General features: G+C 56.0%; 54 protein-coding genes, 1 tRNA gene and 1 pseudogene (1 of these 56 running past the window's edge). 19 read left to right on the top strand and 37 right to left on the bottom strand.

Annotated elements, in window-relative coordinates:
• On the top strand, positions 1-211 hold the 3' end of the coding sequence (locus tag AC5EFR_RS13420) for a YhaZ family DNA alkylation repair protein (RefSeq protein ID WP_493576303.1). 935 nt of this gene lie to the left of the window's left edge; only the last 211 of its 1,146 coding nucleotides appear in the window; its start codon lies off the left edge, out of view; the stop codon is at positions 209-211.
• Between the two features lie 113 nt (positions 212-324).
• On the opposite strand, the gene AC5EFR_RS13415 is transcribed toward AC5EFR_RS13420, so the two are convergent.
• Positions 325-1,020 carry a M48 family metallopeptidase gene (locus AC5EFR_RS13415; RefSeq protein WP_493576302.1) on the bottom strand — a complete coding sequence of 232 codons (696 nt, stop codon included), beginning with the start codon at positions 1,018-1,020 and terminating at the stop codon, positions 325-327.
• Positions 1,021-1,029: 9 nt separating this feature from the next.
• Here AC5EFR_RS13415 and AC5EFR_RS13410 point away from each other — a divergent pair, with 9 nt between their 5' ends.
• Positions 1,030-1,290 carry a hypothetical protein gene (locus tag AC5EFR_RS13410; protein WP_493576301.1) on the top strand — a complete coding sequence of 87 codons (261 nt, stop codon included), beginning with the start codon at positions 1,030-1,032 and terminating at the stop codon, positions 1,288-1,290.
• On the opposite strand, the gene purL is transcribed toward AC5EFR_RS13410, so the two are convergent.
• From purL to AC5EFR_RS13390, 4 genes are all read right to left on the bottom strand, one after another.
• A complete protein-coding gene (purL, locus tag AC5EFR_RS13405; protein ID WP_493576300.1) occupies positions 1,287-3,446 on the bottom strand; it encodes a phosphoribosylformylglycinamidine synthase subunit PurL in 2,160 nt (719 codons plus the stop codon). The genes AC5EFR_RS13410 and purL overlap by 4 nt on opposite strands.
• A gap of 482 nt (positions 3,447-3,928) precedes the next feature.
• Positions 3,929-4,507, bottom strand: coding sequence for a DUF6151 family protein (locus AC5EFR_RS13400; protein WP_493576299.1), 579 nt, complete (start codon positions 4,505-4,507; stop codon positions 3,929-3,931).
• 15 nt (positions 4,508-4,522) lie between these two features.
• Entirely contained in the window at positions 4,523-4,954 is a 432-nt protein-coding gene (locus AC5EFR_RS13395) for a YbaN family protein (protein ID WP_493576298.1), read from the bottom strand.
• Positions 4,955-5,190: 236 nt separating this feature from the next.
• Positions 5,191-6,096 carry a LysR family transcriptional regulator gene (locus AC5EFR_RS13390; protein WP_493576297.1) on the bottom strand — a complete coding sequence of 302 codons (906 nt, stop codon included), beginning with the start codon at positions 6,094-6,096 and terminating at the stop codon, positions 5,191-5,193.
• Between the two features lie 167 nt (positions 6,097-6,263).
• Here AC5EFR_RS13390 and AC5EFR_RS13385 point away from each other — a divergent pair, with 167 nt between their 5' ends.
• Positions 6,264-9,683, top strand: coding sequence for an indolepyruvate ferredoxin oxidoreductase family protein (locus AC5EFR_RS13385; RefSeq protein ID WP_493576296.1), 3,420 nt, complete (start codon positions 6,264-6,266; stop codon positions 9,681-9,683).
• 83 nt (positions 9,684-9,766) lie between these two features.
• Here AC5EFR_RS13385 and AC5EFR_RS13380 read toward each other — a convergent pair whose 3' ends face one another.
• The gene (locus AC5EFR_RS13380) at positions 9,767-10,006 is read right to left on the bottom strand and encodes a hypothetical protein (RefSeq protein ID WP_299921387.1); all 240 of its coding nucleotides are present in this window, start codon (positions 10,004-10,006) and stop codon (positions 9,767-9,769) included.
• Positions 10,007-10,222: 216 nt separating this feature from the next.
• On the opposite strand from AC5EFR_RS13380, the gene AC5EFR_RS13375 reads away from it, so the two are divergent.
• Together AC5EFR_RS13375 and murI are read left to right on the top strand one after the other, a co-directional pair.
• A complete protein-coding gene (locus AC5EFR_RS13375; protein ID WP_493576295.1) occupies positions 10,223-11,131 on the top strand; it encodes a lysophospholipid acyltransferase family protein in 909 nt (302 codons plus the stop codon).
• Positions 11,132-11,135: 4 nt separating this feature from the next.
• Positions 11,136-11,948 (top strand): glutamate racemase, encoded by an 813-nt coding sequence (gene murI, locus AC5EFR_RS13370; RefSeq protein WP_493576294.1) that lies wholly within the window; start codon positions 11,136-11,138, stop codon positions 11,946-11,948.
• A gap of 6 nt (positions 11,949-11,954) precedes the next feature.
• Here the strand turns inward: murI and AC5EFR_RS13365 are convergent, their stop codons facing one another.
• The 5 genes from AC5EFR_RS13365 to AC5EFR_RS13345 form a co-directional block, all read right to left on the bottom strand.
• Positions 11,955-12,374 (bottom strand): BLUF domain-containing protein, encoded by a 420-nt coding sequence (locus tag AC5EFR_RS13365; RefSeq protein WP_493576293.1) that lies wholly within the window; start codon positions 12,372-12,374, stop codon positions 11,955-11,957.
• 183 nt (positions 12,375-12,557) lie between these two features.
• Complete coding sequence (locus AC5EFR_RS13360; protein ID WP_493576292.1) at positions 12,558-13,286, bottom strand: DUF3592 domain-containing protein; 729 nt, start codon at positions 13,284-13,286, stop codon at positions 12,558-12,560.
• A gap of 144 nt (positions 13,287-13,430) precedes the next feature.
• A complete protein-coding gene (locus AC5EFR_RS13355) occupies positions 13,431-13,709 on the bottom strand; it encodes a YiaA/YiaB family inner membrane protein (RefSeq protein WP_299921396.1) in 279 nt (92 codons plus the stop codon).
• Positions 13,710-13,769: 60 nt separating this feature from the next.
• On the bottom strand, positions 13,770-14,447 hold the full coding sequence (locus AC5EFR_RS13350; RefSeq protein ID WP_493576291.1) for a PspA/IM30 family protein: 678 nt from the start codon (positions 14,445-14,447) through the stop codon (positions 13,770-13,772).
• A 109-nt stretch (positions 14,448-14,556) separates the two neighbouring features.
• On the bottom strand, positions 14,557-15,147 hold the full coding sequence (locus tag AC5EFR_RS13345) for a TetR/AcrR family transcriptional regulator (protein WP_493576290.1): 591 nt from the start codon (positions 15,145-15,147) through the stop codon (positions 14,557-14,559).
• Between the two features lie 252 nt (positions 15,148-15,399).
• On the opposite strand from AC5EFR_RS13345, the gene argC reads away from it, so the two are divergent.
• The gene (argC, locus tag AC5EFR_RS13340; RefSeq protein WP_493576289.1) at positions 15,400-16,428 is read left to right on the top strand and encodes an N-acetyl-gamma-glutamyl-phosphate reductase; all 1,029 of its coding nucleotides are present in this window, start codon (positions 15,400-15,402) and stop codon (positions 16,426-16,428) included.
• A 187-nt stretch (positions 16,429-16,615) separates the two neighbouring features.
• Positions 16,616-17,074, top strand: coding sequence for a cytochrome c maturation protein CcmE (gene ccmE / locus AC5EFR_RS13335; protein WP_493576288.1), 459 nt, complete (start codon positions 16,616-16,618; stop codon positions 17,072-17,074).
• Positions 17,075-17,099: 25 nt separating this feature from the next.
• Here the strand turns inward: ccmE and AC5EFR_RS13330 are convergent, their stop codons facing one another.
• The 7 genes from AC5EFR_RS13330 to AC5EFR_RS13300 all read right to left on the bottom strand — a co-directional run bounded on the left by AC5EFR_RS13330 (position 17,100) and on the right by AC5EFR_RS13300 (position 26,223).
• Positions 17,100-18,401, bottom strand: a complete 1,302-nt coding sequence (locus AC5EFR_RS13330) for a sensor histidine kinase (RefSeq protein ID WP_493576287.1) — start codon at positions 18,399-18,401, stop codon at positions 17,100-17,102.
• Between the two features lie 400 nt (positions 18,402-18,801).
• The gene (eno, locus tag AC5EFR_RS13325; protein ID WP_493576286.1) at positions 18,802-20,076 is read right to left on the bottom strand and encodes a phosphopyruvate hydratase; all 1,275 of its coding nucleotides are present in this window, start codon (positions 20,074-20,076) and stop codon (positions 18,802-18,804) included.
• Positions 20,077-20,270: 194 nt separating this feature from the next.
• Complete coding sequence (locus tag AC5EFR_RS13320) at positions 20,271-21,140, bottom strand: DMT family transporter (RefSeq protein WP_493576285.1); 870 nt, start codon at positions 21,138-21,140, stop codon at positions 20,271-20,273.
• Positions 21,140-22,765 carry an alpha-D-glucose phosphate-specific phosphoglucomutase gene (locus AC5EFR_RS13315; RefSeq protein ID WP_493576284.1) on the bottom strand — a complete coding sequence of 542 codons (1,626 nt, stop codon included), beginning with the start codon at positions 22,763-22,765 and terminating at the stop codon, positions 21,140-21,142. The genes AC5EFR_RS13320 and AC5EFR_RS13315 overlap by 1 nt, the downstream gene beginning before the upstream one ends.
• Before the next feature lie 94 nt (positions 22,766-22,859).
• Positions 22,860-23,831, bottom strand: a complete 972-nt coding sequence (locus AC5EFR_RS13310) for a glucokinase (protein WP_493576283.1) — start codon at positions 23,829-23,831, stop codon at positions 22,860-22,862.
• On the bottom strand, positions 23,828-25,156 hold the full coding sequence (locus AC5EFR_RS13305) for a GH1 family beta-glucosidase (protein ID WP_493576282.1): 1,329 nt from the start codon (positions 25,154-25,156) through the stop codon (positions 23,828-23,830). The genes AC5EFR_RS13310 and AC5EFR_RS13305 overlap by 4 nt, the downstream gene beginning before the upstream one ends.
• 35 nt (positions 25,157-25,191) lie before the next feature.
• Complete coding sequence (locus AC5EFR_RS13300; protein WP_493576281.1) at positions 25,192-26,223, bottom strand: LacI family DNA-binding transcriptional regulator; 1,032 nt, start codon at positions 26,221-26,223, stop codon at positions 25,192-25,194.
• Positions 26,224-26,487: 264 nt separating this feature from the next.
• On the opposite strand from AC5EFR_RS13300, the gene AC5EFR_RS13295 reads away from it, so the two are divergent.
• The 5 genes from AC5EFR_RS13295 to AC5EFR_RS13275 all read left to right on the top strand — a co-directional run bounded on the left by AC5EFR_RS13295 (position 26,488) and on the right by AC5EFR_RS13275 (position 32,811).
• Positions 26,488-27,753: an ABC transporter substrate-binding protein gene (locus tag AC5EFR_RS13295; protein WP_493576324.1), complete on the top strand. Its 1,266-nt coding sequence runs from the start codon at positions 26,488-26,490 to the stop codon at positions 27,751-27,753.
• 147 nt (positions 27,754-27,900) lie between these two features.
• On the top strand, positions 27,901-28,902 hold the full coding sequence (locus AC5EFR_RS13290) for a carbohydrate ABC transporter permease (RefSeq protein WP_493576280.1): 1,002 nt from the start codon (positions 27,901-27,903) through the stop codon (positions 28,900-28,902).
• Complete coding sequence (locus AC5EFR_RS13285; RefSeq protein WP_493576279.1) at positions 28,902-30,047, top strand: carbohydrate ABC transporter permease; 1,146 nt, start codon at positions 28,902-28,904, stop codon at positions 30,045-30,047. The genes AC5EFR_RS13290 and AC5EFR_RS13285 overlap by 1 nt, the downstream gene beginning before the upstream one ends.
• A gap of 7 nt (positions 30,048-30,054) precedes the next feature.
• Positions 30,055-31,710 carry a beta-galactosidase BglA gene (gene bglA, locus AC5EFR_RS13280; protein ID WP_493576278.1) on the top strand — a complete coding sequence of 552 codons (1,656 nt, stop codon included), beginning with the start codon at positions 30,055-30,057 and terminating at the stop codon, positions 31,708-31,710.
• Positions 31,711-31,722: 12 nt separating this feature from the next.
• Positions 31,723-32,811: an ABC transporter ATP-binding protein gene (locus AC5EFR_RS13275; RefSeq protein ID WP_493576277.1), complete on the top strand. Its 1,089-nt coding sequence runs from the start codon at positions 31,723-31,725 to the stop codon at positions 32,809-32,811.
• A gap of 53 nt (positions 32,812-32,864) precedes the next feature.
• On the opposite strand, the gene AC5EFR_RS13270 is transcribed toward AC5EFR_RS13275, so the two are convergent.
• Complete coding sequence (locus tag AC5EFR_RS13270) at positions 32,865-35,342, bottom strand: VWA domain-containing protein (RefSeq protein ID WP_493576276.1); 2,478 nt, start codon at positions 35,340-35,342, stop codon at positions 32,865-32,867.
• A gap of 226 nt (positions 35,343-35,568) precedes the next feature.
• Between AC5EFR_RS13270 and uvrA the strand changes: the two genes are divergently transcribed.
• Positions 35,569-38,439, top strand: a complete 2,871-nt coding sequence (gene uvrA / locus AC5EFR_RS13265; protein ID WP_493576275.1) for an excinuclease ABC subunit UvrA — start codon at positions 35,569-35,571, stop codon at positions 38,437-38,439.
• A 48-nt stretch (positions 38,440-38,487) separates the two neighbouring features.
• Here uvrA and AC5EFR_RS13260 read toward each other — a convergent pair whose 3' ends face one another.
• The 10 genes and pseudogenes from AC5EFR_RS13260 to AC5EFR_RS13215 form a co-directional block, all read right to left on the bottom strand.
• Positions 38,488-38,679, bottom strand: a complete 192-nt coding sequence (locus AC5EFR_RS13260; RefSeq protein WP_493576274.1) for a YgaP family membrane protein — start codon at positions 38,677-38,679, stop codon at positions 38,488-38,490.
• A gap of 128 nt (positions 38,680-38,807) precedes the next feature.
• Positions 38,808-39,680 (bottom strand): 3-hydroxyisobutyrate dehydrogenase, encoded by an 873-nt coding sequence (mmsB, locus tag AC5EFR_RS13255; protein ID WP_493576323.1) that lies wholly within the window; start codon positions 39,678-39,680, stop codon positions 38,808-38,810.
• 78 nt (positions 39,681-39,758) lie between these two features.
• A pseudogene (locus tag AC5EFR_RS13250) lies at positions 39,759-40,721 on the bottom strand (enoyl-CoA hydratase/isomerase family protein); the annotation flags it as partial.
• Between the two features lie 93 nt (positions 40,722-40,814).
• A complete protein-coding gene (locus AC5EFR_RS13245) occupies positions 40,815-41,954 on the bottom strand; it encodes an acyl-CoA dehydrogenase family protein (RefSeq protein WP_493576273.1) in 1,140 nt (379 codons plus the stop codon).
• Positions 41,955-42,175: 221 nt separating this feature from the next.
• Complete coding sequence (locus tag AC5EFR_RS13240; protein WP_493576272.1) at positions 42,176-43,315, bottom strand: glycosyltransferase; 1,140 nt, start codon at positions 43,313-43,315, stop codon at positions 42,176-42,178.
• 65 nt (positions 43,316-43,380) lie between these two features.
• On the bottom strand, positions 43,381-44,508 hold the full coding sequence (locus AC5EFR_RS13235; protein WP_493576271.1) for a carboxylate-amine ligase: 1,128 nt from the start codon (positions 44,506-44,508) through the stop codon (positions 43,381-43,383).
• Positions 44,509-44,525: 17 nt separating this feature from the next.
• Entirely contained in the window at positions 44,526-45,056 is a 531-nt protein-coding gene (locus AC5EFR_RS13230) for a hypothetical protein (protein ID WP_493576270.1), read from the bottom strand.
• A gap of 152 nt (positions 45,057-45,208) precedes the next feature.
• Positions 45,209-45,613, bottom strand: a complete 405-nt coding sequence (locus tag AC5EFR_RS13225) for a hypothetical protein (protein ID WP_493576269.1) — start codon at positions 45,611-45,613, stop codon at positions 45,209-45,211.
• Between the two features lie 373 nt (positions 45,614-45,986).
• Positions 45,987-46,442 carry a hypothetical protein gene (locus AC5EFR_RS13220; protein WP_493576268.1) on the bottom strand — a complete coding sequence of 152 codons (456 nt, stop codon included), beginning with the start codon at positions 46,440-46,442 and terminating at the stop codon, positions 45,987-45,989.
• A gap of 277 nt (positions 46,443-46,719) precedes the next feature.
• The gene (locus tag AC5EFR_RS13215) at positions 46,720-48,219 is read right to left on the bottom strand and encodes a CoA-acylating methylmalonate-semialdehyde dehydrogenase (protein ID WP_493576267.1); all 1,500 of its coding nucleotides are present in this window, start codon (positions 48,217-48,219) and stop codon (positions 46,720-46,722) included.
• Between the two features lie 119 nt (positions 48,220-48,338).
• Here AC5EFR_RS13215 and AC5EFR_RS13210 point away from each other — a divergent pair, with 119 nt between their 5' ends.
• The 5 genes from AC5EFR_RS13210 (at position 48,339) to AC5EFR_RS13190 (ending at position 51,521) form a co-directional block, all read left to right on the top strand.
• Positions 48,339-49,214, top strand: a complete 876-nt coding sequence (locus AC5EFR_RS13210; protein WP_493576322.1) for a LysR family transcriptional regulator — start codon at positions 48,339-48,341, stop codon at positions 49,212-49,214.
• 59 nt (positions 49,215-49,273) lie between these two features.
• Positions 49,274-49,708, top strand: a complete 435-nt coding sequence (locus AC5EFR_RS13205) for a CBS domain-containing protein (protein ID WP_493576266.1) — start codon at positions 49,274-49,276, stop codon at positions 49,706-49,708.
• A gap of 121 nt (positions 49,709-49,829) precedes the next feature.
• Positions 49,830-50,321 carry a pantetheine-phosphate adenylyltransferase gene (gene coaD / locus AC5EFR_RS13200; protein WP_493576265.1) on the top strand — a complete coding sequence of 164 codons (492 nt, stop codon included), beginning with the start codon at positions 49,830-49,832 and terminating at the stop codon, positions 50,319-50,321.
• A 15-nt stretch (positions 50,322-50,336) separates the two neighbouring features.
• Positions 50,337-51,110 (top strand): alpha/beta hydrolase, encoded by a 774-nt coding sequence (locus AC5EFR_RS13195; RefSeq protein WP_493576264.1) that lies wholly within the window; start codon positions 50,337-50,339, stop codon positions 51,108-51,110.
• A 162-nt stretch (positions 51,111-51,272) separates the two neighbouring features.
• On the top strand, positions 51,273-51,521 hold the full coding sequence (locus AC5EFR_RS13190) for a hypothetical protein (protein ID WP_493576263.1): 249 nt from the start codon (positions 51,273-51,275) through the stop codon (positions 51,519-51,521).
• Between the two features lie 65 nt (positions 51,522-51,586).
• Here AC5EFR_RS13190 and gap read toward each other — a convergent pair whose 3' ends face one another.
• The 4 genes from gap to AC5EFR_RS13170 all read right to left on the bottom strand — a co-directional run bounded on the left by gap (position 51,587) and on the right by AC5EFR_RS13170 (position 53,994).
• A complete protein-coding gene (gene gap, locus AC5EFR_RS13185; RefSeq protein ID WP_493576262.1) occupies positions 51,587-52,588 on the bottom strand; it encodes a type I glyceraldehyde-3-phosphate dehydrogenase in 1,002 nt (333 codons plus the stop codon).
• Between the two features lie 139 nt (positions 52,589-52,727).
• On the bottom strand, positions 52,728-52,871 hold the full coding sequence (locus AC5EFR_RS13180) for a hypothetical protein (RefSeq protein WP_493576261.1): 144 nt from the start codon (positions 52,869-52,871) through the stop codon (positions 52,728-52,730).
• Between the two features lie 89 nt (positions 52,872-52,960).
• A complete protein-coding gene (locus tag AC5EFR_RS13175; protein ID WP_493576260.1) occupies positions 52,961-53,419 on the bottom strand; it encodes a disulfide bond formation protein B in 459 nt (152 codons plus the stop codon).
• Positions 53,416-53,994: a YqaA family protein gene (locus AC5EFR_RS13170; protein WP_493576259.1), complete on the bottom strand. Its 579-nt coding sequence runs from the start codon at positions 53,992-53,994 to the stop codon at positions 53,416-53,418. Before AC5EFR_RS13170 ends, AC5EFR_RS13175 begins: the two co-directional genes overlap by 4 nt.
• Before the next feature lie 346 nt (positions 53,995-54,340).
• Between AC5EFR_RS13170 and AC5EFR_RS13165 the strand changes: the two genes are divergently transcribed.
• A tRNA-Leu gene (locus AC5EFR_RS13165) sits at positions 54,341-54,426 on the top strand.
• A 143-nt stretch (positions 54,427-54,569) separates the two neighbouring features.
• Here AC5EFR_RS13165 and AC5EFR_RS13160 read toward each other — a convergent pair.
• The 4 genes from AC5EFR_RS13160 to AC5EFR_RS13145 all read right to left on the bottom strand — a co-directional run bounded on the left by AC5EFR_RS13160 (position 54,570) and on the right by AC5EFR_RS13145 (position 56,281).
• Positions 54,570-55,301: a tyrosine-type recombinase/integrase gene (locus AC5EFR_RS13160; protein ID WP_493576258.1), complete on the bottom strand. Its 732-nt coding sequence runs from the start codon at positions 55,299-55,301 to the stop codon at positions 54,570-54,572.
• 313 nt (positions 55,302-55,614) lie between these two features.
• Positions 55,615-55,833, bottom strand: a complete 219-nt coding sequence (locus AC5EFR_RS13155) for a helix-turn-helix transcriptional regulator (protein WP_493576257.1) — start codon at positions 55,831-55,833, stop codon at positions 55,615-55,617.
• Between the two features lie 2 nt (positions 55,834-55,835).
• Positions 55,836-56,147 carry a DUF4031 domain-containing protein gene (locus tag AC5EFR_RS13150; protein ID WP_493576256.1) on the bottom strand — a complete coding sequence of 104 codons (312 nt, stop codon included), beginning with the start codon at positions 56,145-56,147 and terminating at the stop codon, positions 55,836-55,838.
• Complete coding sequence (locus tag AC5EFR_RS13145; protein WP_493576255.1) at positions 56,135-56,281, bottom strand: hypothetical protein; 147 nt, start codon at positions 56,279-56,281, stop codon at positions 56,135-56,137. The genes AC5EFR_RS13150 and AC5EFR_RS13145 overlap by 13 nt, the downstream gene beginning before the upstream one ends.
• Positions 56,282-56,543 lie beyond the last annotated feature (262 nt).

Genomic DNA, 56,543 nt, shown 5'->3' with positions numbered 1-56,543 from the left:
CTTTGCCCGCCCTTCGGGAGAGGCGGAGAAAGTCTTTAAGCTCAAGACGGCAAAGCTGGCCAAAGGCTCGCCGCTCACTCTGACAAAAACCCATAAACTCAAGGGCAATGCCAGCACCTTTACCCTGCATCCCGGCGCACATGGGATCACGGTTCAGGTCAACGGCCAAGACGTTGCCAGCGGTGGTTTTGAGCTATTGGCGCAAGATTAGCGCCACTTATGTGCGCGTGTCGACCTTAGAGCGCCCAACCTTAAACTTGAAACACGAATACCCTGCCATGCCTTCGGCACTCTCGGGACATTCGTGTCTCATGATGATTCAGGTTAACGGTCGGACGCTTTAGTCCAACGCTTTTCCAATTTTTGAATGGCTTTGATCCGATCGCCGGGTTTGGGGTGGGACATGAACCACGCCGGAACCGGTTGCGACGTCTCGGCGCTCCAATGTTCGAGCTTTTCAAAAAGCGAGGTCAGAGGCGCGGTTCCAATCCCGGCTTTGGTGAGCAAGGCCGCCGCGTATTCATCGGCCTCGAACTCGTCGGCACGGGACAATCCGGCGCGGTGCAAGCTCATGATCCGATCCGCGACCCAGTCACCAAAACCAAAGGTATAGCGGTTCAAGACCATCGCCAAAACGCTGCGCATGGCGTTTTGACCAAAGAAGTCATTCATCCGGGTTTTCGCATGACCAAGGGCCACATGGCCAAGTTCATGGGCGATCACCGATGTCAATTCCTCGGCGCTGACCTCGCCCTTGATATGGCGATCTAGAAACCCACGGGTGATAAAAATGCGCCCGTCATGAGTGGCCAAGCAGTTGATTTGCGGCACTTCGTAAACGTGCACCTTGATCCGCGCCACCTCGAGCGCGGCGGCGAGTTGGTCGAGCAAGGGCGCAAGGCTAGGCGCGGCCAGAATCGTTGATTTGGCGTCTAATTCCCGCGCACTGCGCCAAGCGGAAAACCGGAACATGATGTATCCGTAGACCATCGCCAAAAGGAGGGGGGTAAGCTTTAGCATAGGGGGAATATGGGGCCATGGACCGGCAAGGGCAATGCGTGGCGTTTGGCCAATTTGCGCACGGGTGTCAAAACCGGCGGCCGAGCCGCTGTTTTGAAGGAAAGACTGCGGCGACCGCAGTCGCCGAAATTCAACCGGACAACCCGCGTCACCGAACACAATATCTTCGAAAACAACAAAGGCCCCAACCAAACGGTTGAGGCCAATATATTGTTTCTATTGGGTGTTTTTTCTACGGAACACGCCACCTTTGATGGTTTTGTCGCTTAAGCGAAATACCCGGAAAATGCGTCGCGGCTGATCTGAGATAGCTCGTCTAGCGGGGCTTCGGAGCTTCCGAATTTGACCGTATCGCCGGTGAATTTGCCAACCGATGTGATTGGAACCCCGGCTTGGCCAGCGGCCAGCATCAACGCTTCGGCCTGATCAAAGTTGCAGGCGACCAAATAGCGGCCCTGATCTTCGCCAAACAGCTGCGCTGTGTCGTCGGTGTCGAGCTGAACGCCAACGCCCGAGGCTTCGGCCATTTCAAAGGCCGCCAGCGCCAGACCGCCATCCGAGAGGTCAGAGCAGCATTTGATCAGCGCGCGTTGGTCGCGGATGAAATCGCCGTTGCGCCGTTCCGCCGCCAGATCAACGGCGGGTGCGTCGCCGTCTTCGCGGTTGAAGACCTCGGCGAGAAGGGCGGATTGGCCCAGATGCCCTTCGGTTTCGCCAATCAACAGGGCGACATGGCCGTCGCGGGCATAGTCAAGGATCGGCTCTTCGTCGGCGGCAATCAGGCCAACGGCACCGATGGTTGGTGTTGGCAAAATGCCCTGACCGTCGGTTTCATTATAGAGCGAGACGTTGCCCGACACGATCGGCATATCCAGCGCGATACAGGCCTGACCGATGCCGTCTAAAGCGCCAACAAACTGGCCCATGATCTCAGGCTTTTCGGGATTGCCGAAGTTCAGGTTGTCGGTGGTCGCCAAGGGTTTTGCCCCGGTCGCGCAGAGATTGCGGAAGGCTTCTGCAACGGCTTGCTTGCCGCCCTCAACCGGATTTGCCTTGACATAACGGGGGGTTACGTCGCTGGTAAAGGCCAGTTGTTTGTCGGTGCCATGCACGCGGATCACGCCCGCGCCATAACCCGGAACGCGGACCGTGTCGGCCATCACTTGGCTGTCGTACTGCTGGTAAACCCATTCGCGGCTGGAATAGTTGGTCGAGCCGATCAGCGCCTTGAGCGCGTCGATGCCATCAATCTGGGGCACGTCTTCGAGCGGGTCCGCCGCCGGAGTGGCCACCCACGGGCGGTCATATTCGGGCGCGGTTGAGGAGAGTTTTGACAGCTCCATGTCGGCTTTGACTTCACCGTTGTGCACGATGAGGAAGCGGTCTTCGGCCAGTGTTTCACCGACGACGGCAAAATCGAGATCCCATTTGACAAAGACGGCGCGGGCTTCGGCCTCTTTCGCCGGATCCAGAACCATCAGCATCCGTTCTTGGGATTCCGACAGCATCATTTCATAGGCGGTCATGTTCTCTTCGCGCTGGGGCACGTTTTCGAGATCAAGACGCACACCTAGTTTGCCCTTGTCGCCCATTTCAACGGCGGAGCAAGTGAGGCCCGCGGCCCCCATATCCTGGATCGAAATCACCGCGCCGGTCTGCATCAGCTCAAGCGTGGCTTCCATCAGGCGTTTTTCGGTGAACGGGTCGCCGACCTGAACGGTGGGGCGTTTTTCTTCAATGGAATCATCGAATTCCGCCGATGCCATCGTGGCGCCACCAACACCGTCACGGCCGGTTTTCGCACCGAGGTAGACAACCGGGCGGCCAACACCAGAGGCGGCGGAGTAGAAGATTTTGTCGGCATCCGCGAGGCCCGCCGCGAAGGCGTTGACAAGGCAGTTGCCATTATAGGCGGGGTGAAAGCGCACTTCGCCGCCAACGGTCGGAACACCAAAGGCGTTGCCGTAGCCGCCAACACCTTCGACCACACCATGTACAAGCTGGCGGGTTTTGGGGTGATCTTTTTCACCAAAAGAGAGCGCGTTCATCGCCGCGATCGGGCGGGCACCCATTGTAAAGACGTCACGCAGAATGCCGCCAACACCGGTGGCCGCACCTTGGTAGGGTTCGATATACGACGGGTGGTTGTGGCTTTCCATTTTGAAAACAACAGCTTGGCCATCGCCAATATCAACCACACCGGCGTTTTCACCGGGGCCACAGATGACCTGAGGGCCATCAACAGGCAGCTTTTTGAGGTGCAGTTTTGAGGATTTATAAGAGCAATGTTCGTTCCACATCGCGCTGAAAATACCAAGTTCCGTGAAGGTGGGTTCGCGGCCCATGATCTCTAGAATGCGGTCATATTCTTCGGCGTTGATCCCGTGGGATTCAATCAGCTCTGTGGTGATGGCCGGTTCGGTCATGGGGGTCCCCTAATATCGTAGTGGCAGGCGTTGCGCGCTCTTTACGACAAGCATCGGCAAAGGGGAAGGGGGAAGCTCAGAGGGGGCGGCAGGGAGGGGGTTAAGAGAGCGTGCGGTGACGGTAATGCGGCGGTCGGGTTTTGGGCAACGGGGGAATTTGGACAAAACCGCGGGCGTTTGGGGGAGATTGGGCAGCGGTTTTTGGGTCGAGGTCGGATGTGGAGACAGGCAATCCGTAGGATTCTGGTCGAGTTTGGCGGAGATTGGTCAAAGGGCGAGGACGCGGTGGCCAAGCCGAGCAGCTTTTGGATTAAAAGCGGTTAGGACAGGTTAATGGCGGCATGTTGGTGGGGCTGGGCAAGTGGGGCACCCCACTTTGCCTAGGGAAAGCCGTCACGCCGTCCGTGCCATTTCCTACCCGGTGATCAATGGCGAGTTTGGGCGAGTTTGCGGACGGACGCGTGCCCGGCAGCGTCGTGACCTTAGCGCAGGATGGTGTCAGGGCGGGCGGTGTTGCGTTGGTCAAGCGTGAGAACGGTGGGCGCGACAATCGGGGTTTTGTCATCATGAAAGAAGGGGGTGATTTTGCCTTTCCCGGACAGGGCGGTTTTCGCTGCCCGAAAGAACATGGAATAGACAGCCCCCGCGACGCCGCGTTGGCGAATCTTGGTTGCAGCGGCCGCGGTATTGGCGTGACAGCTTACGCGACCAAAATGGTCATGGCCAACCGGGAGAACCGCGCCAACAAAAGGCAATGACGGGCTAGGCAGGGTGTTGGCAACTGGGGTGTTGCAGCAGGTGGTGTACCAGCGAAACAGACCCTTGGGGCCAAGGCGCAGCAGGCCGAGATGGTCCACACCCTTGTCAAAGACAAATTGATCCGGGGTCGTTTGGAAAATCTGGGTGCCACCATTGTCAAGGAAGGTGTCAGAAACGCCCAAGTGATTTGGCTCGCTCTGGCAATCGGCACAGTAGCACATGACATGCCGCCCGGCGGCCCCCGCCTTGATGTGCCATTGTACGGCGCCGCAGCGGCAGTTTAGGGAACACTTATCGGCCATTATTACTTCCTTTACTCAGTCCTCGGGGCCGTCGGGCCGTGACAGAACATACCATGCCGCCCCAGACAAACAGATCGCTTGGATGATCAACACATGCACCGGCAAACGCAAGGCGAGGCTGAGCAAAAAGGCGGCAAGCATCATTCCTCCTGCCATTTTCTTGTGTTTGCGGGCGATAGCACCGTGATCTTCCCATGCGAGAATGGGGTCGCCAAAGGTCGGGTGGGTTTCGAGCCAGAGCCGCAACCGCGGCGAGCCCTTGCCAAAGCAAAAGGCGGCCAGAAGGACAAAAGGTGTGGTTGGCAAGATCGGTAGAACAATGCCGATCACCCCAAGCGCGAGGCTAAGACCGCCCAACAGCACCCAGAACGGCCGGGCCAATTTATGATGTGGTTTGTCGGACAAGTGATGCGCCTGTGGTTGTTGATTGGCAACATGGCGCATCATGGGGTGATTGCAAGGGCGCGACAGTTGGGTCTTTAAAGAAAAAAGGCCGAGCTCAAAGCTCGGCCGAAGTCCAACAGGGAGGTGATGGTGCTGCTATCTCTAGCGCGTCACCATCATGTGCTGAATATGGCATCGCTTTATGAACGATCAAGATGAAAGATGCCGCAGGTGCAGCATTTCCGCTATGCGTTGTGCGCATACCACACTGTGCTTTTCGCGCACCGGTTGTATTTAAGTTAGGATTGGTCGCTTAGGGCGCGTAAAGATCGGCGGTGTTCGGTGATTTCCTCTTGGACAAAATCGCGGAATGCAGAAACGCGCTTAGATTGACGCAATTCCTCAGGATATGCCAGAAAAACAGGCACTTCTACGGATTCGACCTCGGGCAAGACCCGCACGACCTGGGGATTTCCGTCGATGATATAGTTGGGCAAGACACCAATACCGAGATTGGACTGTACCGCCTGCAACACACCAAAGTAGTTGTTGACGGTCAGCGTGGTTTTGACGATCGACAAGAGTTGTTGATTGAGCTGTAAACCGGCGCTGACCTGCGCCGATTGGGTATTTTGGCAAATCAAACGGTGATTTTGCATGTCCTCGACGCTAGAAGGGGTGCCGTTTTTTTCGAGATATTCGGGCGAGGCATAGAGGCGCATCCGAATGGCCATCAAACGTTTGCGGATCAGATCGGCCTGGCTTGGTTCCTTCATGCGGATGGCAACATCGGCCTCGCGCATGGGGAGGTCGAGCACGTTTTCGGCCAACATCAGGTCGATTTTGAGATCGGGGTATTTTTCGTAGAACTTGGCAAGGCGCGGGGCGAGCCACATGGCACCAAAGCCATGGGTGGTGGTGACGCGCAATTCGCCAAACACTTCTTCTTCGCTGTCGTGGATGCGGGCGGTGGCCGCCTCGATGCGTTTGACCATCGCCGAGGTGGCGTCAAACAACAGCTCACCCTGTTCGGTGAGGATGAGACCGCGGGCATGGCGGTGAAACAGTGTTGTTTTAAGGGAATCTTCGAGTGCCCGGATTTGCCGGGACACCGCAGATTGCGACAAATGCAAGGAATCACCCGCGTGGGTCAGGCTGCCCGCATCGGCGACCGCATGAAATATTCGTAGCTTGTCCCAGTCCATAATCGCAACTTTCGCCTCTGTTAGCGCCGTCTTTATGACATAACCTCATAGATTAAAGGGAACATAACGTAACCGGTGAAAATACCAAAAAATTCCCTATACAGGTCAGCAATTATGACCTAATCTTGATGGAGGATAAGGTACACTTCGGCGGCGGGAGGCGCACGATGAGCACTCAAAAAGTTTCACTGAACGACCGTTTTGATCTGACTAAGGATCAAGTTTTGCTCAATGGCACACAGGCCTTGGTACGGTTGATGCTAACCCAGGCCGCCCGTGACAAGGCCGCCGGATTGGACACCGCGGGCTATGTGACCGGCTATCGTGGGTCACCGCTTGGGGCGGTTGATCTTCAGATGACCAAGGCCGAGAAATTCCTCAGCGCGGCGCAGGTTCAGTTTCAAGAAGGTCTCAACGAAGATCTGGCCGCCACCGCCCTATGGGGCGCGCAGCAAGCGGAATTGCGTGGTGAGGGCAAGCACGACGGTGTGTTTGGCCTTTGGTATGGCAAGGGGCCGGGGGTTGATCGCTCTGGCGATGTGATGCGCCACGCCAATATGGCGGGCACCTCGCAATATGGCGGTGTATTGATGGCCATGGGCGATGACCACACTGGCGAAAGCTCGACCGTGCTGCACCAATCGGAATGGGCGATGGTGGATGCCTATATGCCGGTTGTGTCCCCTGCGGGTGTGCAGGAAATTCTGGACTACGGTATCTACGGTCTTGCCTTGTCGCGCTATGCGGGGGTTTGGGTTGGTTTGAAAACCATGAAAGACACAGTTGAGGCCACAGCCGTTGTTGATGGTCGTCCGGACCGGATGCAGGTTGTTTTGCCGAATGACTTTGAAATGCCGGAGGGCGGGTTGAACATCCGTCTGGGCGACACGCCCCATGCGCAAGAAGCGCGCATGATTGATTACAAGCGGTTCGCCGCCGAGGCGTTTAGCCATGCCAACAAGATGGACAAACGCATGTGGGGCAAGCCGGGGGCCAAGATCGGCTTTGTCTCGGCGGGCAAGAACTGGCTCGATTTGCAACATGCTTTGTCTTTGCTTGGTATCAATGAGGGAGAGGCCGACCGGCTTGGCATCACCACCTATAAGGTCGGCCAAACATTCCCCTTGGATATGAAGGGCTTTAATGAGTGGGCCGATGGTCTTGATCTCATTGTTGTTATTGAAGAAAAGCGCAAATTGATCGAGGTACAGATCAAGGAAGCGATCTTTGACAACCGCAAAGGGCGGCGCGTTTACGGCTGGTACAAAGGCGGTACCGGTAATATGGGCCGCGAGGAGTTGTTCCCGACGCGCGGTGCGCTTGATCCGATTTGGATCGCGCAAAAGCTTGGCGAGATTCTGATCGAAGAGGGACGCGGCACCGACGCGATCCAAGGCGGGCTAACCCAAATTACCGAAATCACCCGCGCCGATAACGCCGAAGAAATCGCCACTCGGACGCCTTGGTTCTGTTCCGGGTGTCCGCACAACAGTTCGACCAAAGTGCCCGACGGGTCGCGCGCCTATGCCGGCATCGGCTGTCACTATATGGTGCAATGGATGGATCGCGAAACCTCTGGCTTTACCCATATGGGGGCCGAGGGCGCGAATTGGGTCGGCGAAGCGCCGTTTTCCAACACCGACCATGTGTTCCAGAACCTTGGCGATGGCACGTATAACCACTCGGGGTCCTTGGCGATCCGGGCGGCGTTGGCGGCCGGAACCACCATCACCTATAAGATTCTCTATAATGACGCGGTTGCCATGACCGGGGGCCAGCCGAACGAGGGCGGCTTGACCGCACCGCGCATTGCCGCCGAAGTCATGGCAATGGGCGTGCAAAACGTCGTTGTTGTCTATGACGAAAAAGAGGACGTTGACCAAAGCCAATTTCCCAAGGGATTGGAGTTTCAGGAGCGCGCCGAGATGCCCAATGTGCAGGCGCGCATGGCCAAGACCAAAGGCGTGTCGGTTATCCTATACATCCAGACCTGCGCAGCGGAAAAACGCCGTCGTCGCAAGCGCGGCTTGTTTCCAGATCCGGATAAGCGGGTGTTTATCAACACCGACGTCTGCGAGGGCTGTGGCGATTGCGGGGTGCAATCCAACTGTGTGTCCATCGTGCCCGCCGAGACCGAGTTGGGCCGGAAACGGGCGATTGATCAATCGTCGTGCAACAAAGATTTCTCATGCGTGAACGGCTTTTGTCCGTCTTTTGTGACAGTTGAGGGCGGCACGGTGAAAAAGGCCGCGACCCGTGAATTGGACCTGCCTGAGCTAAGCGAACCACAATTGCCCACGATCAACGGCACCCATAACGTTGTTATCACCGGGGTGGGCGGCACCGGCGTCGTGACCATCGGTGCGGTTCTGGCACAGGCGGCGCAGATCGACGGCAAGGGCGCGGCGATGATGGAAATGGCCGGGTTGGCGCAAAAGGGCGGGGCGGTGCATATCCACCTGCGTTTGGCCAACAAGCCCGAAGATATCAGCGCGGTGCGGGTTGCAACCGGCGAGGCGGATGCCTTGATTGGTGGCGATTTGGTGGTCTCGGCGGGGGCGAAAACCCTTGGTTTGACAAGCACCGGCCGGACCGGCGCGGTGGTCAACAGCCACGAGATTGTCACCGGGACCTTTACACAGGAACCGAATTTCGCATTGCCATCGGACCGGTTGCAATTGGCGTTGCAGGCGCGGATGCAGGACAAGGTGGCCTTGTTTGATGCCTCGGACCTGGCCAAGGCGACGTTGGGCGATAGTATCTTTTCCAACATGATGATCCTTGGTGCGGCGTGGCAAAACGGGTTGGTTCCGCTAAGCCACGAGGCGATCACCACGGCGATTGATCTGAATGGCGCAGCGGTTGAGAAAAACCTACGCGCCTTTGAGATTGGGCGTTGGGCGGCGGAGTTCCCGAGCGAGGCGGCGGATTTTGTCACGCCAAACGTGGTTGATATGCCCAAGAGCCTTGAGGATAAGATCGCCTATCGGCGTGATCATCTTGTGGCTTATCAGGGCAAGGGACTGGCCAAGCGTTACGACAAGTTGCTGGCGCAGATTGGTGATGATGCTTTGAAAGAAGCGGTGGCCAAAGGGTATCACAAGCTCTTGACCTATAAGGATGAATACGAGGTGGCACGTCTTCATTTGGACAGCCATGCCAAAGCATCCGAGGCCTTTGATGGTGATCTGAAAATGACCTTCCATCTTGCGCCGCCCTTGTTGTCAAAGATGGGGCCAAACGGTCGCCCGACCAAAAAGGAATACGGCGAGTGGATGCTACGTGGCTTCAAATTGCTGGCCAAGATGAAAGGGTTACGCGGCACGCCGTTGGATGTGTTTGGTCGCACAGAAGAGCGCAAAATGGAGCGCGCTTTGATCAAGCAATATGAGCAGGACATGGCCGAATGGTTGCCCAAGGCGGCGCAGGTTGATGGCGATGCATTGATGGCGCTGGCCGAGTTGCCCCTGCAAATCCGCGGCTTTGGTCCGGTGAAACAGGCCAACGAAGCCAAGGCCGCCAAACGCCGTGAAGAGATTTTGGCGGCGTTGAAGCAAGGGCCGAACGTGCGGGCGGCGGCGCAATAGCGCCCCGCCGATCTGCCCGATCAGATCAGAATTTGGTCGGGCAACCATAGCCTTGGGTGCGCATGGTCTGGTTATGGTGATGTCTAGTTGTGGCGATGCCAGTCGCGATGCGCCTCTTCGCCATCCTTTTTCATCTCGTCCAGCGGGTTTGTGTGGGTGACATGGCGCCTGCCTTTGCGGTCCGTCCACTCCCAATTTCCGCTTTCGAGCTGTTTCAGGGTGGATTGAATTTGCTGTTTCTTGCGCAGGCGATAGATGATGGCAATGACGATAAACGCCAGCGGTGAAAACGCCAAAACTTGTAGCCAAAGCGGCTCTTCCATGGTGGAACCCTCAATCTTTTAAAACAATATGCGCTTTGAGGATGGCAGCCTGCGGTCGCTGGCACCAGATTTTTCTGAAGCGGTCGCGTTTGCCGGGGCGGTTTGGCGTCACAAATCTTTTACGCAAATCTCGGATGTTTTGCGATCAAAGCCCTTGCGGCCACTGGTCGTCATACCATTGATGCCGTAAGGAGCCGCCAGATTTAGAGGCCCAGAATGAAACACAATCGTCATATCGCGCGCGACATTTCCTATGCCTATTCGGCGCAGAGCAAACCGGGCCGCGCGGTGATCCGATTGTTGGAAAATGCCACCGGGCGATTGAGTTTGATCAAGCGCGCCCAAGGCTATGAAGAAGAGGTCAGCGCCGGGCGCGATTTTTGGCAGGTCATGGTCGAACGCTATGGTCTTGAGCTTGAGGTTGTCGGCGGACGCCTTGATAATATTCCAAAATCCGGGCCAGTGATTGCCATCGCCAATCACCCCTATGGCATTTTGGATGGTTTGATGATGGGGCATATCCTTTCGCAGGCGCGCGGTGATTTTCGGATTTTGGCGCATCGGATTTTCCGCAAGGCGGATGAGCTCGACAAGATCATCCTACCGGTCAATTTCGACGAGAGCCGCGAGGCGGTCCAGCAAAACCTAAAGACGCGCAAAGAGTGCCTTGCTTATCTGGGGCAGGGCGGATGTCTGGGCATTTTCCCCGGCGGCACAGTTGCGACGGCGGAAAAACCCTTTGGCACACCGATGGATCCGGGGTGGCGGACGTTTACAGCGCGAATGATATCCAAATCCGATGCGGCGGTGGTGCCGATCTTCTTTGATGGCCATACCTCGCGGTTGTTTCAGGTCGCCAGCCACATGCACACCAACCTTCGGATGGGGCTTTTGATCAAGGAATTTCGCAAACGGGTCGATACACCGGTGCGTGTGTCGATTGGCAAACCGATCCCACGCGCGGAAATTGACGCATATAGCCGCGATGCGCGGGGACTGATGGATTTCCTACGCAAATCAACTTATGATCTCTCCCCGAAACCTGTCGTTTCCTACGATTACGGTTTCGAGTTCGAAGAAAAACACAAGTCCCGCGCACAACGTCGGGACACAGGCAGAGGGTAGTAACATGGCAGTGGGTATTTTTGATTCCGGGCTGGGTGGATTGACGGTTCTGGATGCGGTGTCCAAGGCGATGCCGGAGGTGCCATTTGTCTACTACGGCGACAATTCCCATGCGCCTTACGGGGTGCGTGATGCGGATGACGTGTACAACCTGACCACGGCAGCGGTGGAACGTTTGTGGGATGAGGGGTGTGACCTTGTCATTTTGGCCTGCAACACTGCCTCGGCCGCCGCGTTGCGCCGGATGCAAGAGGCGTGGATTCCATCGGATAAACGCGTTCTTGGGGTCTTTGTGCCCTTGATCGAGGCGCTGACAGAACGGCAATGGGGCGACAATTCCCCACCGCGCGAAGTGGCGGTGGAACATGTGGCGCTTTTCGCGACCCCGGCCACGGTGCGGTCGCGCGCCTTTCAACGAGAATTGGCGTTTCGCGCCATTGGGGTCGACGTCGAGGCGCAGGCCTGTGGCGGCCTTGTGGATGCGATCGAAGAGGGGGACATGATCTTGGCCGAAGCCCTTGTGCGCAGCCATGTCGATGCGTTGAAACGCAAGATGCCCGACCCGCAGGCGGCGATTTTGGGCTGTACCCATTACCCGCTGATGCAGGAGGTTTTCCAAGATGCGCTTGGGGCGAATGTCAAAGTTTACTCGCAGGCTGATCTGGTCGCGGCCTCGCTTGCAGATTACCTCAAACGGCATCCGGCGATGATTGGCAGCGGTGAGACCAGCGCGTTTTTGACCACGGGGAACCCCAAGAAAGTCTCGGATCACGCCACGCAATTTCTGCGCCGCGAAATCGTGTTTCAATCGGCTTAACCGGGGTTAGCCCAGCCGGACCTGAGCATATCCGGTCATCAGTTTCAAAAGATCCTCTGCCGCGTTTTTGGGAATGCGGTAGGCGATGGCTTTGCGGGACAGATCAAAGAAACAGTGATGTCCGGGGGTGCCATTGTGGACACGCTGATACCCCATGGACCACTCTTTGAAACGGCGCTTTTGGGCCGACCCGTGGGACAGAACCTTCATGCGGTAATGACGAGGGTCATGGTAGACGGCATCCAGGACGGTCTGGACCTGTTCGCGCTGTCCTTCGAGAACTTGAAAGAAGGTCGCGCCGCAATAGAGCAGCATTCCGGTGACGCCGCGCGCTTGGTTGCGCCTTCGGGCATGGGCTAGAAGGCGGTCAAGTTCACAATCCGACATGTTCGATTTTGAGTGACTGATATAGATGGCACGAAACATGATGTCTCCTTTTGAAAGCGTTTCGTGACATCCCCAAGACTGTTTGATTGAAAACACCCTGTGAGCGCAAAGCGCGACAAGGTGTTTTCGGATCATCCCTTTCTCGAAACGCGACTATACCCCCAATAGATAGCATTTCATTAAAATCTTAACGGTATCTAAGGTGTTGTCGTAATTCGGAATTTAGAATTCTTGGCCGATATCCTTGATCCACCAGCTGTGTTTGCCCTGTCTCACAATTTGGATGCGGCGACCTTTGGGGAAACTCTCCAACTCCTGAGCAGGATGGCGAAAACTGGTGCCCTCATTGCCCTCAAAATCCTGCCAGATCAGGCGCGCCATGGGGCCTTCCTCTTTGGGGGGCCAAGAGTTTTTTATGCCAGTGACTTTGGCAGTGCGCCAGTCACCGTCTTTGCGAACGCGCAGCGCGCCACGGGTTTTCAGGATCGGCTGGGCAAGAAGAACGAGGGTGCAAAACAGCACCGTTAGATTGGACCAGAACAGAAACTTCATGCCACGGCTGGTCTTTTGGTAAAACAGATTGGCGATGCTGGGATCTTGGTCGTGGTACCAGATTTGCAAAACACTGCCGGCGGTTGCGACCTTGAAAACATTCTGATCCACCGGGTGTTTGAGGCGCATGTTGCGCCCCTCTTGTGTGGTGAAACGCAGGTCCAAATTATAGGTAAAGCTTGGCGTGCCAGAGTGACGGTTTTCGGTGACGACATTGTCGATGACCGTCGCGGTGGTGGGCGTCATATGCGTCGCCAAACGGCGTTCCTGAAAGAACAAAACCACCGTGAGAACCAGCGTAACCGACCAAATACAGGCGATGAAGGCCGGAATGATGCCGCCCTGTTTCAAAAACAAAACCCAAGAGGAGGCTGGCGAATAGAAATCTGAATCAGTCATTTGCATACTCTGGCGCAAGGTTGTGATCGGCTCAACCTACGGTTTTGCCACAGGCACCATTCGCCGCGCAATTTAGCGGTATTTCGCAATACAAAACGCCCACCGCTTGGGGTGGGCGTTTGACGGATCGTTGGGCGAGCGCGTTTACACGTCGTCGCGCAGTGCCTCTTCGAGGATTTTTTCGTTGCGGGCTTCTTCGATGCGGCTGATGCGGTCGCTGTTCATGCGTTGGTCAAACTTGTATTTCACCACATTGATCAGGCTGATCGTCAGCAGAACGATGCCCATGCCCCAGTAGCCTTTGGTCGAGAGCGGCACGTCGACCGACAGCCAGAGCGAAATACCCAGCAGTAGGTAGGCCAGAACAACACCAGCCATGTTGATGAAAAGGATTGAGCTGTTTTCTTTGGTGTCATTGTACATTTTAAATCTCCGATAATCTCGTGGGTGTTTTATTCTCAGGTGTTGGTGGCTGAATGAGGGTTAACTCATAGATTTGAGGCGGCTCAGCACGTCATTGGCGGTGCTTTTGGAGGCTGGGCCAAACCCCTGTTCGGCCAAACGGTCGGCGACGTCGCTTTGGTTCAGGCCGCTGTCGATCTCTTTGAGAATTTGACCTTGCTCAAAGGGGTCATCCTTTTGCAGCACCCGCGCGATGAGATCTTCGGCCTCTTCAAAGCTGGTGTCTTTGGCAACATGAGCGTTCAGACGTTTTTGGATTTGCTGTTCTTTTTTGGCGGCGCGGGCGGCGATGGCCCCTTGTTTCAGGTCGATGATCCGGCGATTAGCGGTTTCAACCGATTGGCGCAGCTGTAAAATCCGGGTTTCGAGGCGTTGAACCGTGGTGCGGCGCAGGGTGAGTTCGTTTTCCATGCTGGCGATGGCCTGAGCAGCCTGGGTGGCCAAATCTTCGCGCTCACCTTCGAGGGCCTCTTTGGCGCGGCTCATCAGGTCGGTGATTTTGCCTTCTAGGGTTGCCACCTGACGGCTTTCGCCGCGTTCGCGCTGCATCAAGCTGGCGAGAGAATATTTGGCGGCCTTGAGGCTGGCTTCGGCTTCGCGGATTTTTTGATCAATCAATTCAATGCTATAATGGTCGCGGACGTTTTCTTCGGCCCGGGCATTTGCACCAGCAATCAAGGTTTTCAAAGTTCCAAACATGTCGCTCTCCGTTTTAAATTGCTTTATGAACATCGTTCATGAATTTGATATAGCGAGAGCATGAACGCCGTTCAACAGAAAAATGAACAGCGTTCAATTTGACGTGGCGTCACTGAATCCGAGAGAGAACCTGAGCGATCATGACTTCAATCTGATCAAGGGGCACAGCCGAGATGCGTTGTTCGAGCCCCAAGAGCACAATGCCATGCACAGAAGAGAACAAAGCGCGGGTCATCAGGTCGCGCTCGGACTCTGGCATGTCGGGGAACAGGTTGGCCAAGGGTTCGGCGATGTAGGAGAACAAGCCGCCCAAGGCATCAAGGTACCATTGTGGAACGGGGCCGTCGGTGGACATTTCAATGTCAAAGAGGGCGCGCCATAGGGTGGGTTGATCGGATGCGAAATGCAAATAGGCGAGGGACATGGCAATGAGACGGTCGCGGGGGGCGGCCCCGGCGGCCTCGGTCACCGATTGCGCCACGGTTGCGCCAAGGCGGCGAAAGGTGCGGCCGTTGACCTCAAGCGCGAGGGCGTTGAGGTCATCAAAATGCGTATAGATCGCCCCGACGGCACAGCCGGCCTCTTTGGCAAGGCTGCGGGCGCGGAGCGAGGACAGGCCCGCCTCGGCGATCTGGGCCTCGGCCAGTTCGATGAGCTTCTCACGCAGGGCGGCTTTGCGGGCTTGGGTTTTTTCCGACATGTCAGGCTTTTCTTGTTGAACGCTGTTCAATGTTATCAGCGCCCGCGCCGCGACAAAAGACCAAAGCCGCGCCAAGCCCATTGAATTACCGCGACTAAGGGGCTATAGCTTCGGTCAAAGGAGATCCTTCATGCCGATGAATACCGTCCCATTCCTGCGACGATGAGCTGAAGAAACCCGGGTGATTTTACCCGGACCTTGATCTTTGTTTCGGCCAAACGATGGCCACCCCCAACCAGCACGAGCCTTTCTATGTCGCATTCCATCGCCATTATCGGTGCGTCCGGGTATACCGGCGCCGAACTTATCCGGCTGATCGCCACCCATCCCGAGTTTGAGATCAAAGCCCTCGCGGCCAATTCCAAGGCGGGCAAGCCGCTCGCTCAGGTGTTCCCACATCTGCGCCATCTGGAGTTGCCGGATTTGGTCACATGGGAACAGATCGACTATGATCAGATTGATCTGTGCTTTTGCGCATTGCCGCATAAGACCAGCCAAGAGGTGATCTCCAAGCTGCCCAAGTCGGTCAAAATTGTCGATCTGTCAGCCGATTTCCGGCTTCGTGATCCGGCGGAGTATGAAAAGTGGTACGGCAACCCGCATTCCGCCGTCGAGATGCAGGGCGAAGCGGTCTATGGCCTAACCGAGTTCTATCGGGATGAGATTGCATCGGCGCGCCTTGTTGCCGGAACCGGCTGTAACGCCGCCACCGGTCAATTTGTACTGCGGCCTTTGATTGCGGCGGGTGTGATTGATCTTGATGAGATCATTCTTGATCTGCAATGCGGGGTGAGCGGGGCAGGGCGGTCGCTCAAGGAAAACCTGCTTCATGCGGAGCTCAGCGAGGGCACCAACGCCTATGCGGTTGGCAGCACGCACCGGCATTTGGGTGAGTTCGATCAAGAGTTCAGCGCCATTGCAGGGCGGGATGTGAAAATCCAGTTCACGCCGCACCTTGGCCCGTTCAATCGCGGTATTTTGGCGACGGCCTATGTGCGTGGCGATGTAGATGCCGTGGAAGCGGCCTTGCGCGACGCCTATGCAGATGAACCCTTTGTCGAGGTGTTGCCGCAGGGGGAAACCCCCTCGACGCACCATGTGCGTGGCTCAAATTTTTGCCATATCGGCGTGGTGGCCGACCGCTTGCCCGGTCGGGTGATTGTGGTTGCCGCCTTGGACAACCTGACCAAGGGCAGCTCGGGTCAGGCCTTGCAAAACGCCAACCTGATGCTTGGGGTTGAGGAAACCGCGGGTCTGATGTTGGCCCCGTGTTTCCCCTGATCGCATGGCGGATATTTGCGCAAAATCCAGCCGAACCGGGCCGGGATTTGCGCAAAGTCAAGGAATCGCGTGGTCTGGGCTGGCATAGGGTGGTGTAACTAGGGGTGTGACAATTGGGTGCTGCAAATATGCATCTAAGGCATCTATATAGGGACTGACTGATAAAGCTGGTGGATCGGAAAACGAAATGGCTCTGAAATCACTCAAGAAAAAGCGGCGCGTGCAGGTCATTGCCTTGGCTGCGGTGGCCTTGGTCGTGTCAACGGCCCTGATTGGCTATGCAATGCGCGATGGGATCAACCTGTTCCGCTCGCCCTCTCAAGTGTCAGAAGAGCCGCCCGCCGCCAACGAAGTGTTTCGGATCGGCGGTTTGGTTGAAGACGGGTCCTTGGTCCGTGGCCAAGGCCAGCAAATCACGTTTAGCGTCACCGATGGCGGGGCGACAATTCCGGTGGTCTTTGAGGGGGTTTTACCCGATCTGTTCGCGGAAAACCAAGGCATGGTCGGCACCGGGCGCTATGTGAATGGCGTGTTTGAGGCGAGTGAAATCCTCGCCAAGCATGACGAAAACTATATGCCCAAAGAGGTTGTTGACGCGTTGAAAGAGCAGGGCGTTTATCAAGAGCAGATCGACGGCGACAGCTAAACGCCGGACCTTGCGCGGTTGCGGGTCAGGCGGGATCGCGCGTTTGTGCGAGCAGGATCGTGACATGCAATCCTGTTGGCAATGCGTTGTCCAAAACCAGCGCGCCGCCCGATTGTTTGGCAAAGCCAGACACGGCGGATAGCCCGAGACCGGTTCCGGCCCCAACCCCCTTGGTGGTGTAAAATGGCTCTGACAATCGGCTAAGGGTTTCTTCGGAAACGCCGGGGCCTGCGTCTTGAACATAGAGGCCAATATAGGGCGGGTCGGCTTCTGGCTGACCCGGCGCGGCGGCGGCGCGGCTCAGAATCCGACGGGCACCAATTTCGATTCGTCCTTCTCCTTGCATGGCATCCTGAGCGTTCAGGCACAGTTGGATCAGACAGGTTTCAAGCATATCCCGATCGACATGGACCTGAAACTCGTAATCTGCAGGTCGGATGTCCAACTCGACCTTGGGGTCCAATAGATCGGCGAGGACCGGTTTGAGATCTTCGAGGAAAGAGGCAATTTCCAGGCGAACCGGTTGCAGGCGCGTGCGTCCGCTGGAGGCGACAAGCTGCTGTACCGTAAGGGCGGCGCGATTTGCGGCCACACGGCATTGTTGCATGGCAGAATGCCGTTCTTTGGGGTCATCAAGAAGCTCAAACAGTTCGAGATTGCCCATGATGGCGGTGATTTGATTGTTGAAGTCATGCGCCACACCACCGACAAATTGGTTGAGCGCACGGGCTTTTTGGGCTTGGGCATACCGACGTTCTGCCACACGCCGGGCGGCTTGTCGTCTTAGCTCGACGTCCTGGGCTCTGAAAAACAGGTAGGTGACCAAGATGCAAAAACCCAAGATGACCACATGATCCAACGTGAAGTCCAGCTTGGGGGCCATGATATAGAAAACCCAAGCGCAACACGCCGCAAAAAAACCAGTGTCTATCAATAGAACATCGGACGTCGGGTTTTCACGTTGAATGGCGTAAAGAGCGGTTCCCACAAGCGCGAAAACCGCTGGCAAATACATGGAGGGGCTAGCCCAGGTGAGGAGGTATAAAGGCACCGACAAGAAAATTGCCGTGCCTATCGAATAAAGAACCAAGGCGCTTTGCAATCGCACGAGAGGAGGTTTGCGCCGGCGCGGGGTCAGGACACGGTGGTAGGTGGCCTGTTGCAAGAGGTATAGCGCGAGCCAGCCAATAAACAAAATGCTCTCGATGACGAGTGACAAGGCAATGGCCGCAAATGCAACGCCCCCGATCCGAACGAACACTTCGGATTTCGTTCCAAAATCCGCACGGTACAGTCTTATCAGTCGTGCAGGGGTTTCATTGGCCATAGGAGGTACGTTCATAATTGTCACTGGCTTCAAACCTGACCCATCGGATGCGTTTGGGCAAGTGTGAGGTTTTGACCAAAGGTATAGGTCCGGGGCCAATTTCTGAACAATCCGCAATTGATGCTTATTTTGTCGCAAAACCACGGTTAAAAAATAACATGCCTTGAAAATGTTTCTTTAACACTGGTCAATCAAAGACTTGCGTCCAAACGGATGACGCCAGGCCGCAGTTGTCTTGATGACTTGTCACCAAGGCGAAACGAATAAATTGCACCCGATGGCGAATGGGGGCGATGGAAGGTTATGGTATTTTCGGGAAATAGGATTGCTCGTTAGAGTGGTAATTTCCCAAATAAAAAGGCGGCCCAAGAGCCGCCTTTGAAACAGGTTTTTTCAGCGCTTATTTCAAAATCGAACGCCCAGCGTATTCCGCTGTTTCTTCCAGCATTTCCTCGATACGGATCAGCTGATTGTATTTTGCCAACCGGTCAGAGCGAGCAAGCGAGCCGGTTTTGATTTGACCGCAATTGGTGGCCACAGCCAGATCGGCAATGGTTGCGTCTTCGGTTTCGCCAGAGCGGTGCGACATCACATTGGTGAAACGGGCGCGATGCGCCATGTCCACGGCTTTCAATGTTTCAGTCAACGAACCGATCTGGTTGACCTTGACCAGCATCGAGTTGGCACAGCCGCGCTCGATCCCTTGGGCCAGACGCTCAGGGTTGGTGACAAAGAGATCGTCGCCCACCAGCTGAACCTTGTCTCCGATGGCGTCCATCAGGGCCTTCCAGCCGTCCCAGTCGTCTTCGCCCATACCGTCTTCGATCGAGATGATCGGGTAATCGTTGACGAGCGCCTGAAGATAGGCGGCGTTTTCTTCGCTGTTCAGGGTCTTGCCTTCGCCGGACAGTACATATTTGCCGTCTTTGTAATATTCGGTCGCGGCGCAATCGAGCGCGAGGTGAATGTCATCACCGGGCTTGTAGCCAGCTTTTTCGATGGCTTTCAGGATGAAATCCAAAGCGTCGCGGGTGCTTGACAGGTTGGGGGCAAAGCCACCTTCGTCGCCAACACCGGTGGCGAGACCCGCGGAAGAGAGCTCTTTTTTCAGAGTGTGGAAGACTTCGGACCCCATGCGAACGGCGTCACGGATGTTTTCCGCAGCCACCGGCATAATCATGAATTCCTGAATGTCGATAGGGTTATCGGCGTGCTCGCCGCCGTTGATGATGTTCATCATCGGAACCGGCAGAACGCGGGCCGAGGTACCACCGATATAGCGATAAAGCGGCTGGCCGGTGAATTCGGCGGCGGCTTTGGCGGTTGCCATGGACACGCCGAGAATGGCGTTGGCGCCAAGGCGGCTTTTGTTTGGGGTGCCGTCAAGCTCGATCATCGACATGTCGATGGCGACCTGTTCGGTGGCGTCAAAGCCAAGAATGGCTTCTGCGATTTCGCCGTTCACGGCGGCAACGGCTTCTAGCACGCCTTTGCCCATGTAACGCGCCTTGTCGCCATCGCGACGTTCAACCGCCTCGTAGGCACCGGTCGAGGCCCCGGATGGAACCGCTGCGCGCCCCATGGACCCGTCTTCGAGTGTGACGTCAACTTCGACGGTTGGGTTGCCGCGGCTATCGAGGATCTCGCGGGCGTGAATATCAATGATGGTGCTCATGGGTTATCCCTCAGGCATTGAAATTTGCCTGTCTCATAACAGGCTGACCGGGAAAGGCAACGGAATCGTTACCGCTAACAGCGCTCCATGGCACAAGGTTGCGCTAACGTGTGGCGCTAACGGTCGGGTTTTTCGTTGGCGGGGCTGACGTTAGGTCGAGCGTGGCTGGTCGCTTAGACCACCAGCGCCACATTTCACGCTTGTGGGGCGCGAGAGTTTTTGGCCTCGCGCCAAAAACTATAGACGCCAGCCGCCAATACCAGTCCGGCCCCAAACAGGGTGTAGCCGTCGGGACGCTCGCCAAAAATCATAATCCCGAGGCTGGTGGTGAACAACAGCCGCGTATAGCGAAAGGGGGCCACAATCGACACCGGGGCCATGCGCATGGCGATCGTCACCGCGAGATAGCCAAAGGAGGTGAAAAGCACAGCCGCAAAGATACGCGCCAAAGCGATGGGGTCGGCCGTCAGCGGCATGGTTTCGAACATATAGACGCCGATGCCAACAGGGATTGTTGAACCAAACCCCCAAGCCGAGAGGGTCAGCGCCGGGATATGCGAGGGGGCCAAACGCGTGACAAGATCGCGCCCGGCAAGGCCAGAGACGCCCATAACCGCAAACAATTCCCAGCCGGAAAACGTCACACCTAAGGGGCGGATGACGATCAACATACCGGTCATGCCAACCAAAACAGCGGCCCAGCGGCGCCAGCCGACTTTTTCACCTAAAAACAGCGCGGCACCGAGAATGGTAACCAGAGGCGCAACCTGCATGATGGCGGCAAAGATCGACAGCGGGACATGGGTAATCCCGACAATCAAGCCAATTGCGCCAATGATTTCAAAGCCATTGCGCAGGATGACCATCGGGTGCCAGAATTCTGTGGACCAAACGGTCAACCCGCGCATCTTGGCCATGGCGACAAATAAAAGGGTGCCGCCGGTGCTCAGGAGGAACATGATCTGCCCCATCGGGGCGCGTTCGCCCGACAGTTTAACAGCCGCGTCGCTCAGCGCCAAAAGCGCCATGGACAGAACCATGATTGCAATTGCACGAATGGCCATCAGGTGATCACGGTCGGGCGCTTGCGGCCCGTGCGTTCGACGATCATGGCGAGCTGATCCGCGGCTTGGATAACCGGGGCCAGCGCCTCTTGGGCGTCTTGTCCGAGATCATCGGTGGCATAGGTTTCCAGATAGACACGCAGGGTGGCCCCAACGGTTCCGGTGCCCGACAGGCGAAAGACAACCCGCGCGCCGCCGTGGAAATGAATGCGGATGCCTTGGGCTTCGGTGCGCGAGCCATCAATCGGATCATCATAGGCAAATTCATCGGCCGCCTGCACACGCAGACCCGCAACGATGGTGTCGGGCAGGGTGGATAATTTGGCGCGCAGCCCCTGCATCAGGTCATTGGCGATACCGCCGTCGATGCCTTCGTAATCGTGGCGGGAATAGTAATTGCGCCCATAGGTTTGCCAATGTTCGCCCATCAGATCGGCCACCGAACATTTGCGCACGGCCAGAACGTTGAGCCAGAACAAGACCGCCCAAAGCCCGTCTTTTTCGCGCACATGGTCCGAGCCGGTGCCGGCACTTTCTTCGCCACACAGGGTGGCGCGGCCCGCATCCAGAAGGTTGCCAAAGAATTTCCACCCGGTCGGAGTTTCGTGGCATTCGATCCCAAGCTTGTCGGCGACGCGATCCAGCGCAAGTGAGGTCGGCATTGACCGCGCAACGCCATTCAGCCCGTCTTTGTAGGCGGGAACAAGCGTGGCATTGGCCGCCATCGCCGCAAGGCTATCAGACGGGGTGACATAAATGCCGCGCCCCATAATCATGTTGCGATCGCCGTCACCGTCGCTTGCCGCGCCAAAATCAGGACCGTCGACATGCATCATGGTATCGACAAGCTCCTTGGCCCAGATCGGGTTGGGATCTGGGTGACCCTGACCAAAGTCGGGCAGGGGAATGGCATTCACAACACTGCCTTTGTCCGCCCCAAGGCGGTTTTCCAAAATCAGTTTGGCGTAGGGGCCGGTGATGGCGTGCATGGCGTCAAAGCGCATGCGAAAACCGGATTTGAACAGATCGGCGATTGCGTCAAAGTCGAAAATCTCTTCCATCAGGGCGGCATAATCGGCCACCGGATCGACAACTTCGACCTCCATGCGCCCAAGCTGGGCGAGCCCGGTTAGGGACAGGTCGACATCGGGCGTGTCCATCGTGCGATAGGCGCTGATTTCTTCGGTGGCGGTGTGAATGGCCGAGGTGACCGATTCCGGAGCCGGGCCGCCGTTGGCGATGTTATATTTGACACCAAAATCCCCATCGGGCCCGCCGGGATTATGGCTTGCCGATAGGATGATGCCGCCATCGGCCTTGCGTTTGCGGATCAGGTGCGAGGCGGCAGGCGTCGAGAGCAAGCCGTTTTGACCCACAATCACCCGCGCCGCACCATTGGCCGAGGCCATGCGCAAAACGATCTGGATCGCGTCGGTATTAAAGAAGCGGCCATCGCCGCCCAGCACAAATGTTTTGCCCTGTGCGCCGCCGATCCCTGTCCAGATGGACTGAATGAAATTTTCAAGGAAATGAGGCTCTTGAAAGACGCGGGTCTTTTTCCGAAGGCCCGATGTTCCGGGTTTCTGGTTGGCGATGGGGGTGGTCTTAATCGGGGTAACAGACATGTAATGGGCCTCGGACGGCAAATATCATTTGCGTCGAGGTATCGCCGGGTTTCGGAGGCTTTGCAAGGGAGGCGTCGTTAATGGGCCTAGGGGCTCAAGTGGACAGCCCCATCTTTTCCGCCAAATGCCCCGCGCAACCGGCCAGCGGCGCATAATCATCGGTCATCAAGTGCACCGGAAATTGCGCCATGTAGTCGCTAAACCGGCCCTTGTCGGCAAAGGCTTCGGCAAAGCCAAGGTCAAGCAGATGCGGCCCGACATGGCGCATAACCCCGCCAACCAGATAAATACCCCCAAAGGGTAGGGTGATCAGGGCGGAGTCACTGGCGTAGCGGCCAACAAGGCGGGTGAACATACGAAGGGTCCGTACAGCGCGATCCTGACCTTCGCCAAAGGCCGCCATGATTTGGGCGGCTTCAAGCGGATCGCCTTCGCCATCTTCGCGACAATGAAAGGCGTAAAGCCGTTCCAATCCGCGACCAGACAGGGTTTCCTCAAAACCCGGTGTGCCGTGGCGTTCGGCGATCCAATCGCGCAAACGCAATTCCTGCGCGCTTTGCACAGGGAGCGAAATATGCCCGGCCTCGGCCGGTGGCACGGTGGTTTGGCCGTGGCTATGATAGACGGGGGCGATGTTAAGCCCGGTGCCGACATTCACAACCAAACGCACCGCAAGGGCGCTTTCGCTTGGATATTTGCCAGGTAGAACAGTTTGCAAGCTATCGGGGCCAATGTGGGCCAAGGCATGACCCATGGCCTGTAGGTCATTGAGAACGGCAACGGTTTTGGCCCCGGTGGTTTCGGCCAAGGCCGCAGATTCGACCCGCCAATCGAGATTGGTGAGTTCCCCCACGCCTTCATGCACAGGGCCAGCCATATCAATACAAACCGCATCGGGCGTTCCGCCCAACTCAGCCAAGTAACGCTCCAAGATCGGCTCAATACCCGCGTTTTCGGCATTGCGAAAACGGCGGATGGTCTCGTGGCGCACCTGAGTGCCGCTGGTTAGGGCAACACGGGTATTTGTCCCACCAATATCGGCAACGACGGCTGTGAATTTGGTCATGTTAGCGCTCTCAAGGCTTTCTTTAGCGCGTGGTACGATGATTTTGGCGTTCGCTCAAGGGTGTCAAAGTCAACATGTACCAAGCCAAAGCGTTTTTCATAGCCCAAAGCCCATTCATAGTTGTCCAGAAGTGACCACAAAAAATATCCTTGAACGGGAACGCCTTCGGTGATGGCCCGTTGGATTTGCGCGACATGGGCATTGATAAAGTCGATCCGGTCCGGATCGTCACAGTGACCATTGGCAAGAGTGTCGGGCGCGGCCATGCCGTTTTCGGTGACAAAAAGCGGCAGGTCGCCGGTGTAGTCGTCGCGCGTTCGTTTTAGAAATTTATAGAGACCCTCGGGGTAGATTTCCCAATCCATAAAGGTCTTGGGAAGCGGACCTTCGACCTCCGTCAAGGATGGCCAAGGTTCGGAGGGCGCAGGGGCGAGCAATTTGCGGGTGTAATAGTTCAAACCACACCAATCGACCGGTGCAGTGATGGTGGCAAAATCATCCTGCCACCCTTTGGGCAAATGCGGTTCAAGCCCGGCCAGAACATCGTCGGGATAAGCCCCGTTGAACACACCACCAAGGAACCAACGGTTATAGATGCTGTCATACAGCGCGGCTTTTTCAGCGGCTTCTGGGCTTGCATCGGCAGGGGCCGCCCATTCAAGGTTAAAGACACCACCTAGGTTGGACATGCCCAACCCGCGCATCGCTTGGATAGCGGTGCCATGGGCAAGCAAGACGTGATGCATGGCGCGGGCCGTGGCGCGGATGTCGCGCAGGCCCGGCGCGTGATGCCCAAGAAAATGGCTCAGCCACGCCACGCACCATGGTTCATTGATCGGGGCGACAGAATGCATCCGGTCGCCGATCCGCCCCATGATTGTTTCGGTGTAATCGCCAAACCACTTGGCAATGTCACCATTGCGCCAGCCCCCCTGATCCGCAAGCGCCGAGGGCAGCTCCCAATGATAGAGGGTCGCACAGGGTTTTAGCCCGCGTTCCAACATCGCATCGGTCAATCGGTCGTAAAAATCCAGCCCCTCGGGGTTGGCGGTTTTGCCATCGGGCATCACCCGCGCCCAAGAGGTCGAAAAGCGGTAGCAATCAAACCCGGCGGCCTTGATCAAATCAAGATCAGCCTCATAGCGGTGGTAGTGATCACAGGCCACCGCGCCATGTTCGGCGCGCACGACATTGCCGGGGGTTTCGGCGAAATCATCCCAATGGGTGCGCCCAGCACCGCCAAATCCATGCCCTTCGATTTGGTAACTTGAGGTCGCGACCCCAAAGAGAAAATCCTCTGGGAAATCAGAGCGTTCAAACTTCATGCTACTTCTCTACTTTAGGAGGTTGCGCCGCTGTACTAGCGATCTCTAGGGGCAGGGCCAGTTGAGGTGCCAATGATCAACTCGGCTTCTATGATTTCATGCTTGGGGCCCGTCGACGGATTGCGGATCAGGTCAAGCAATAACTCTCCGGCACGGATTCCGGCCTTGCGCACCGAGGAGCGGGTGGCGGTGAAAATCGGCACGTCGTGACCATTTTTCAAATAGCCCAAATCGTCATCATGGGTGATGATCGACACGTCGCGGCCCATCACCATTCCGGCACTTTCAATGGCCCGTCGCACACCGATGGCTGTGATCATCGAGGATGTCAAAAAAGCCGTGGGCGGATTGTCGAGCCGCAGCATCTTTGATGCGCTCAAAAACCCATTGCTTTCGGTCATTTCCTTTGAGCACATCAGTTCAGGATCAAGCGATAGATCGCGCATTTCGAGGGCACCGCGATAGGCCTCGCGACGTCGAAAGGCGTAGTCCATAAATTCGAGCCCGTTCATCAAGGCGATGCGTTTGTGCCCGAGATCAAGCAGGAATTCCGTGGCGCGGCGAAAGGCGCGCGAGTTGTTGGTATCAAGCCAGCTATAGGGAATGTCGATGTTTGAGGCGCGGCCATGCACCACAAACGGCATATTCAATTCGGTCAAAAGCGCGATGCGCGGGTCGTCCATGGTTGGGCCATGCACGATGATTCCATCGACATTTCGCCGCGCACAGATGTCGCGGTAGAGCTGTTCTTGACTTTGATCATCGACCAGACTGAGCATCATTTCGTAGCCCGCCGCCGAATAAGCGGCCCCGGCACCGGCGATGAAATCCCCGAAAACCGGGTTCACCATTTCGTGCTGGGTCGACACGGGAATCACGTGGCCGATGGCGTGGGCGCGTCCCAAAGCAAGGCCTTTGGCGCGGGCGTTAGGGCTGTAATTTAGCTCACGCGCGACCTTTTGAACCCGTTCGCGGGTCTTCTCACTTACCTCAGGATACCCGTTCAGCGCCCGGCTAACCGTGGTCTGAGACAAGTTGAGATGTTCTGACAGTTTCTTCAGGTTCATGTCTCATTAAGGGTCAAAGCGCTTCGGATTTGTCAAGCCTCTCTTGCGTTTTTCGCATATCGAAAGAATGGGGCAGGAGTGCTGACCAACTGGTAAAATCCAACAATACTTGGCTTTGGTGCTTGACAGGATGGGGCGACTCGGATCATTTTGAGGCATTCAAAGCGCTTTGAAGATGGCTGCCACATACAACTTTGGCGGCCAAAGCGCATGAGTAAGGACACGCGCCCAATGCGGCGTGATCAATCGGGAGGATCGTCCATGATGAAATCTTTTTACCTTGGCGCAGCTGCGGCCGCGCTTATCGCTGGGTCGGCGGGTGCCGAACAGCTCACCATCTCTGGCCCATGGCTTGGAGCAGACGAAGAAAACGTTCAGAAGGTTCTGGATGTCTTCCGTGAGCAGTCAGGCATTGACGTAAGCTATGTCGGCTCTGATAGCTTTGAGCAGCAGATCACGATCGACGCGGAATCCGGATCAGCTCCGAACATCGCGGTTTTCCCGCAGCCTGGTCTTGCCGCCGATATGGCGTCGCGTGGGTTCCTGACACCGTTGGCCGAAGGTACCGGCGATTGGGTCAAAGAGAACTACGCAGCGGGTCAAAGCTGGGTTGATTTGGGCACCTATGCAGGCAAAGACGGCGCGGAAAACCTTTATGGCTTCTTCTACAAGGTCGACCTGAAATCACTTGTTTGGTTTGTGCCAGAGAATTTTGAGGATGCGGGTTACGAAGTCCCGACGTCTATGGAAGATCTCAAAGCATTGTCCGACCAAATCGTCGCGGACGGCGGCACCCCTTGGTGTATCGGTCTGGGATCTGGTGGTGCGACCGGCTGGCCAGCAACCGATTGGGTCGAAGACCTGTTGCTGCGCACCCAAACACCTGACGTTTATGATGGTTGGGTCAAGAACGAGATCGCCTTTACCGACGAGCGCATCGTTGGCGCGATCGAAGAGTTCGGTGCATTCGCCCGCAACGACGCCTATGTCGCCGGTGGTGCCGGGGCCGTGGCCTCGACCGATTTCCGCGACAGCCCAAAAGGCATGTTTGCGTCTCCTCCCCAGTGCTACATGCACCGTCAAGCGTCGTTCATCCCGGCCTTCTTCCCCGAAGGCACCGTGGTTGGCGAAGACGCTGACTTCTTCTACTTCCCATCCTATGCGGGCAAAGAGCTTGGCAATCCGGTTCTTGGTGCGGGCACCTTGTGGGCGATCACCAATGATAGCCCCGAAGCTCATAAGTTCATTGAGTTCCTGCAATCCGCAGAAGCCCATGAAACATGGATGGCGCTCAAGGGTTTCTTGACACCACACAAGGGTGTGAACCCAGAGGCGTTTGGCGACCCAACCCTCCAGAAGATGAACGACGTGCTTCTTGGTGCGACAACCTTCCGTTTCGACGGATCTGACCTGATGCCGGGCGGTGTTGGTGCCGGGTCGTTCTGGACCGGTATGGTTGACTATGCAGGTGGCAAAGCTGCTGCTGATGTTGCTGGCGAAATTCAGTCCAGCTGGGATGCTTTGAAATAAGTAAACCACTCACGAAGCCCTGGTGGTGATCGGCCATCAGGGCTTTTTTGTACAAGTTTTGTACATTGCCCGTCTTGACCCTTTTTGGGCAAGGCCTCTGCCTGTGGCATCGCCGCTGCGGGAATCCTGACATATAGGGAGGGTACGATGCATCCAGCAATTCTGGGTCTTTTCACCATTGCGATCGGAGTAGGGGGCTGTGTGGCCTATTACTTCAGCTCAAACTGGGTTTTGGACAACGTCCTGTATCCGGCCAAGGGGCCACATGCAGGCCGCAATATCAACCGCGCCAACTTGATCCGGCCCTGGCTGTTTCTGTTCCCCGCGCTTGTCGCCTTGGGTCTCTATCTGGCCTATCCGGTGTTTGAAACGTTGCGCTTGTCTTTGACAGATCGTGATCAGGACGGGGCCTTTGTTGGTCTGGCCAACTACAGACAGATGTTTAGCGAGCCAAAGTTTTGGGAAGCGATGCGCAACAATATGTTGTGGCTGATCGTTGTTCCGGCGATGTCGACGATGTTCGGCCTTTTGGTGGCCCAGCTGACCGACCGGATCAAGTGGGGCAATATCGCGAAATCCCTGATCTTCATGCCAATGGCGATTTCCTTTGTTGGCGCGGCGGTGATTTGGAAGCTTGTCTATGATGCCCGCCCGGATGGCACAGAACAGATTGGGGTGCTCAACGCGCTTTATGTCTGGTTTAGCGGTGGGGCCCCGCAACAATGGCTTACCCTGCCGATTTGGAACAACTTTTTCCTGATGGTGGTATTGATTTGGATCCAAACCGGTTTTGCCATGGTGATCCTATCCGCCGCCCTGCGTGGCATTCCCGAAGAAACCATCGAGGCGGCGATTGTCGATGGGGCCAACCCGATACAGATTTTCTTTAAGATCAAAGTGCCGCAAATCAAGGCGACGATCATGGTGGTTTGGACAACGATCACCTTGGTTGTGCTCAAGGTCTTTGACATCGTGTTTGCGATGACCAATGGGCAATGGGAAACGCAGGTTTTGGCGAATTACATGTACGACAAATTGTTCCGCTCGTTTGACTGGGGGGTCGGGTCGGCCTCGGCGATGATCATCATGTTGCTGGTCACTCCGATCCTGGTTTGGAACGTGCGCAATGCGCGCAAGGAGATGCGTTGATGGATAACATTGCTGGCACCAAAAGTTCGCTCACATGGGCGGTTCATATCTCGGTTGCGGTTCTGGTTGCGCTTTGGCTTTTCCCGACGGTTGGTTTGTTTGTGTCCTCCTTTCGGACGGCGGACCAAATCTCGACCTCGGGGTGGTGGAAGTCCCTGTTTCCCTCCGAACAAAACCTCACCATTCGTAGCGCCGCGCCCGATACACAAGTTCAGGACGGGCCGCTCTTTGTCATCGAGGGCAATCTGTTTGAGGGCAAAGAGGCAGAGATCAGCGTCTGGGGAATTTCATCGCGCGCCATTGCTGATTTTGGCCCCGGAGATACCGCCGAGTTGAAAAAGGGTGGGCGTGTCACCGTGCAAGCCAATGGCGATTATCGCATGGAAAACGAAGAGGAATTTAGCGGAAAGCGGGGCATTCGTATCTTTGTTACCGCCGAAACACCCGCCGAATTCACCACCCAAAACTACCGCAATATGTTGCTTGATCCCAAGAATGTGGACGGCATGGCCAAGGCGTTTTTCAACACGCTGACGGTGACCATCCCGGCCACGATCATCCCAATCGTGGTGGCGGCCTTTGCGGCCTATGCCTTGGCGTGGATGGATTTTCCGGGGCGCGCGCTTTTGATCGCCTGTATCGTGGCGCTGTTGGTCGTGCCTTTGCAATTGGCGTTGATCCCATTGCTGAAATTCCACCTTGGGATCGGGATTGGTAAAGGCTATCTTGGCACCTGGTTTGCCCATACCGGGTTTGGATTACCCTTGGCGATCTACCTGTTGCGCAACTACATGGTTGGTTTGCCAAAGGATATCATCGAAAACGCCCGTGTAGACGGGGCGACGGAATTCCAGATCTTTACCAAGATCATTTTGCCGCTCAGCTTTCCGGCCCTGGCCAGTTTCGCGATTTTTCAATTCCTGTGGACTTGGAACGATCTTTTGGTCGCCAAAGTGTTCTTGATTGACAGCACAGGCCAGACCACGGTCATGACTGCGCAGATTGTCGAGCTTTTGGGAACGCGCGGTGGCAACTGGGAAATTCTGGCCACGGCGGCCTTTGTCTCAATCGCGGTGCCGTTGGCGGTTTTCTTTGCTATGCAGAAATACCTTGTGCGCGGTCTGCTGGCCGGCTCAGTGAAATAGGATGACTATGAACAAGCAAACTCAAATCAAAGCGTCGCCACTGGTCGCAGACAAGGATTGGTGGCGTGGCGCGGTGATTTATCAGATCTATCCGCGTAGCTATCAGGACAGCACCGGTGATGGCATTGGTGACCTAAAGGGCATCACCCGGCGTTTGCCGCATATCGCCTCGCTTGGCGTCGATGCGATCTGGATCTCGCCGTTTTTCAAATCACCCATGAAGGATTTCGGCTATGACGTGTCGGATTACTGTGATGTTGATCCGATGTTTGGCACGCTGGGCGATTTTGATGCGCTGATTGTGCGGGCGCATGAATTGGGCCTGCGGGTGATGATTGATCAGGTGCTTTCGCATAGTTCTGATCAACATCCGTGGTTTCAGGAAAGCCGTGCCAGCCGTGACAACGCCAAGGCCGATTGGTATGTTTGGGCCGATCCCGAACCCGATGGCACGCCGCCCAACAACTGGCTGTCGATCTTTGGCGGATCGGCCTGGCAGTGGGATGCGCGGCGTGAGCAATACTACCTGCATAACTTCTTGACCTCACAGCCGGATTTGAATTTCCACTGTCCTGAGGTTCAAGACGCTTTGTTGCAAACCGTGCGCTTTTGGTTGGATCGTGGCGTGGACGGGTTCCGCCTTGATACGATCAATTTCTATATCCATGACAAGCTGTTGCGCTCAAACCCGCCTTTGCCGCCAGAAGAGCGTGACGACAGCATTGCGCCGCGCGTGAACCCCTATAACCACCAGATGCATCTCTTTTCCAAGAACCAGCCGGAAAACATCGCGTTTCTGGAACGGTTTCGCGCCTTGCTAGATGAATACCCGGCGGCCACGGCCGTGGGGGAGGTTGGCGATGCGCAGCGTGGTCTTGAGATCATGGGCGAATACACAGCGGGCGATAACCGCGTGCATATGTGTTACTCGTTTGAGTTCCTCTCGGGGGATACGCCGACCGCGGGGCGGGTTGTGGATGTGTTGACCAAGGTCGATGGGGCCGCGCCGGATGGCTGGGCCTGTTGGGCGTTTTCCAACCACGATGTGGTGCGCCATGCCAGCCGCTGGTCCTTGGGCGGGGAGGCCCAAAAGGCCTTTGCGACCCTGTTGATGTGCCTGCGCGGCTCGGCGTGTTTGTATCAAGGTGAAGAGTTGGGTCTAGAAGAAGCAGACGTGGCTTTTGAAGACTTGCAAGACCCCTATGGTATTGAATTTTGGCCTGAATTCAAAGGTCGTGATGGATGCCGAACGCCGATGGTATGGGAACAATCCAATGCGTTTGGTGGGTTCTCTGATGCCAAACCATGGTTGCCGGTTGCCAGCGGGCATTTGGCGAAGTCGGTGGCGGACCAGGAAGAAGACCCCGGTGCCTTGTTGCATCATTATCGCCGCGCCGTGGCCCTGCGCCACGCCCATCGCGCCTTGTCCAAAGGGGACTTGAGCGGCTTGTCGGCCTTGGGGACTGTGGTCTCCTTTCTCCGACAGGACGGGGGGGAAGAGATATTCTGTGCCTTTAACCTAAGCGATGATGCCGGGCAGGTCGACCTCCCGGCGGGCAAATGGCAACAGATTGGTGGAGAGCTCAGCGCTGACGTGCCTGAGCAGGGCAAGATTACATTGAAATCATGGCAAGTGGCGTTGGCGCGCCGTGTGCAGACGTAAAGGGAGAGGGCGATGACCGATTTGAAACTGACAGGTGTAGGCAAGACCTATGCCGGCGCGGTTGAAGTGCTCACGGATATCAATCTAGATATCAAACAGGGTGAATTGATCGTTTTTGTTGGCCCGTCGGGCTGTGGGAAATCAACGCTGTTGCGGATGATTGCGGGCCTAGAAAAGATCACCGCCGGGGAGCTGATGATTGATGGCCAGCTGGTCAACGACGTCCCACCCGCGCAACGTGGCATTGCCATGGTGTTCCAGTCCTATGCGCTATATCCGCATATGACCGTGCGGGAAAACATGAGCTTTGCGCTCAAACTGGCGGGACAAACAAAGAGCGAGATTGACGAAGCGGTGAACCGCGCCGCGCATATGTTGCAGCTTGATGAATACCTTGATCGTTTGCCCAAGGCCTTGTCCGGCGGGCAGCGCCAACGGGTGGCCATTGGCCGTTCGATTGTGCGCGATCCCAAGGTGTATTTGTTTGATGAACCGCTCTCAAACCTTGATGCCGCTTTGCGTGTGGCGACACGGATTGAGATTGCCCAGCTCAAGGAGCAAATGCCAGATCGTACGATGATCTATGTGACCCATGATCAGGTTGAGGCAATGACATTGGCCAGCCGCATCGTGGTTTTGGCGAATAAGGGGATTGCGCAGGTTGGCACGCCCCTTGAACTATATGAGCGGCCCAATTCCGAGTTTGTGGCGCAATTCATCGGCTCGCCTGCCATGAATCTGCTGCCGGGCGAAGTCATTGGTACCGGTGCTCAGACCCGTGTACGCTTGGCGGGGGGCGGGGAAACCCTGTCGGACTACCCGACGACGGATGCCGATATGGGGCTCAAGGTCAATGTCGGTGTTCGGCCCGAAGATTTTGTCGCCGCGACCGACGACATGGTGTTTACCGGCCGGGTCAAAATCACCGAAGCCTTGGGCGAGGTGACTTTACTTTACTTTGAACCGGTCGACGGCGCGGAACCGGCCATCGCTAAATTGCCGGGCATCCACAAAGAGATGCGCGGCAAAGAGGTGGCTTTGACCACGACACCGGACAAGGTGCACCTGTTCGCCAATGGTGCATCATTGCTCTATCGCTAAAAGCGAAAAGGGCGGGCCGCCAAGCCCGCCCTTTTTTTGATCCGCCCGTTGTTTTAGGGCAAAACCGTGATCGGAACACGGTGAATGACGGCGCGTTCCTGCGCCAGTTGATAGCGCAGCTCGTATTCCCCCGGTTCATCCGGCATGCGCAGTTTGACCGGTTTGCCGTTTTGAACGCCGTTGCTGTGAAGGCCCCAGACATCGCCACCGATCTCTTTGATCGAAATGAAATCGCCGTCGTTGGCGGGACCCTCCCAAGTGATCATCACCTCTTGCCCGGCTTTGGCGTCTGTTGGCGCTGTGATGCTCACCTCTGTGTCGGTGATGGTGATCGGCACCCGGTAGATCACAGCGCGCTCCTGTGCCAATTGATAGCGAAGCTCATAAGCGCCGGGTTTGTGCGGCATGCGCAGTTTCATGGATGACCCGACATGGGTGCCTTCGGAATTGATCCCCCAGCCATCACCACCGGCTTCTTTGACCGATAGGAAATCCCCCTCGTTGTCCGGCCCGGTCCATGTGAATTCAATCACTTCACCAATTTCGGCGCTTGCGGGCGCGTCGATTGTCACCGCGACATCGACGATGGTGATCGGCTGGCGCAGGATGACCTCACGCTCTTCGGCCAGTTGATAGCGAATTTCATAGTCACCGGGTTCATGCGGCATCCGCAGCTTGAGGGGCGACCCAATATGGGTGCCTTCGGAGTTGATCCCCCAGACATCGCCACCGGTCTCTTTGACCGAGATGAAATCGCCATCATTGTTGGGGCCGGTCCAGATGATCTCAATCACCGCACCAATCTCGGCCTGCTGAGGGAACTCCAACGCCACTTGCGCGGCAACCACATCAATCGGCTGGCGGTGAATGATTTTGCGTTCCTCGGCCAACTGATAGCGGATTTCATATCGGCCGGGTTCGCCGGGCATCCGCAATTTCAGCGGGTTGCCGTCATCAACATTGGCGGAGTTGATCCCCCAAACGTTGCCGTCTGTTTCATGAACGGAAATGAAATCGCCTTTGTTGCCCGGCCCTTGCCACGTCACCTCGATCACCGAGCCTATTTCGGCCTGTTCAGGATGGGCGAGCGCGATTTGTGCCTCTGTAACCTCGATGGGCTGGCGATAGATCACCGCGCGATCTTCGGCCAATTGGTAGCGCAATTCATATTGCCCCGGCTCCCCCGGCATCCGCAATTGCAGCGGGCTTCCCTCTTTGACATTGGCATCGTTGATTGGCCATTGATTGCCGCCCAATTCGTGAACCGAAAGAAAGTCACCTTTGTTGGCTGGACCGGTCCAAGTGACCGGGATCGACGCACCAATTTCGGCTTTGGCGGCGGCGTCAATTGTTACTTCCGAGGGTAGAATCTCAATCGGGGTGCGGGCGATCACCTCGCGGTTCCGCTTGACCTGATACCGCAATTCATACAGGCCGGGTTCGGCCGGCATCCGAAGTTTGAGCGGGTTTCCGTGTTTAACATTGCTGTCGTTGATCGGCCATTGATTGCCGCCAACGTCATGAATAGAAACGAAATCGCCTTTTTCACCGGGGCCATCCCAGCTTACCTCGATGGTCTGTCCCTGAAACGCGGTTTCCGGGCCGGTGACGGTTGCCTCTGGCACAATGACGGGCAGGATCAGAGTAACGGTTTGGGCCTTTTCGAGGACCTCAAAGTCACCGCTGACCTCTTGTTCATCGGCGTCGCGTATGGCGGTTGCGGTGTAGTTTCCCGCGGCAAGCTCAAGCGCAAAAATGCCGGTTCCATCGGCGCTAAACCCATCGGGGCCGGAGATGGACCAGCTCACACCGTTAGACATATCGCCACCATCCACGCCATCCTGGGCGACAAAGCGCGTCTCAACGGGGGCCGGTTCAGGGTCTGGCTCTGGCTCTGGGGCAGGGGCCTCGGCGATGGTGGTCAGGGCATCCGAAAGCTGATCGGCATCATCCGCCGTCACAAATTGCCCGCCTGTTTCATCGGCCAAACACTGCAATTGCCCAAGCGCAGTTGCGTCGTCGGAAACGTCAAATCCCACCACATGAACGGTCAAATCGACGCCGGTTTCTTCGAGCGTTCGGGCCACTTCACACGGATCGGCAACACAGGTTTCGCGCCCATCGGACACCAAAATCACTGTGGCACGTTCTTCGGTATAGCGTAGCTCCTCGGCGGCGGCACGCACGGCGTCACTTAGCGGCGTTTTGCCCTTGGGTTTGATGCCGTTGACCGCCTGCGCAATGGCGCCGCGCGTGTCCGGTCCGGGGCGAACCACCGTTTCGATATCGGCGCAATTGCCTTTTTCGCGATGGCCATACACGGTTAGGCCAAGGTCGGTATCTTTGGGCAACGCCCCAAGCAAATCACCGACAACCTCTTGGGCGATGGTGATTTTTGCCTTGCCGTCGATCTGGCCCCACATCGACCCGGACCCATCCAATACCAGAATGCTAGATGGCCGATCTTGGGCGGCAAGGGGGAGCGCGGCCAGTGACAGCCCAGACACCAAAAGTGAGCGCAAAAGCGACATGAAAAATCTCCGATTAAATCAATTGCCGGGATAAAAGCGGGTGACGAAACGGAACTCAAGGCAGGTTTTCCGCACCTCTCGGGTCAATTCCTGCCGGAAATTGTCAGGGGCACGCGCGTGTTCTCCTTTCGTACTAAAATTTCGATTGGCGAAGCTTGGGCTTTCGCCTATCTGTTAGCGAGGCTTGGCGCGAGGCGCGTGTCAGGGCGCGTAATTGGGGGACGACATGCCAGAGTTGAAACAGATCGAGGTGCGCGGTGCGCGCGAGCACAACCTTAAATCAATTGATGTGGATATTCCGCGTGATCAGCTGGTTGTGATTACCGGTCTGTCCGGATCGGGGAAATCCTCTTTGGCCTTTGATACGATCTATGCCGAAGGGCAGCGGCGCTATGTCGAAAGCCTAAGCGCCTATGCGCGGCAATTCCTTGATATGATGGAGAAACCCGACGTTGATCATATCGCTGGCCTGTCCCCGGCCATCTCGATTGAACAAAAAACAACGTCGAAAAACCCGCGCTCCACCGTTGGTACGGTGACCGAAATTTATGACTATATGCGCTTGCTCTTTGCCCGGGTTGGCACGCCCTATAGCCCCGCCACCGGCCTGCCGATTGAGGCGCAACAAGTACAGGATATGGTCGACCGGGTTATGGGGATGGAAGAGGGCACGCGCGCCTATCTTCTTGCGCCGATTGTGCGCGACCGTAAGGGCGAGTATCGCAAAGAATTTCTCGAGCTGCGCAAATCCGGTTTTCAGCGGGTGAAAGTCGATGGCGAGTTCCATGAGCTTGATGCGCCACCGACGTTGGACAAAAAGTTCCGCCACAATATTGATGTTGTGGTCGACCGGGTTGTGGTGCGCGAGGGCATGGAAACCCGTCTGGCCGATAGTTTCCGCACCGCGTTGGATTTGGCGAGCGGCATTGCCGTTTTGGAAACCGCCCCCAAAGAAGGTGAACCGGATCGCCTTGTTTTTTCAGAGAATTTTGCCTGTCCAGAAAGTGGTTTCACCATTCCAGAGATTGAGCCTCGGCTGTTTTCATTCAACGCGCCCTTTGGTGCCTGTCCGGATTGCGATGGGCTTGGCAAAGAGCTGTTTTTTGACGAGCGGCTGGTGGTTCCGGATGTGACCTTGCAAATCGCGGATGGGGCTTTGGCCCCGTGGCGCAAAGGCAAATCACCGTATTTCTTGCAAACCATTGATGCCATTGCCAAGCACTATGAGTTTGACAAAAAGTCACGGTGGAAGGACCTTCCTGCGCATGTGCAACAGGTGTTTTTGTTCGGCTCAGGGGACGAGGAAATCCAGTTCCGCTATGACGAAGGCGGCCGAGTTTACGAGGTTAAACGGGTGTTCGAAGGGGTGATCCCCAATATGGAACGCCGCTATCGCGAGACCGATAGCAATTGGATTCGCGAAGAGTTTGAGCGTTACCAAAACAACCGCCCCTGTGCGACCTGTGAAGGTTATCGTCTGCGTCCCGAGGCGTTGGCGGTCAAGATTGGGGCCGGGGACGATCTTCGCCATGTTGGCCAAGTTGTTCAAATGTCGATCAAAGACGCGTTCAACTGGTGTACGACGGTTCCCGAGGCTTTGACGGTCCAGAAAAACGAAATTGCCCGCGCCATCCTTAAGGAAATTCGCGAACGGCTTGGGTTTCTCAACAACGTTGGCCTTGAATACCTGACGCTGTCGCGCAACTCTGGGACGCTTTCGGGCGGCGAAAGTCAACGGATCAGACTGGCGAGCCAAATTGGCTCGGGCCTAACCGGGGTTTTGTATGTCTTGGACGAGCCAAGCATCGGCTTGCATCAACGTGACAATACCCGCTTGCTCGACACGCTGAAAAACCTGCGGGACCAAGGCAATACGGTGATCGTCGTTGAACATGACGAAGAGGCGATCCGCGAGGCCGATTATGTTTTTGACATCGGTCCGGGGGCCGGGGTGCATGGCGGGCAAGTGGTCTCGAAGGGTACACCAGATGAAGTCACCAATGATCCGGCGAGCCTAACCGGCCAATACCTATCAGGGACGCGTGAAATCAGCGTCCCGACCAAGCGGCGCAAAGGAAACGGCAAAAAGGTTAAGGTTGTCAAAGCGACGGGCAACAACCTGCGCAATGTGACTGCCGACTTCCCATTGGGCAAGTTCGTCTGCGTCACCGGTGTCTCGGGGGGCGGCAAGTCGACGCTCACCATCGAGACCTTGTTCAAAACCGCGTCGATGGCCTTAAATGGCGCGCGTCAGACGCCAGCGCCTTGCGAGACTATCAAGGGCCTCGAACACCTTGATAAGGTGATCGACATCGACCAACGCCCTATCGGGCGCACACCGCGATCAAACCCGGCGACCTATACGGGCGCTTTCACGCCAATCCGGGATTGGTTCGCCGGTCTTCCGGAGGCGAAGGCACGCGGTTATAAACCAGGGCGCTTCAGCTTCAACGTCAAGGGGGGCCGGTGCGAGGCCTGCCAAGGGGACGGTGTTATCAAGATCGAGATGCATTTCCTGCCCGATGTGTATGTAACTTGTGAGACGTGTCATGGGGCAAGATACAACCGCGAAACCCTTGAGATTCGGTTTAAAGGCAAAAGCATTGCCGACGTTCTTGATATGACGGTCGAAGATGCGCAGGAGTTTTTCAAGGCGGTGCCAACGATCCGGGACAAGATGGATGCGCTGGCGCGTGTTGGCCTTGGCTATATCAAGGTCGGCCAACAGGCCACGACCCTGTCCGGGGGGGAGGCGCAGCGGGTGAAACTCTCGAAAGAGCTGGCCAAGCGGTCGACCGGCCGGACGCTATACATCTTGGATGAACCGACAACCGGATTGCATTTTGAAGATGTTCGCAAGCTTTTGGAAGTGCTGCATGAATTGGTTGATCAAGGCAATACGGTGGTGGTGATTGAACACAATCTTGATGTTGTGAAAACCGCCGACCACATCATTGATATTGGCCCCGAAGGTGGCGATGGCGGCGGCGAAGTGGTTGCCGTTGGTCCGCCTGAAAAGGTCGCTAAAGAACCGCGGTCCCATACCGGTCACTACCTTGCCCCGATGCTTGGGTTGGCGCGTGAGGCAGCAGAATGAGATGATGCTCCGGGCTGCTTTGATACGTCACACAGCCCGGATGAGACGTCATTTTTTCATAGGGCAGGTGTCGAAACCAAAGAGCTTGTAGGCTCCGCAACGACCCGTCAGGCCGGTCAACAGGGGAACGACCCCAATCCACATCCAAACCCCATAGCCCATCAGCGCCCCGACAATCAAAAGGGCCCCGATGATGATCCGAAGGGTTTTATCAATCCCACCAACATTTTTCTCAAACATGCCATATCCTTTCCTGTTGCGTTGCCGCAATCTCTACATTCTGATATTGGAATGTTATTTGATCTGGCGCAATGTGGATACAAAAAAGGGGCCGCGAGGCCCCTTTCTCACAGTCATGTGATGGTGTGTTAGGTGCGTCCGCGCTTTTCAAAACGGGGTAACATGGCGCTGAAATCGCGGCCCTGTCCGTCTTCATTTTCGACAAATTCGGTATAAAGCGCTGTTGCGGCTTGGCCCATTGGTGTGTCGGCGTCTGCTGCTTCGGCGGCCTGTTGAGACAGGCGCAGATCCTTGAGCATAAGCTCGGCCGCAAAGCCGGGGTTGTAGTCATTGTCGGCCGGTGAGGTCGGGCCTACGCCGGGGGCAGGACAATAGGCATTCATCGACCAGCTATAGCCCGATGAGGTGCTGACTACGTCAAACATGGCTTCGCGCGATAGGCCCAATTTGTCAGCCAAAGCAAAGGCTTCGCAGGTGCCGATCATGGTGACGCCAAGGATCATATTGTTACAGATTTTTGCGGCCTGACCATTGCCGGATTCACCGCAATGCACGGCCTTTTGCCCCATGATGTCAAAGAGAGGTTTTGCCGTCGCAAAGGCGGCGTCCGAGCCACCAACCATAAAGGTCAACGTGCCACCAGCCGCGCCACCAATCCCACCCGAAACGGGGGCGTCCAAGGCACCAAGACCGGCCTCATCCGCTTGGGCGGCGACATCGCGCGCGCTTTGGACGTCAACGGTGGAGCAATCGAGCAGTACCGCACCGGGTTTCATCGCAGGGATGACGTCGTTCGCGACGCTGCGTAGGATCGCCCCGTTGGGGAGCATGGTGATGACAACATCTGCGCCCTCTGCGGTGGCGGCGGCGCTTGTGGCGCTGCTGACCCCTTCGGCGGTGGCACCCGCAACGTCAAACCCAACAACCTCATGGCCTTCTTTGGCGAGATTCGCCGCCATTGGGGCACCCATATTGCCCAGACCGATAAATCCGATTTTCATTCCGTCCTCCCTGAAATCCAACGCCTCTTTGCCGAGCGGCATCAGCATCTTGGATACCGCAATTGCGGGCACATCCCCATTGGCAAATTGCCACTTGGGGGATTTGTCTTTGTCGATGATCGCCGCGCGAATACCTTCAAGGAAGTCGCCTTGTTCCATAACCCTGTGGCTGACCCGGTATTCAAGCTCAAGCGCCTTGCGCATGGTCAAAGAGGGGCCGCGCAACCGGTGCAGCATTTCTGTGGTTAAGGCCATGGACAGTGGCGAATTGCGGTTGAGCGCCTTGAGAGCTTTGGTCGCGACCTCACTGTCGCTTGTGTTGAGCATATTGCGGATGTCGCCATAGCTCTCGCCTGCAAACAGGGCGTCAATTTCATGTTGTGCGTCGGCGAGGGGGCTATTCGGTGGTAACTCTGTTTGATTGCGGATGGTGTTGGCGTCGCCGGTTTCGATCAGAGTGGCCTTGATACCGTCCCAAAGGGTCTCTGGTGCATAGAAATCGGCAAACCCGGTATAGATGGCATCGCCCGGGCCCATACGGGTGGCGGTCAGACCGATGTATTCGCCCAAACGCCCCGGTGCACGCGCCAAGAGATAGGTGCCCCCAACATCCGGGATCAACCCGATCCCACATTCCGGCATTGCGATCTTGCTGGTGTCGCCAACAATGCGATAGCCGCCGTGGCAGCCAACACCGACACCGCCGCCCATAGTGAACCCTTGTAGAAAGCTGACCACTGGTTTGGGGTATTCCGCCAGTTTGGCGTTCATGCGGTATTCATCGCGCCAGAACTTGCGCCCGAACTCGTAATTCCCCTCGGTGCCGGTGCGATACATTTCAGCAATGTCGCCCCCGGCACAAAAGGCTTTGGGGCCTTCAGCGTCAATGAGAACAAGGTCGACATCACTGTCCGCGCGCCATTGGTCAATGGCGCGCTCAAGCGCGATGCACATGTCATAAGACAAAGCATTCAACGCTTGCGGCCGGGTCAGTGTGATGCGGCCAGCACGGCCTTCCTTGCGGATATGAATATCGGCCATGGATGGATCCCTATGGTCAGTCTGGGTGGGTACAAAACGCGTGCACGCGTTTTGCAAATTCCGTGCACGGAATTTGGGGCGCAGGTGGTGAGGTCAGCGCGCCAATAGGCTGCGGGCGACGATCAGGCGCATGATTTCATTGGTGCCTTCCAGGATTTGGTGCACCCGCAGGTCACGCACCAGTTTTTCGATCCCATAGTCCGCCAGATAGCCATAGCCACCATGTAGCTGCAGACATTGATCCACCACCTTCGATCCCGCTTCGGTCACGAATTTCTTGGCCATGGCGCAATGTGCCGTTGCATCCGGGGCGTTGGTGTCCAGCTTCCACGCCGCTTGGCGTAGGAACACACGGGCCGCCTGAAGCTCGATCTCCATATCCGCGAGGCGGAATTGGAGCGCTTGGAACTGATCGATGCTTTTGCCAAAGGCTTTGCGCTCGGACATATATTGCAGCGTTGCGTTCAACCCGGCCTGCGCGGCACCAAGAGAACAAGCCGAAATATTCAACCGACCGCCGTCCAGACCCGCCATGGCATATTTGAAACCGCTGCCTTCGTCGCCAACCAGATTATTGATAGAGGTCAAGCAGTTATCGAATTGTACTTCGGCGGTGGGTTGTGATTGCCAGCCCATCTTCTTCTCATTGGCCCCAAAACTGAGCCCTTCGGCCCCGTCTTCGACAACAACGGTTGAAATCCCCTTGGGGCCATCGCCGCCGGTGCGGCACATCACAACATAGGCGTCCGAATAGCCACCACCCGAGATAAAGGCCTTGGACCCGGTTAGACGGTACCCTTCGTTGGTCTTTTCGGCGCGGGTTTTAAGCGCTGCGGCGTCCGAACCGGACCCCGGTTCGGTCAGGCAATAGCTTAGAACCGTTTCCATGGTCATTGCCTTGGGCAGGATGCGAGATTTGATTTCGTCACTGCCGAATTTGTCGATCATCTTGGCGCACATATTGTGGATCGACAAGAATGCCGCAACCGAGGGGCAAGCCATCGACAGCGCCTCAAAAACCAGTGTCGCATCAAGGCGCGTTAGGTCAGACCCACCGCTTTCCTCGGAAACATAAAGCCCGCCAAATCCGAGCGCGGCAATTTCTGGCCAAAGCTCCTTGGGGATGGTGCCTTCGGCTTCCCATTTTTTCGCATTGGGCGCGATATTGTCCTGACCAAATGCATAGGCCATGTCGAAAATTGCGCTTTGTTCTTCGGTGAGAGCAAAATCCATGGGCTCCTCCTTCCGGCATGAATTGAACACTTGTTCATAAGTTGTCGGAACGGGGATGTGATTGCAAGGGCTTTGAGCGCTGCAACCCGCGAAACTGCCATGTTTGCGTCGGACAAATGTCTAGAAATACCTGTTGAGCGACGTGCGGTGAAAACGTCATCAAACGAGGGCCAACCCCCGGACCCCCGAGATGTTTTCGGAAAGAAGAAACGAAAAGGGCGTTATCGTGCCGGGCAGAGCGTCTTTAGAATGGTGTTTTCGACCTTTTCCAACAAAATGGCGTTGTCGAATTTGGCTTCGGCGGTTTTGCGTGCCGCCAATGTCATGGCCGAGCGATCGGGCATGTCAAGAACTTGGCTGATCCGGTTTGAAAACCCATCTTCGTCCCATTCGGGGACCAGCAATCCGTTCACACCATCCTCAACCGCTTCGGGGATGCCGGCGTGATAGGTGGACACGGTGATGCAGCCACAGGCCAGTGCCTCTTGGATGGCGGTGGGAAGGCCTTCGGTATTGCCATCTTTGGCGGTGATGGAATGCTGTAGGAAGGTTTCCGTTATCTGAAGATGTTTGCGGACCTCGTCATGGGGGAGGGCCCCGGTAAAGGTGACTTGATCCACAACGCCAAGATCGGCGGCCATGGTTTTACAGGTCTCTAACAACGGGCCATCACCGATGAACGTCAGATGGGCATCCCGCCCTTGCGCGGCCTTAGCAAAGGCCCGCAACGTGACCTGAGGGGCCTTTTTTTCCACCATGCGACCCACGGCCAAAAAACTTCCGGGGCGTTTTTGCAACGGGGTAAATAGGCGGACGTTGACACCGGAGGGCACCACATGGGCATTGGGATGGGACACGCCGTGTTTGGCGAGGTTGTCCAACAAAAATTGGCTAACGGAAAACATCCCAGCAAGGCGCGGCATCATCAATTTGTAAGAGCGCACCCGTTGCGCCGAGCCAAGCGCGCGGCTGGCATCGGTTCCGCGCCAATAGGTGAAAACGGGGATGCCCATGTCATTGCCGAGTTTGGCCATCACCAAGGCTTGGGTGCCAAATTCGGCCAATATCACGTCGACTTTTTCGGCGCGTAGCCAGGTGATAAGCTGGCGACGATTGGCCCCGAAAGGCAGACGCGAGGTGCCATGGCAAGCGGCCCCGGCCATGGCGGCGAAAGGGGCCAAGAGTTTGTCACCCAAAGACAGGGGCGCGCGCCGGGTAAACAGGGGTTTTCCATAGGGGTCTTGACCGTTGTGGCGACCACAAACAACAACCGTATCGCCGCCAAACATATGTTCGATATGGCGATTGATAAAGGTTTCGCCCATGATGAAATAGTCGGAGGTGACGATAGCCGTGCGCATGTGGGATCCCTTTGGTCGGACGCGGTCTTATCGCTGGCACAGCGCGGCTCTGCAAGGGTGAGAGATCACAGACCGCTGTGAAATTCTTCGATCAGATGTTGCACAACCGCGCGCATGTGGCTGGTGTTGTCGCCGCCCTGTTGCTGTGCGTCATCGAATACCGCACGTTGGCGCACCGAGGAATTGCCATGCTGAACAATCACTGCGGCGGCTTCGATTTCACGTCGACACCCCAAGGCATCCGCATCTTCACCAAGCAGATCAATCAATTCGTCGATCAAAGTCGAAAACGGTGCGATCTGTGCGGCACCAAAGTCAATCAACCCTTCGGATGTGCCATAGCGTTGGGCGCGCCACCGGTTTTCACCGATCAAAAACCGGTCATATATCCGCCACCGTTGGTTTTTCACTCGCAAACGCCAAAGCATCCGCATCAAACATTGGTTGAGGGCGGCCAAGGTTAGGGTGTCTTCCATCCGCGGCTGGACATCCATAATCCGGGTTTCAAGTGTCGGAAAACGCGAAGACGGGCGCAAATCCCACCAGATGCGCGAACTGTCTTCGATGACGCCAAGATCAATCAGGATTTGCACCGAACGTTCGTAATCGCTCCAGCTTTCGAAATGAGGAGGCAGGCCGGTGCGGGGCAGATTGTCGAAAACCGAAATCCGATAGGAGGCAAGCCCGCTATCCCGGCCGTTCCAAAACGGTGAAGAGGTCGACAAAGCCAACAAATGTGGGAGGAAATAGCTCATCTGGCGCATAAGGTCGGCGCGCATTGGGTCATCGCTTAGGCCGATATGGACATGCATCCCGCAAATCAACATCCGCCGCACCACACCGCCCAAATCGCGATCAAGCTCATTATAGCGTTGTTTGTTGGTGTGATGTTGGACCTTCCAATCGGCGAAGGGATGGCATGACGCGGCAATCGGGGCCAGCCCATAGACACCCGCATGTTTGGCAACACCGGCGCGCAATCGACGTAGATCGTCACGAGCATCGGTAATATTTGCGCAGGGTTTTGTGCCAATCTCGATCTGGCATTGAAGGAACTCCGGACTTACCTGATCCTGTAAATCTGCCGCACAGGCGGCCATCAAACCGTCCGGGGCCTCAACCAAAGCGCCGCTTTGTGGATCAACCAATAGGTATTCTTCTTCGATGCCGAGCGTAAATTCCGGTTGTGTCATGCCTTTCCCCCTTGAGATCAGAGTTTGGGCAGTTCTGCCGCCTCGTGCAATAGGGGGGGTGTGATCTCGTTGTTGAGATCGCGCAATCCTGTGGCGGCAATCCCCAACTCGGCCAAAGCCTCTTGTTCGCTACGGGCCACGAGAACGTCGTAGGGAAATTTATCGGTTGCGAGCTGTTGGTACATACGCGACATTCCATAAACAACTTCGGAGAGCGCAATCAAAACGCATCTGTTGCGTTTGACAGTTTGAACACGGTTGGCCGTGTCATTGACGAACCCAGTCATTTCGGAAAATCGCGCATCGACCTCAGTGACACCTGACAGGTCGATGATTTGCTCGTAGCCGTTTTCGAACAGGGGATCAGCCAAATAGGCTTGGGTGATTTCCTTGGCAAGTTTGGGTGAAAAGGCGCCCCCGAAGCTTAGCACAACGAGGCGATATTTGGGGTAGATTGCATAGCTGGCTGGCAAGGGAAATCTCTGTGTGTCTAGATGTTTCAGGCGGTCAAAGAGGGTACCGTCTAATGTATCTAGAGGCCGTTTCAACAGCAAAACCGATGGTCAAACCCGACAATGGGCGGGGGCTTGCCCAAGGACGCAACGTAACCTTTGGAACAGGTTTTAGCATGGGTCCAAGTGCCTAACCCCTAGCCGCAACCTTGGACGTCCGGGCTCGGCAACCGAGGACTTTGGGCCTGTTAGGTCAGCGCGGAAAGTGTCGGCACAGACAGGCCCAGTTTAATCAAGGCCTCGCCTTCGCTTCGCACAATTTCGATCGGGTAGGGCAGGTGGCCTTCGGAAAGCTGTTGATACATGCGGGCCATGCCATAAATCAGATCATTTCCAGCAATTATCAAACATCGTTTCCGACGAATACCTTGCATCTTTGGCGCAACCTTCAGGGCAAGCTGCTGCATTTCTTGATAGCTGGCATCCGTGCCAGTTGCCTTGGATAGGTCGATGATCATGTCATGATCAGGCTCAAATTGCGGATCCTGTAGGTAGGCCGCGATTGTGCTTTGCGCCTCTTTCGGGCTGTAGATGCCCAAGCAGGTCACCACCAGCAAGTTGTGATCTTTGTAGAACCGATAGAAGGATGCCACGAAAAAACCTCGCCGAAGCAATTGTAATAGTTACGTGTTTAAACTCTGGAACCGTAAGACGCAGGGTACGTCTTGCATGTAGAGTAATCCAAAAGCGACGAGGAATGGCAGTTTTTTGGGCCATTCGTTACCCGTGGACGACGCATAACGGTTTTCGCGATCGTCGGTATTATCCGGCAGTTGATTTTGCGCTTCAAACTTATCTCCTAACGGGCCAGTCAGGCCTAGGTCATCGGCATGACAACGCACGCGAGTTTTGGGTGATGGGGGGCGCTTGATGGGAGAAACTCTTGTTCTGCATCTACGCGTGAAAGACACGGGCTGCACCGTGTAAATGATCGCTCTGGGCAATCTCTACGCAGATTTTAAGCTGTCATGGCATTGCTTTTTTGACCGCTTTCGCGCCGCATTGGGAATTTGTGTTGGCAGACTGCGGCAAACCTTGGTCTTCAAGGTCAAGGTAAGCCAATGCACCGTCTCGATTCCCAAACACCTGTGACGTTACATCCCCGGCGACATCGGTGAGGCTGACATAAATTCGCGCCATCCCATATTGAAAGTCACTTGGCGCATAAATTCCACAGCGGACCTTGCTTTGATCGGCAGGATACAAAAAGCGTTCGGCATGACGCATTTGGCGCATTTCCTTGTATCCCATATCGGTGTCAGTCCAGCCAGATAGGTCTAGGAATTCATCCAGACCGGGCCGAAATGTTGGGGCCGCCCTATAGGCGGTTAGATAATCCAGAATGTCGCAGAGATTGACATCGCCCATCAGGCGAACACAGGTCAAATTGCGGTCTTCCAAGATTTCAAATTCTACCGGCACAATGGCCTCCATTGTCTCGGTTCTTCCGGATGGTCGGACAAGCAGCTGCTCCTTAAGATAGGTGCGATTTCAAATGAAACAACCTATGCTTTACGCGCGGATATCTATACATAAGAATACAATCAATAGCGCTAACTATTGGAAAGTACGGTTACATTTGAAACAAACCGCAGTCGGGTCTTGGGCTTTGGATCTTTTCAAACACCCAAATTGAAACAAAAAGGCCCCGCCAAATTGGCGGGACCAAAAAACGTTTTCACCTCAAAAAGAAGTGTGATCAATCCATGGCTTTGAAGTTGAATTCGCCACCTTCTTTGATGCCCGAGAACCAGCGTGATGTTACCGTTTTGGTGCGGGTGTAAAAACGGAACGCGTCAGGTCCGTATTGGTTCAGATCACCAAAGGCCGACTTCTTCCAACCACCAAAGGTGTGATAGGAGAGCGGAACCGGGATCGGGAAGTTGATGCCGACCATGCCAACATTAACCCGGTGCGCAAAGTCACGCGCGGTGTCGCCATCGGCGGTGTAGATCGCGGTGCCGTTGCCATAATCATTGTCCATGATCAGTTGCAGAGCGTCTTCGTAATTGTCGGCGCGTACCTGAGATAGAACCGGGCCAAAGATCTCTTCTTTGTAGATGTCCATCTCGGGTGTCACGTCGTCAAAGTAGGACGGGCCAACAAAGAAGCCGTTTTCATAGCCTTGCAGTTTGAAATTGCGGCCATCAACAACCAGCTTGGCACCTTGCTCGACGCCACTTTCAACCAAACCGTTGATCCGGGCCTGCGATGCGGCGGTGATCACGGGGCCAAAGTCGATGTCGTCACCGGCGGTATAAGGACCAACCTTAAGCGCTTCGATCCGTGGGATCAGCTTTTCGGTTAGGGCGTCGGCGGTTTCCTTGCCAACCGGAACAGCCACCGAAATCGCCATGCAGCGTTCGCCAGCCGCGCCAAAACCAGCCCCAACAAGCGCATCAGCGGCCTTGTCAAGATCGGCGTCGGGCATGATGATCATGTGGTTTTTCGCACCGCCAAAACACTGGGCGCGTTTGCCGTTCGCTGTGGCGCGCGAATAGATGTATTGGGCGATTGGAGTCGAGCCAACAAAACCAACGGCCTGAATGGTTTCGTTGTCCAAAAGCGCGTCAACGGCCTCTTTGTCACCGTTAATGATCTGAAGCGCACCGTCCGGCAGACCGGCTTCTTTGAGCAACTCGCCCAAACGCAGGGCCGTAGAAGGCACACGTTCGGATGGCTTGAGGATCATGGTGTTACCAGCGGCCAGAGCCGGACCCATTTTCCAAAGTGGGATCATCGCAGGGAAGTTGAACGGCGTGATACCCGCAACAACACCCAGCGGCTGGCGCATGGAATGGAGGTCGATGCCGGGGCCGCCCGCATCGGTGAATTCGCCCTTCAACATGTGAGGCGCGCCCATGCAGACTTCGATGACTTCTAAGCCACGCTGAACGTCGCCCTTGGCATCAGGAATTGTTTTACCATGCTCGCGCGATAGCATTTCGGCCAGCTCGTCCATGTGCTCGACGATCAGTGCGCCGAATTTCATCATCACGCGGGCACGTTTCTGGGGGTTGGTTGCGCCCCAAACTTTTTGGACTTCGGCGGCCTTGGCTACGGCGCTGTCGACTTCGGCGGCAGTGGCCAAAGGCACCTGCGCCTGAACTTCGCCGGTGGCGGGGTTCATGACATCGGCAAAACGACCGGATGTTCCGGCGACATGTTCACCGTTAATGTAATGCGTAAGTTCTGGCATGCTATCCTCCTCTGGAATTTGGCCACACAGTAGCCTTGCAATTTTGCCTATAAAAGGCGCAATATGGCAAAAGGGTTTTGCAAAAATGCAAAGGTGGTGCTGTGAGTAGCTGGGACGACATGCGAATCTTTCTTGCGGTGGCACGCGGCGAAAGCCTTTCTGCGGCGGGACGTGACCTTCGGATGGACCCGGCGACGGTGGGGCGCAGGGTCGCACGTCTTGAGCAAGACATGGGCGCGCCGCTCTTTGCCAAATCGCCTCAGGGCTATGGTTTGACCGAGGCCGGAACCCGGCTCATCGAACATGCCGAGGCCGCAGAACAGGCGTTTTCATTGGCGGGGGAGGCGGTGCGCGGCCACTCGGAAGGGCTCTCGGGACAGATCCGAATTGGGGCCCCGGATGGCTGTGCAAACTTCCTTTTGCCGCAAGTTCTTGCCAAGATTTCAGCAGAGAACCCCGACCTCGATTTGCAGATTGTTGCCCTGCCTCGGGTGCTCAACCTGTCGCGTCGCGAAGTGGACATGGCGATCACGGTGTCGGCGCCAACCGCGGGGCGTCTGTTGGTGCAAAAACTCACCGATTACCACCTACATCTTGCCGCAAGTGCCGATTACCTTGCGCAAAACGCCCCCATTGCAACCTTAGCGGACCTGCAAGGTCATCGGATTATCGGCTATATTCCGGATATGATTTTCGACAAAGAACTCGATTATCTCTCGGATCTTGGCATGCAGCGGGTGCCTTTGGCCTCGAACTCGGTTTCGGTTCAATTCAACTGGGTCCGCACCGGGGCAGGGATCGGTGTCGTTCATGATTTTACCATTCCGGTCGCCCCCGATCTGCGTCGCGTTCTCCCCGACAAGGTGACCCTCACCCGGAGTTTTTACCTTGTGCGCCACGCAGATGATCAACGGCTTGAGCGAATGAACCGCTTTGCCGAGGCGCTGGCCTCTGGAATCCGGCGCGAATTGGCGCGGTTGGAAGGTCTCACTTGACAGCAGGCATATCCGCGTTGACGCTGGGTCTACACGGAAAAGGTGCAAGGAGGTTCCACATGCAGGTACAGCAAATTCTCAAGAGCAAGGACGCGGATGTCGTCTTTACGGTCAAGCCCGGCACATCCGTTGCCGATGCGGCCAAGCTATTGGCGGATAAGCGCATTGGTACGGTGGTGATTTCCGAAAACGGCAAAACGGCAGATGGTATTTTGTCGGAACGTGATATTGTCCGCGAGTTGGCGGCGCGTGGGGCGGGGTGCTTGTCGGCCAGCGTCGATGACTACATGACCCGCGATCTTGTCACCTGTACCCGCGCCGAAATGTCGGATGCGGTTTTGGAAAAGATGACGGCCGGTCGGTTCCGTCACATGCCGGTTGTCGAAGAGGGCGAATTGATTGGTTTGATCACCCTAGGTGACGTGGTCAAGGCGCGGTTGTCGCAACTGGCTATGGAAAAAGATGCCCTCGAAGGCATGATCATGGGGCACTAAACCAGCCTAAGTTTTGGGCAATACGCCGCGATGCGGCGTATTCGGACATTTCGCGCTTGCATTCGCGCACGCAATAATGTTGCGTGCGCAGCAATTCGCAACCAGCTTTGGGGGACCCCTCATGCGCATCGGCCTCTATCCCGGAACTTTTGATCCGATCACACATGGTCATATCGACATTATTCGGCGCGGAGCCTCTTTGGTCGATCGTCTCGTGATTGGCGTTGCCATCAATCGCGACAAGGGACCGTTGTTCACCCTCGAAGAGCGTGTGAAGATGATCGAAGAAGAATGTGCCGTTTTGTCTGAACAGACTGGCACTGAAATTGTTGTGCATCCGTTTGAAAACCTGCTGATCAATTGCGCCAAGGATGTTGGCGCGTCGATTATCGTGCGCGGATTGCGAGCGGTGGCCGATTTTGAATACGAATATCAGATGGTTGGCATGAATCGCGCGCTTGATGATAGCGTCGAAACCGTGTTTTTGATGGCCGAAGCACGCCATCAGGCGATTGCCTCGAAATTGGTCAAGGAAATTGCCCGTCTTGATGGCGATGTTTCCAAATTCGTTACGCCACGGGTACTTGAGGCCTTGAACGACAGGTTCAAGTAAGCCATGCGGCGGCGCATGAGACGGCTTTTGTTGACGCTGGGGCTTATCTATTTGGCCTATGCGTCGTTGATGGTTTGGCTGCATCCGCGCTTTATCTACCCATTCTATCCCGATCGCTTTTCGGCGCAGGGGTTTGAAGAAGTCGCAATACCCGTCCAAGGGGCAGAACCTTTGCCGGTTCAAGTGGCGCGTGGCCCCAAAGGGGCACCGACCGTCTTGTATTTCATGGGCAATGTCGGAAGCCTCGAATTGTTTCGCGCCATGTTGGATCACCATCGTCGCGCTGGTCGCAATGTTGTGGCGATGCCCTATCGGGGTGGGGGCGGTGTACCGGGTCACCCGTCTGAAACCATTTTAAAACGAGATGCCTTGGCGGTGTTTGACGCCTTGCCCGATCTGGTGAGTGGCGGCGCAACTATTGTTCAGGGCTATTCCTTGGGAACGGGCCTCGCCGTTTATGTGGCGGCTGAGCGCCAGGTTGACGGAGTGATCCTCGCGGCACCTTATGAAAAAATGTGCCAGTTGATGACGACGGCTGCGTATCTGCCCGCCTGTTTTTTGCCGGGGGTGCAAAAATGGGATAGTGCAGCGCTTGCTGTATCCCTTGATGAGCGGGTTTTGATTTTGCACGGCAATAAGGATGCGTTGATTCCCATGGATCACGGCGTGCGTTTGTCCGGACAGATAAAGAATGCAACCTTTATTAAGATCGACGGGGCAGGACACACGAACCTTTTCGGCACAACACCTTATCTTGATGAAATTGATGCATTTGTTGGGCGCTTCTAAAGCCGTCAAATGAGTGCTGGCTTCGGCTTTAGGCCTTCATTGGTGTGTCCTATTGGGCCGATATGGCCCCAGTAAGGATTTGGTAACCAATAGACGATATTTTTCTTGTATCCAGTATTGCGTGCCCGGGGGGTGCGACGCTCTTATTTAAAGGAGTGAACTATGGATGTATTGATGACCCAACGCCGCCCAATTACGCGGTCAACTCGCTCAACTGCGGTACAATCTGTTGCCGCCAGTGGCACGTCACGGCCGGTTGCGGCAACCTATCCTCCGCCACAAGGGATACAGGCGTGGATGGTTCCCGCGGCACAGGTGAAAACACGCGGTGATGATCCGTCGGGGTCTGCCTCGCCGACACGGGCGGCCTTGGCCTATAAAGCGGCGAAAACGGCGGTCGGCACAAAATAGGGCCGCCCCAAAGGACAGCCCGAAATGGTCGTGTATCAATCAGGCAGAACGCCTGCTTTTTTCGATTAGATCAACTTACCCATGGCGACGGCAGTATCCGCCATGCGGTTGGAGAAGCCCCATTCGTTGTCATACCAAGTCAAGATACGCACCATGGTGCCTTCCATAACTTTGGTTTGATCGGTGGCAAAGATCGACGAATTTGGATCGTGGTTGAAATCCATGCTGACATTCGGACGATCGGTAAAGGCAAGAACACCTTTTAGAGGGCCGTTGGCGGCATCGCGGATCGCGGTGTTGATTTCTTCGATTGTGGTCTCGCGCGCCGCTTCAAAGGTTAGGTCGACTACCGAAACATTGGGCGTTGGAACGCGAATGGCAACACCATCAAGCTTGCCCGCCATTTCCGGCAAAACCAGACCAACGGCCTTGGCGGCACCGGTTGATGTCGGGATCATGTTCATCGCTGCGGCGCGGGCGCGGTACAGGTCCGAGTGCATGGTATCCAGAGTTGGCTGATCACCGGTATAGGAGTGAATGGTGGTCATGAAGCCTTTGACGATGCCGATTTTGTCGTTCAGCACTTTGGCCACAGGGGCAAGGCAGTTGGTGGTGCAGGATGCGTTGGACACAACGGTATCTTCAGCAGTCAAAACGTCATCATTCACGCCGTAAACGATGGTTTTGTCGGCATCCTTACCGGGGGCCGAAATCAAAACACGGCTGGCCCCATTGTCGAGGTGCGCCTGACACTGTTCTTTGGATTTAAAGATGCCGGTGCATTCCAGCACAACATCAACATCCGACCAAGGTAGATCAGCCGGGTTGCGAATAGCGGTGACGCGGATCGGGCCGCGGCCTACGTCGATGGTGTCTTCGGTTGTTTTCACCTCAACCGGGAAACGGCCATGGACGCTGTCGAATTGCAGCAGGTGGGCGTTGGTTTCTACCGGGCCGAGATCGTTAATTGCAACAACTTCGATATCGGTGCGGCCGCTTTCGATGATGGCACGCAGGATGTTACGGCCGATACGGCCAAAACCATTGATAGCTACTTTGACAGTCATGAGGAGCTCCCCCTTATTGGCCAAAATGGCCGGAAATCGGTGTTTGGTTGTGTTACCGCTAACAACCACCAGCGTGCGAAATTGTCAAGACGGGAATGTTCCCGCTAACAGTCACTTTACCACAAAAGGGGAGTGCGGTTTACCGCCAGAAGGCCATCCAATCGAGCAAGACAAACATCTTGCGCGCTAGGAAAAGCGTTGCCTCGCCATCGGCGAGAAATACATCCGAAGCGATAGCACCAACAACGGCCAAGCCGATAATAATGGCAAGCTGATTTGTCATAGCAGGCTCCGCAACTTGTCCCGACCACCGGGCTTGGCCTTGATGCCAGAGCCCGCGCGGCGTGTCACGTCGGTTTTGGAGAACACAGGCTAGCGAGGCATGCGGGCGGCCAAAAAGAACACCGCCGCGATCCCGAGGGAGGCAAAGACATTATAGTTGGCCATCGACAGGCCAAACATCTCCCATGGGATTTCGTCACACCGTACCAAGGGCGCGGCCATAATCTGCTCTAACAGTTGTTCCGGTGTGAGATTACCAACCGGGTTCGAGGTGCAGGTGTCAGGCCCTTCCAAGATTTTGCGTTCAACACCAGAGTGATAAATCGCAATCCCCCCCGATGACAACGCGCCTAACCCGGCCAAAACAGCCATCACACGGGGCATGACAAACAAGCCCAATGCACCAAATACGATGCCGGCGAAATGCCCGTAGCGTTGCCACCAGCACATCGCGCAGGGCGGCATATCGCCAAGGTACTGGAAACCATAGGCCCCCAGGATCAGCCCGGTACAGCCAAGCGTGGCAAGAAGGATCAGATTGCGTCTCATATGTATTTCACCAAAAGGAAGCCGCCGAGCAGAATTGCCACAAACGCGATAAAGACAAGCCCCAAACGCCGTTCGATGAAGTCACGAATGGGTGATCCAAACTGTCGCAGCAATGCCGCTACGATAAAGAAGCGCAAGGCGCGCGCAATGATCGACGTCACGATAAAGGTGCCAAGCGGCATAGCCGTCCAGCCGGACATGATCGTGATGACCTTGTAGGGGAAGGGCGTAACCCCGGCGGTTAGCACTGCCCAGAACCCGACGTTGTTGAATTTTTCGTTGAACTCAGCCATCGAGTCGGCCTTGCCCATCGCCTCAAGGATCGGCTGGCCCAAGCTTTCGTAAAAGAAAAAGCCAATACCATACCCCAGCATTCCGCCCAGAACGCTCGCCAGGGTGGCGACGCCAGCGATCAACCAAGCGCGATGCGGTGCGGCAATGATCATAGGAATCAGAAGGACATCCGGGGGAATTGGAAAGACCGAGCTTTCGACAAAGGCAACAACCGCCAATATCCAAAGCGCGTTGCGGTGTTCGGCCTGGGCCATGGTCCAGTCATATAGGCGGCGCAACATGCTCGAATGCTCCCTGTTTTGCTGGGCAAAAACCATGGGGCGGGGCGGGCGTCAAGTCGTGCTCAAAATTGTTGGCATATATATGTAGGTGTCGCTCATTCCTTGAAGACCGTTCAGGCTCTTGTGTTTGAAGGGGACGATCTGGAGGTGCAAGAAGGTTTGACGCCGCTTTCTATTAGAGAGGCTATGTGACGAAGTGGGGCGCTGCTGAGCTTGGAGTCAGTATGCGGTTTTTCGACGGCAAGGGCTCTGGCGGCTGGTCGCGATCGCTTGTTCAACGAATGTCGCAATTCTGTGCGTTTTGCCTCTTTACCTTGTCGGAACAGGGCGCTAAACGAAGGTCAATGCCCAAGTGGCGGAATGGTAGACGCAGGGGATTCAAAATCCCCCGTCCTAGCGGACGTGCCGGTTCGAGTCCGGCCTTGGGTACCATCGTAATACGCTGGAAACATTAAAGAACCCCGCCTCGAATGAGGTGGGGTTCTTTGTTTCTTGGGGTGTGGGTTTTGACCACTCACACAGGCAGCTCACACCTTCCTGTTTTGTTTTTGTTCTGTTCTTGGGGGTGTGATGCTTCATGTGTCGCGCCGCTTTTGTGCCGAGCGGCTCAAAGTTCGACGGCTTGCCATCGATCGGTAGTATGCCACCATTTCGGCGCTTTGGCCGGTAACCGCTTGAATTTCGGCATCGCTGCACCCAGCTTCGGCCAGCCTCACAATGGCCAGTTTGCGCAATCCGTGAAGGACGTAGGGGCGGGCGTTATCACCCAAAGTAGCGCGCCAGTTTCGAAACGCTTTTTCGATGGCATCATACCCCAACGGCTCGGTCAGGTTTTTGGCTAGAACGAAAGTGCCATGACGAGGCAGGTTGCTTAAGTAGGTGCGCAAGTGGTCGGGGCAGTAGGTTTCAAACTGCTTGCCTTGTTTTTCGTCTGTAACGATCATCCATTCGCCATCAAATTGGTCTCGCCGCATTTTGATGGCGGCGTTTGGTCTTTGGCCAGTTCCGAGAATCAGCTCTGCCGCTGTTTGCACTTTGGTTGGCGCATGTTTCAGCTTTTCGACCATCCACTCAGGCCAGGGCTCGAATTCTTTTTGGCGGCCATACTTTTCGATTCCCTTGGCAGGGTTCTCGCCAAGCGGCCAATCCAGCTTTTCCGCCCCAAAGTTCCAGAGCAAAGAAATGGTTTGTAGGTATTTGTCTGCCTTGCGCGGTGTCACGTGCAAAGCGGCATGCGCCGCGCGAACATGTTGGCGTTGCGTTTTGCGAACGTCCTTGTCCGCGTTTTTGAGCAAGATGGCGTCCATGTCGCGCCGGTAGCTGGCTTTAGTACTGGCCGCGAGATTTGACTGAATGCGGGGATCAGTGCGCCATGCTATCACCAGTTCCTTCCAGCAATACTTCGAAGGTGCAGGCTTTTGCGTTTGGTGGCGACCAGATTCGCATTGCCAAAACAACTCGTCCAGTTTTTGGCTGTCGCCTTGCCAGTCCAATCTTATGGTCTTTTCTTTGCGTCGACCTGCCTCGGTCCAAGTTATGCGGTGGTAAGGGTCCCATACCGAGCGTCGTGGATTCCATTTCCAGAGCAAGCGTGGCTTGGTGATTCTGGGTTTTGGAGGTTTAAAGCTCAAACTCGTCGTCCTCTGGTCTGGCTGCGAAACCGTCGACGATCGCAATCAGATCTGTAACTCGCCAGCGGGTGATTCCTCCGGGTAGTGTGATTGGCTGTGGTAGCGCGCCAGATCGAACAAGCTTGGAGAATTGAGCGATTGGTAAGTCCAGCATTGTTGCGGCGGTTTTTTCAGCGACGGCCAGCAGTTTGGGAGTTTGTTTAGTCAAAACTAATCCTCCGAAGCAGAGATGACGGCCGCGCGTTCGTCCAGGTCGGCGAACCATTTCTTGCGGTAGCGGCGTTTGACATCGACCAGGGTGCGTCGGTCGATCTCGATCGCGCCGGCTTTGACAGCCAGTGCGCGTTTGGATTTGCAGATGTCGAAGTGGGGGTGACCTTGGGGTTGGAACCATTGTCTATTGACGCCGATGGTGTCTGCCATGGTGAGCAATTCGGCCATGCTATCAGCCAGCATGTGACACATGAACATTCGGCCGACGCGGTGCAGCGGTTTGTCGACGTAAACGCTCACATTGGCCACCAGGTGCCAAGGCTGTCGACCCATGCGGCCAGTTTCCAGAAAGCATAGGGCAGGCCGATGGTTGTCAAGGTTGCGCTGCCGATCAAGACAGCCAAAGTGAACAACCCACTGGGGGAAAAGTGAAATCGTGACATTTGGTTTCCTTTGATGTGATCCCCGCGCCTTGCCCAAGGGCCGGGGGCTGCCGCCAAGCAAGAGACCTTTCATGTTGTCATCTCGGGTGCGTGGTGGATCAGGCCGCTGGCCGAGAGGGCGTTGAGGGAATGATCCGAAACGGTCAGCGGTGAACTTTGGAGAATGGCCATTCTTGGCCGCGCTTTTCGGTTTGGTCCTGCAGCCGTTTTGCCTGGGTCCGCGTTCCGAGCCATGAAGAGTGTCTGACGTCATCGCCTATGG

It is taken from the genome of Pelagimonas sp. (assembly GCF_058892305.1).
Note: the sequence above shows the minus strand (reverse complement) of the source record. Positions and strands in the feature narration are given on the sequence as shown.

Excerpts from the sequence above, each read along its gene's own strand:
- AC5EFR_RS13415 (WP_493576302.1), bottom strand. The coding sequence starts at position 1,020 with ATGCTAAAGCTTACCCCCCTCCTTTTGGCGATGGTCTACGGATACATC.
- AC5EFR_RS13410 (WP_493576301.1), top strand. The coding sequence starts at position 1,030 with ATGGGGCCATGGACCGGCAAGGGCAATGCGTGGCGTTTGGCCAATTTG.
- purL (WP_493576300.1), bottom strand. The coding sequence starts at position 3,446 with ATGACCGAACCGGCCATCACCACAGAGCTGATTGAATCCCACGGGATC.
- AC5EFR_RS13400 (WP_493576299.1), bottom strand. The coding sequence starts at position 4,507 with ATGGCCGATAAGTGTTCCCTAAACTGCCGCTGCGGCGCCGTACAATGG.
- AC5EFR_RS13395 (WP_493576298.1), bottom strand. The coding sequence starts at position 4,954 with ATGATGCGCCATGTTGCCAATCAACAACCACAGGCGCATCACTTGTCC.
- AC5EFR_RS13390 (WP_493576297.1), bottom strand. The coding sequence starts at position 6,096 with ATGGACTGGGACAAGCTACGAATATTTCATGCGGTCGCCGATGCGGGC.
- AC5EFR_RS13385 (WP_493576296.1), top strand. The coding sequence starts at position 6,264 with ATGAGCACTCAAAAAGTTTCACTGAACGACCGTTTTGATCTGACTAAG.
- AC5EFR_RS13380 (WP_299921387.1), bottom strand. The coding sequence starts at position 10,006 with ATGGAAGAGCCGCTTTGGCTACAAGTTTTGGCGTTTTCACCGCTGGCG.
- AC5EFR_RS13375 (WP_493576295.1), top strand. The coding sequence starts at position 10,223 with ATGAAACACAATCGTCATATCGCGCGCGACATTTCCTATGCCTATTCG.
- murI (WP_493576294.1), top strand. The coding sequence starts at position 11,136 with ATGGCAGTGGGTATTTTTGATTCCGGGCTGGGTGGATTGACGGTTCTG.
- AC5EFR_RS13365 (WP_493576293.1), bottom strand. The coding sequence starts at position 12,374 with ATGTTTCGTGCCATCTATATCAGTCACTCAAAATCGAACATGTCGGAT.
- AC5EFR_RS13360 (WP_493576292.1), bottom strand. The coding sequence starts at position 13,286 with ATGACTGATTCAGATTTCTATTCGCCAGCCTCCTCTTGGGTTTTGTTT.
- AC5EFR_RS13355 (WP_299921396.1), bottom strand. The coding sequence starts at position 13,709 with ATGTACAATGACACCAAAGAAAACAGCTCAATCCTTTTCATCAACATG.
- AC5EFR_RS13350 (WP_493576291.1), bottom strand. The coding sequence starts at position 14,447 with ATGTTTGGAACTTTGAAAACCTTGATTGCTGGTGCAAATGCCCGGGCC.
- AC5EFR_RS13345 (WP_493576290.1), bottom strand. The coding sequence starts at position 15,147 with ATGTCGGAAAAAACCCAAGCCCGCAAAGCCGCCCTGCGTGAGAAGCTC.
- argC (WP_493576289.1), top strand. The coding sequence starts at position 15,400 with ATGTCGCATTCCATCGCCATTATCGGTGCGTCCGGGTATACCGGCGCC.
- ccmE (WP_493576288.1), top strand. The coding sequence starts at position 16,616 with ATGGCTCTGAAATCACTCAAGAAAAAGCGGCGCGTGCAGGTCATTGCC.
- AC5EFR_RS13330 (WP_493576287.1), bottom strand. The coding sequence starts at position 18,401 with ATGGCCAATGAAACCCCTGCACGACTGATAAGACTGTACCGTGCGGAT.
- eno (WP_493576286.1), bottom strand. The coding sequence starts at position 20,076 with ATGAGCACCATCATTGATATTCACGCCCGCGAGATCCTCGATAGCCGC.
- AC5EFR_RS13320 (WP_493576285.1), bottom strand. The coding sequence starts at position 21,140 with ATGGCCATTCGTGCAATTGCAATCATGGTTCTGTCCATGGCGCTTTTG.
- AC5EFR_RS13315 (WP_493576284.1), bottom strand. The coding sequence starts at position 22,765 with ATGTCTGTTACCCCGATTAAGACCACCCCCATCGCCAACCAGAAACCC.
- AC5EFR_RS13310 (WP_493576283.1), bottom strand. The coding sequence starts at position 23,831 with ATGACCAAATTCACAGCCGTCGTTGCCGATATTGGTGGGACAAATACC.
- AC5EFR_RS13305 (WP_493576282.1), bottom strand. The coding sequence starts at position 25,156 with ATGAAGTTTGAACGCTCTGATTTCCCAGAGGATTTTCTCTTTGGGGTC.
- AC5EFR_RS13300 (WP_493576281.1), bottom strand. The coding sequence starts at position 26,223 with ATGAACCTGAAGAAACTGTCAGAACATCTCAACTTGTCTCAGACCACG.
- AC5EFR_RS13295 (WP_493576324.1), top strand. The coding sequence starts at position 26,488 with ATGAAATCTTTTTACCTTGGCGCAGCTGCGGCCGCGCTTATCGCTGGG.
- AC5EFR_RS13290 (WP_493576280.1), top strand. The coding sequence starts at position 27,901 with ATGCATCCAGCAATTCTGGGTCTTTTCACCATTGCGATCGGAGTAGGG.
- AC5EFR_RS13285 (WP_493576279.1), top strand. The coding sequence starts at position 28,902 with ATGGATAACATTGCTGGCACCAAAAGTTCGCTCACATGGGCGGTTCAT.
- bglA (WP_493576278.1), top strand. The coding sequence starts at position 30,055 with ATGAACAAGCAAACTCAAATCAAAGCGTCGCCACTGGTCGCAGACAAG.
- AC5EFR_RS13275 (WP_493576277.1), top strand. The coding sequence starts at position 31,723 with ATGACCGATTTGAAACTGACAGGTGTAGGCAAGACCTATGCCGGCGCG.
- AC5EFR_RS13270 (WP_493576276.1), bottom strand. The coding sequence starts at position 35,342 with ATGTCGCTTTTGCGCTCACTTTTGGTGTCTGGGCTGTCACTGGCCGCG.
- uvrA (WP_493576275.1), top strand. The coding sequence starts at position 35,569 with ATGCCAGAGTTGAAACAGATCGAGGTGCGCGGTGCGCGCGAGCACAAC.
- AC5EFR_RS13260 (WP_493576274.1), bottom strand. The coding sequence starts at position 38,679 with ATGTTTGAGAAAAATGTTGGTGGGATTGATAAAACCCTTCGGATCATC.
- mmsB (WP_493576323.1), bottom strand. The coding sequence starts at position 39,680 with ATGAAAATCGGATTTATCGGTCTGGGCAATATGGGTGCCCCAATGGCG.
- AC5EFR_RS13245 (WP_493576273.1), bottom strand. The coding sequence starts at position 41,954 with ATGGATTTTGCTCTCACCGAAGAACAAAGCGCAATTTTCGACATGGCC.
- AC5EFR_RS13240 (WP_493576272.1), bottom strand. The coding sequence starts at position 43,315 with ATGCGCACGGCTATCGTCACCTCCGACTATTTCATCATGGGCGAAACC.
- AC5EFR_RS13235 (WP_493576271.1), bottom strand. The coding sequence starts at position 44,508 with ATGACACAACCGGAATTTACGCTCGGCATCGAAGAAGAATACCTATTG.
- AC5EFR_RS13215 (WP_493576267.1), bottom strand. The coding sequence starts at position 48,219 with ATGCCAGAACTTACGCATTACATTAACGGTGAACATGTCGCCGGAACA.
- AC5EFR_RS13210 (WP_493576322.1), top strand. The coding sequence starts at position 48,339 with ATGCGAATCTTTCTTGCGGTGGCACGCGGCGAAAGCCTTTCTGCGGCG.
- AC5EFR_RS13205 (WP_493576266.1), top strand. The coding sequence starts at position 49,274 with ATGCAGGTACAGCAAATTCTCAAGAGCAAGGACGCGGATGTCGTCTTT.
- coaD (WP_493576265.1), top strand. The coding sequence starts at position 49,830 with ATGCGCATCGGCCTCTATCCCGGAACTTTTGATCCGATCACACATGGT.
- AC5EFR_RS13195 (WP_493576264.1), top strand. The coding sequence starts at position 50,337 with ATGAGACGGCTTTTGTTGACGCTGGGGCTTATCTATTTGGCCTATGCG.
- AC5EFR_RS13190 (WP_493576263.1), top strand. The coding sequence starts at position 51,273 with ATGGATGTATTGATGACCCAACGCCGCCCAATTACGCGGTCAACTCGC.
- gap (WP_493576262.1), bottom strand. The coding sequence starts at position 52,588 with ATGACTGTCAAAGTAGCTATCAATGGTTTTGGCCGTATCGGCCGTAAC.
- AC5EFR_RS13180 (WP_493576261.1), bottom strand. The coding sequence starts at position 52,871 with ATGACAAATCAGCTTGCCATTATTATCGGCTTGGCCGTTGTTGGTGCT.
- AC5EFR_RS13175 (WP_493576260.1), bottom strand. The coding sequence starts at position 53,419 with ATGAGACGCAATCTGATCCTTCTTGCCACGCTTGGCTGTACCGGGCTG.
- AC5EFR_RS13170 (WP_493576259.1), bottom strand. The coding sequence starts at position 53,994 with ATGTTGCGCCGCCTATATGACTGGACCATGGCCCAGGCCGAACACCGC.
- AC5EFR_RS13160 (WP_493576258.1), bottom strand. The coding sequence starts at position 55,301 with ATGGACGCCATCTTGCTCAAAAACGCGGACAAGGACGTTCGCAAAACG.
- AC5EFR_RS13145 (WP_493576255.1), bottom strand. The coding sequence starts at position 56,281 with ATGTCACGATTTCACTTTTCCCCCAGTGGGTTGTTCACTTTGGCTGTC.